The following is a 56,178-nucleotide window of genomic DNA, read 5'->3' on the forward strand; positions in this document are numbered from 1 at the left end:
GGCCCGCGCCGCGCAGGAGCGGGAACCGGAGCCGTTCCCGGGACTGCGCGCGGCCGACGCGCTCGCCGAGAGCCACCGCCCGCCGCTGCCCGCGCCCCTGCCCGCACCCCCGCACCCGGAGCAGCCCCCGGTGTACCCGGCGGCTCCGGGCGGCCCCGACCCGTTCGCCCTGGACCAGCTGGCCACCGACGCCGCCGCCCGCGCCCACGCCCTGCTCACCACCGGCCGCGATCCGGTCGGCGGGCTCACCCTGTGGCAGGACGCGGTACGCCTCGCCGCCGCACGCCCCGGCTCCGGACTGACCGCGGCCACCCGCTCCCTGTACGCCTCGCTCGCCTCGGCCACCGGCCGCACCACGGCCGAGCTGGCGCGCGCGGTGGCGGCCTGGCGCCAGGGCGGCGGGGAAGGACTCGCCGTCCTGGAGGAGCCCTGGGACCCGCCGGCCGGCCGCTTCGACCGGGCCCGGCCGCTGCTGCTCGCCGCCGACCTGCCCGCCTTCCGGCCCTGGCGCAACCGGCTCACCCACCCCCGCGGCCATCTCCAGCTCCGCCTGGGCCGGGACGGCCTGTGGTACGCGTACGAATCGGAGCAGAACCGCGACGACTGGTGGCCCCGCGGCACCCCCGACCTCGACCCGGTCGGCGCCCTGACCGGCCTGGGCGCACCGGGCGCTCTCTGACGACCCCCGGGCGCACGGCCTAAGGACCGGCGGTGCGTTGCAGAGCGACCACGGCGGCGTCATCGGACAGGCGGCCGCCGACGTGGTCCAGCAGGTCGGCCCGCAGATGGTGGACCAGAGCCACGGGGCTGTCCTGCACCCAGGAGACGGCCCGTGCGGCGAGCGGGTAGAAGAGGCCCCGGGGGTCGCGAGCTTCGACCACACCGTCGGTGTACAGCAGCAGCAGGTCCCCGGGCTCCAGCAGGAAGGTGTCCACCCGGTACTCCGGCGTGCTCAGCTCCCCCAGCCCCAGCGGCGGAGCGGGAGCGCTGGCGTGCAGCGTGACGACCTTCCGTTCGCGCAGCAGCAGGGGCGGAGGGTGCCCGCAGGACACCATCTGCGCCTGCGGCGCCGCGTCGGGGATGTCGATGATCGCGGCCGTGATGAAGCATTCCCCCTCGTCCGTCGACTCGGTGGGCTCGGCCAGGTTCCAGCACACACTGCGCTCGAGGTAGGTCATCAGCTCGGGGAGGGCCGCCTTCCGGCGCGCGGCCTCCCGGAACGCGCCCAGCAGCAGCGAGGCGTCGCCCATCGCGGTCAGGCCCTTGCCCATCACATCGCCGATGATGAGCCTCGTGCCGAAGGAGGTGCGCACGGCCGCGTACAGGTCGCCGCCGATCAGCGCCTCCTCCTGGGCCGCCATGTACACCGACGCCACCCGGAGCGGCCCGATGCGCCGGGGCAAGGGCCTGAGCACCACCCGCTGCGCGGCCTCCGAGACTCTTCGTACCTGCTCCAGTTCACGGGAGTGCCGCTCGCGCAGATACCGGAATACCGTCACGACCACCGAGACCACGACGAGGGAGATGATCTGCGCGCCGACGCTCTCCGTGGTCAGCAGGTGGAACCCCGCGCCGACGCCGAGCAGGGCTCCCACGGCGATGAGGCCGACCAGGGCGGTGAGGAGGGGACTGGCGAAGGACGCGGTGATGGCGGGAGCCACGATCAGCAGGGGCCCCAGCGGCACGTGGGGCGGGGTCAGGATGTCGGCGACGATGATGGCGGCGATCAGACTCAGCGGCACCGCGAGCAGAGCGTCGCTGGCCTGCCACGAGTGAATGCGGTGCGAGACCCGCCGCCATGGACGCATGCTTCCTGCTTACACCCGCCGCTGGGGCACGGCAGCCCGGAGGCGGCGGAGGCGAGCCGCCGCATGCCGCCGAAGAGGAACGGTCACTTCCCGTAAAAGTCGACAAGGAGGGAGATCCCGTGCGAGCTCCCGGCCCGTATGGGACTGGGCGAGCGGTTCCCGGGAGCGGTGGAGGAACGCCTGCCCGAGCAGCCGACCCGCCGCACGAAGGCACCCCCGGTGCGAAATACTCTCCCGATGAGTTCACGCACCTCCCCGATCAGCCAGCCGATCACGATACGGAGGGCCGTCGCGCGGGATGCCAGACGGCTCACACGTCTCGTGCGTGGCTCAGGCGCCTACCAGGGCAAGTACGCAGCCGCAGTCGCGGGCTACCGGGTCGGTCCTGATTACATCGAGGCCCACCGCGCCTTTGTGGCCGTCGGCGCCGACGAGCACGGAGGCCGGGTCCTCGGGTTCTACTCGCTCGTCCTCGCTCCACCGGAGCTCGACCTGCTGTTCGTCGCCGACGAAGCGCAAGAACGGGGTATTGGACGACTGCTCGTCGCGCACATGCAGTCCGAGGCCCGTGCCGCCGGGATCGACCGTGTCAAGGTCGTGTCGCATCCTCCGGCCGAGGACTTCTACCACCGCGTCGGTGCGGTGCGGAGCGGGACCGCGCTCGCGAACCCGCCCGCCGTGCTGTGGGACCGTCCCGAATTCGAGTTTCGCATTCCTTCGGAATGACGCGGTGTGCCGGTTGGCGGGGCACCGGCTTCGCCTGCATGGTGGCCGGCGAGCAGGAGCCGCTGGACGCCGCGCGCTCCGCGTGTGCCGTCGTCTGGCCGGCGTAGGCGAGAGGCTCCGGACCAGGAGTTTTCTTCGCATGTCACGCTCGTTTGTAAGACCGCTCTTCCTGAAACGTAGCGCTTCGAGTGGATCAATATCTGTGCTCGCGAAGTGAGGCTTTGGTGGACCACGTAGTGAGAGTTTTTGCTGCACTGAGTGGAGCGGAATTGCGTAATGTGCACGGGCCGTTCCAGTGTGCTACTGTCTATCTCAGTTGCAGTTGTGGTTCCCGAAACTTCAAGTGCTCCACCGGTTCTTTCGGTTGGGAGCGCTTCTGTATTTCCGGTCATTTCCGGGCGGGGTAATCATCGCGGCGACATGGCGTCCGCGCAGTGCGGATTCCGATGTACTGCCCCGAAGGAGATATGACATGGCTACTGGTACCGTGAAGTGGTTCAATGCGGAAAAGGGCTTCGGCTTCATCGAGCAGGACGGTGGCGGCGCTGACGTGTTCGCGCACTACTCGAACATCGCGGCGCAGGGCTTCCGTGAGCTGCTCGAAGGCCAGAAGGTAACCTTCGACATCGCGCAGGGCCAGAAGGGCCCGACGGCCGAGAACATCGTTCCGGCCTGACGCTGACGCACAATTTGTAGCTGGGGCCCGCATCCTTCGGGGTGCGGGCCCCAGCTGCACGCATCTCCCGCAGCGGTTTCACTTGCGGGACGGCTCGGAGGAATCCGCAGTCTCACCATGCGCGGCTCCTTCTTCAGTGATGCAGGAGCGTACTGAAGAGCTGCGCCGCAACCGACGCCCGGATCTTACGTCCCCATCGCGTCAACATTTCAGCACCTGTGTCCGGGATATTTTCGCCGACCCAAATCTGTGTTTTCTTTTGCCACCGGTCCATACTTGTAATTCTCCATGCCGCTCATTACTGCGGGAATTCCTTGATATGCGCCACATCGAGGAAGGTTCCGCATGAACCGCACACGTACGAACGACCGCTTCGACCGCTCCCGTCACGGCAGTGCCGACGCCGGAAAGGGCGGCAGTCGCATGGGCTCGCAGGCACCGCGCCGTTCCGGCGGCCCTGCCCGTTCCGGCGGTCACGGCCGCCGGCCAGCCGCAGCGCAAGGTGAGTTCGCGCTGCCCAGGACGATCACCCCCGCGCTGCCCCCCGTTGAGGGCTTCGCCGATCTCGACATGCCCGAGCACCTGCTCACCGAACTCGGCAAGCAGGGTGTGACCGCACCGTTCCCGATCCAGGGAGCGACGCTGCCGAACTCCTTGGCAGGCCGTGACGTGCTGGGCCGCGGGCGCACCGGTTCCGGCAAGACCCTCGCCTTCGGTCTGGCCCTGCTCGCCCGTACCGCTGGACAGCGTGCTGAACCCCGCCAGCCGCTGGGGCTGATCCTCGTACCGACGCGTGAATTGGCACAGCAGGTGACCCACGCGCTCACACCGTACGCCCGTTCCGTCAGGCTGCGGCTGGCCACGGTGGTCGGCGGGATGTCGATCGGCCGGCAGGCCGGCGCGCTGCGCGGCGGGGCCGAGGTCGTCGTCGCGACGCCCGGACGGCTCAAGGACCTCATCGACCGTGGCGACTGCAGGCTGAACCACGTGGGCATCACGGTGCTGGACGAGGCCGACCAGATGGCCGACATGGGTTTCATGCCACAGGTCACCGCGTTGCTCGACCAGGTGCGTCCGGAGGGGCAGCGGATGCTGTTCTCCGCCACCTTGGACCGTAACGTCGACCTGCTGGTTCGCCGCTATCTGACCGATCCCGTCGTGCATACGGTCGACCCGTCGGCCGGTGCGGTCACGACGATGGAGCACCACGTCCTGCTCGTCCATGGCGCCGACAAGCACGCCGCCACGACCGAGATCGCCGCCCGCGACGGCCGCGTGATCATGTTCCTGGACACCAAGCACGCCGTCGACCGGCTGACCCAGGACCTGCTCAACAGCGGGGTACGCGCCGCCGCGCTGCACGGCGGCAAGTCGCAGCCGCAACGCACCCGCACGCTGGCGCAGTTCAAGACAGGGCACGTCACCGTGCTGGTGGCAACCAATGTCGCGGCGCGCGGCATCCACGTCGACAATCTCGACCTGGTCGTCAACGTCGATCCGCCGACCGACCACAAGGACTACCTCCACCGCGGCGGCCGTACCGCCCGCGCCGGCGAGTCCGGCAGCGTCGTCACGCTCGTCACACCGAAGCAGCGCCGCGGCATGGTCCGCCTCATGTCGGACGCCGGAATCAGGCCGCAGACCACCCAGATCCGCTCGGGAGACGAGGCCCTGAGCCGGATCACCGGAGCCCAGGCCCCGTCCGGCATCCCGGTCGTCATCCCCGCACCGGTGGTCGAACGCCCCAAGCGCAGCGCCTCCTACCGAGGCCGACGCCGCCCCTCTTCGGCGACCCGGCGCGCCCCCGTACGCCAGCCCGTCCTCGACGCGGTGGCCTAGAACCTTCATGATCAGGAAGTTGACCCATCTCTGCAGGAGGTACCTTTTGACGCTGATTCAGATGCAGCCCCGCTCGGCGGACGCCAACCCCGTGCACAGGACGGCGGTGGAGGTCATGGACGCGGCCGGACCGCAGGTCTGTGACGACATGAGCGTCGAGGTGGCGCTGGCCGTCATGACCGCCGCGCGCACGGGCCGACTGGTCGTCTGCGATCAGGACGACCAGCGCATCGGCCTGGTGACCCGAACCGACCTCACCGCCGTCCGTGACGGCGGCGCTCACACGGACCGCGTCCGCCTGCGCGACATCCTCGGCGACCAAGGATCGGCCACCTCACCCGTGACCACGACGGCGAAGCCGAGCACACGATGCGCTCCCGTCGGCTCGGTGCTCTGCGAGTCGTAGACGAGCAAGGCAGCGCCCCGGGCATCCTCGCCCTCTCCCGCTGAAACGCCTCGCCCCTGGTCGGACCGTTCTTCCCTTCTCCCTGTGAGGCCACATGCGCTGCGTCATCGCCCGCTTCCCCTTCGAGCTCACCAAGGGCGGAGTGCTGGAATCGATGAAGGGCATCAAGCCCGAACCGGTCACCGGAGAATCGGTGATCATCGGCCGCCGGCACTACCCCGTCAAGCAAGTCGGCCAAGTCATCACCCGCCAGGACCGCCGTGACTTCAGCGCCGCCGAAGTCCTCCGGGCCATGACTCGACTCGGCTTCACCTGCCGCGCCCTCCCCGAGGCCGCGCCTTCGGACATCCCCGGCTCGCTGCAGCACGCCTCCGCGATGCTCGGCACCCCCGTGACGGTCTGACCGGGTAAACAGGCACGAGCCGACATCTGACCAGCAGTGTGGGCCCGACCGGTACGCCGGTCGGGCCCACACTGCGCGCAGCGGGTTCCCGTCGCCGTCGCTCAGTGGTCGGAATAGCTGAAGTCGACCCCGGTCCAGGCGCTGACGTCCTCGATCGCGACCCGGTACATCCAGCGCGGGATCCCCAGTGTGCCCTGCAGGATCCGGGCGACATGGAAGTGCGGATGCGTGGGCGGCCCGTCCTTCTTCGCGGGGGAGTCGAAGACGGCGGCGAACTCGCCCAAGCGGGCGGAATCCGTCAGCACATCCGACACCCACTGCCTCCGCGTGGCCGCGAGAGCCAGTCGACCGGTGATGACAGCGCCACCGGTGACCACGGTCAGCGACTCTGATTGCTCTGGTCGGACTCCACCAGGGCGGCGACGTCAACGAGCAGCTCGTCGGGCTGCGACATGAGGCGGACCGCATTCGCCGGCCATGCGCGGCGCATGTCGACTGCCGTCGTGGACCGGCCACCTCGATGGCGTCGGGGTGCGCAGTCAGTTGCAGTGCGCAGCGGCCCCCGCCGTGGTGCAGGGCATTGGTGACGAGCTCGGACACGATCAAGACAACTGTGGCCCCCGCGTCAGGGGCCACGGCCGGCTGCCGCAACCCTTCGAGGAAGGCTCGTGCCGTATGGCGTACGTCGGCAACGGCCGTTGCGGAACGGACGGCTGCGGCGCCGGCAATCACCGTGATCATCAGGGTGACCCTGGCCTCTGGATCGGCCATGCCCTGCCCGTGCCTGCCCAACCCTGTGCCCACCTGCTGCCGTGAGCCCGTGCTTCCACCGCGGCACCCGCGTGCACACTTCCGCGAGCTGCTCGATCATCCCGGGATCGTCGAGGGCGGCGCAGACCCTCGTGCCGCGCCCGTCAACGGCCGACCTGCTGGGCGTCACGGCTGGAAGCGTCCGACCCGGTCGGTGGTGTTCTTCGCGAGACGCAGTGTTGGCCGGATGCCCGCCGACGGTAGCCGCGGCGCAGTCGGCGACGTCACGCTCAGCCCGATGTGCTGCGCTTGAACCACCCATGGACCGGTCGAGGCGGATTACCTCATCTTCGAGCGCACGGAAATCTATGCCAGCCAGAGTAGACATTGGGTGGCGGTGTGGTTATGGTTTCTCTCGTAGCCGAGATCATGCGAGGTCCGGCAGAGATGAACTGCCGGGCAGCAATACCGCAGTTGCAGTTCGCAGAACGGTGCGGTGGTGGAGTTCCGAAGCCAGAGCGGTTGCAGGACGGTGACGGGACTGACGACCGGACCGGGTGGCCCGCAGTGATCAGGGGCCGCCATGAGCAGTACCGCAGTGGCAGTACCCGTAAGTGAAAGTTCGCAGTACCCAAGTGGCGCTGTTCGAGGCCACCAGCAGGTTGCGGTACCAGCAGTTCGCAGTTTCCGTTAGTGAGTAGTTGGTCAAGAGGGAAGAACGGAGGAGCCGAGCGCCATCAGGATCGCCCGGGTGGAAGTCCAGGACCCGGGTACCGCAGGACATCGACAGTGAGGTGGTCTCCGGTCAAGCAACCGCGATCCCCGCGCCCCCGACAGCGTCTCGTTCGGGTCTGCGGAAACAGAGGGCCGGTGCAGTATCAGGGCCGGCAGATGGTGTAGTAGTTCCTTCGGGGCCCTGGTGCCGGACGGCGCCAGGGCCCCTCCACGCGTTCCACAGAGAGGTGCAATGACAGCAGACGACACGTTCGGCCGTCTCGATGACGACGATTACCCCGCCTACACCATGGGCCGGGCCGCCGAGATGCTCGGCACCACGCAGGGCTTCCTTCGCGCCATCGGCGAAGCCCGCCTCATCACCCCACTCCGCTCCGCAGGCGGCCACCGCCGCTATTCCCGCTACCAACTGCGCATCGCCGCCCGCGCCCGGGAACTCGTCGACCGGGGTACCCCCATCGAGGCTGCCTGCCGGATCGTCATCCTCGAAGACCAGCTCGAGGAAGCCCAGCGCCTCAACGCCGAATATCGCCGCGCCGCCGAATCAGCGAACCCAACGGCAGAAGCATGAGATGAGCGTGCCCGTCAGCGTCGGCGGGCACCGCGCGCACGGTCTCGGTGTGAGGCGTGATGATTTCCTATGGTGACGCGGTGTGCGGACGTGTAGCGTCTGCGTCAGCTGTCGTGGTTCGGAATTCTCTCCTGCCCCGCGCCTTTGGTGTGGGCGTTTTGCTGTGCTGTGCCGCAGGGACCAGGGCGATCACCTCCGCCTCCCACAGGTAGTGGGAGGCTTCATCGACTGGAAGGCATAAGACATGGCAACGGGAACTGTGAAGTGGTTCAACGCGGAGAAGGGCTTCGGCTTCATCGCCCAGGACGGCGGCGGCCCGGATGTCTTCGCGCACTACTCCGCGATCAACTCGTCGGGCTTCCGTGAGCTCCAGGAGGGCCAGAGCGTGACGTTCGACGTCACCCAGGGCCAGAAGGGCCCGCAGGCCGAGAACATCAACCTGGCCTGATCTCGCAGCCCTGCGCGAGGGATCGCGCAGGGCCGCGTCCGGTGGCCGCCGCCCGTGCGAGTCGAGCCGCCCACCCGGACGAAGGCGCCTGCTCTCGTGCCGGGGGTGCACAGGATCAGGGGCCGCGCAGCAATGGCTGCGCGGCCCCTGATCCTGTGGAGGCCGGGGCCGGTGCGACTTCGGTTCGAAACGTCGGGGACCGGGCTGCCGGGCTGCGGCTCAGGCGTCGATGATGACGGGGATGATGAGGGGCCGACGGCGGTGGGTGCGGAACGCCCAGTTCGCCACGGCGCGGGCGACGAGTTGCTCGAGTTGGCGCGCGTCCCCGACACCTTCCTCGGCCGCGGTGGCCAGGGTCTTCTCGATGACGGGGATGACCGGCTCGAAGGTGGCGTCGTCGTGGACGAAGCCCCGGGCCAGGAAGTCGGGGGCCTCCGCGAGGGCGCCGGTGTCCGCGTCGACGATCGCCACCACCGTGACCACGCCTTCGGCGGCGAGGGTGAGGCGGTCCTTGAGGGACGCTTCGGTGGCGCCGCCGACTTCCATGCCGTCCACGTAGACGTTGCCGGCGGGGACCTTGCCGGTGATGGACGCGCGCCCGTCGACCAGGTCGACGACGACGCCGTCCTCGGCGATGATGACCCGTTCGGGGTCGACACCGGTACGGATGGCGAGGTCGCCGTTGGCCCGCAGGTGGCGCCATTCGCCGTGCACGGGCATGACGTTGCGGGGCTTGACGATGTTGTAGCAGTAGACGAGTTCGCCGGCGCTGGCATGCCCGGAGACGTGCACCTTGGCGTTGCCCTTGTGGACCACGTGGGCGCCCCACCGGGTGAGTCCGTTGATCACCCGGTAGATGGCGTTCTCGTTGCCGGGGATGAGGGAGCTGGCGAGCAGGACGGTGTCGCCCTTGCCGATGCGGATCACGTGGTCGCGGTTGGCCATCCGTGACAGCGCGGCCATCGGTTCGCCCTGGGAGCCGGTGCACACCAGAGTGATCTTGTGGTCCGGGAGCTTCTCCAGCTCCTTCGTGCTCACGACCAGACCGGAGGGGACCTTCAGATAGCCCAGGTCACGGGCGATGCCCATGTTGCGGACCATCGACCGGCCGACGAAGGCGACCTTGCGGCCGTGCTGGTGGGCGGCGTCCAGGACCTGCTGGATGCGGTGCACGTGGCTGGCGAAGCTGGAGACGATGACCCGGCGCGGCGCGGTGCGCATCACCTGCTCGATCGCCGGGTTCAGCTCTCGCTCGGAGGTGGTGAAGCCGGGTACTTCGGCGTTGGTGGAGTCCGTGAGGAACAGGTCCACGCCCTCCTCGCCGAGGCGGGCGAAGGCGCGCAGATCGGTGATGCGGTCGTCGAGAGGGAACTGGTCCATCTTGAAGTCGCCGGTGTGCAGCACCATCCCGGCCCGGGTGCGGATCGCGACCGCGAGGCTGTCGGGGATGGAGTGGTTGACCGCTACGAACTCGCAGTCAAAGGGCCCGAAGCCACGCCGGTCGCCCTCCCGCACCCGCACCGCGCGCGGCCGGATGCCGTGTTCCTTGAGCTTGGCCTCCAGGAACGCCAGCGTCAGCTTGGAGCCGACGACGGGAATGTCGGACCGCTCACGCAGCAGATACGGCATGCCGCCGATGTGGTCCTCGTGGCCGTGGGTGAGTACCACGGCCACGACATCGTCCAGCCGGTCCCGGATCGAGGTGAAGTCCGGCAGGATCACGTCCACGCCGGGCTGGGTCTCCTCGGGGAAGAGCACGCCGCAGTCGACGATGAGCAGTTTGCCTGCGTGCTCGAAGACGGTCATGTTGCGGCCGATCTCACCCAGGCCGCCCAGGGCGATGACCCGCAGCCCTCCTTCGGGAAGAGGCGGGGCGGCTTTCAGCTCGGGGTGTGGATGACTCATACCCTGACGGTACCTGGAGAGCGGGACGGCGTGATCCACCAGGACTTCGACGGCCGCCTCGCCCGGCTCGTGGAACGCCACGCTCCGCAGCTGCTCACGGTGGTGGGCATCGGTCCGGACACGGCGTCATTGCCTCGAACGCTACGCTGCCCGGGAGGTCGCCCACCTGGTCGGGCCCACACAGCCATAACCCCGGCATGGGGGAAGTCGTGAGAGATGAGAGGGTCTGACGGGTGAGCGAGACACCACCGAACACCCTGCAATACCGCTTTGACGGGCCAGAAGACGCACCTGTCCTGATCCTGGGGCCCTCGCTGGGTACCACATGGCACATGTGGGACCGGCAGGTCCCGGAGCTCACGAAGCAGTGGCGTGTGTTCCGGTTCGATCTGCCGGGACACGGGGGAGCACCCGCGTACCCCGCCGACTCGGTCTCCGACCTGGTCACCCGTCTGCTGGCCACCCTGGACGGGCTGGGGGTGCAGCGCTTCGGCTACGCCGGGTGCGCGCTTGGCGGCGCGATCGGCATCGAACTGGCGCTGCGCCACCCGGAGCGCCTCGCCTCCCTCGCCCTGATCGCCACCTCGCCGCGGTTCGGCACCGCCGACGAGTTCCGGCAGCGCGGGGTGATCGTCCGGACGAACGGGCTCGACCCCATCGCCCGCACCTCCCCGGAACGCTGGTTCACCACCGGTTTCGCCGCCGCACAGCCCGCGATCACCGAGTGGGCCGTGCAGATGGTGCGCACCACCGACCCCGGCTGTTACATCGCCGCCTGCGAGGCCCTGGCCGTGTTCGACGCCCGCGCCGACCTCGGCCGCATCGGCGTTCCCACGCTGGTCCTGGTCGGCTCCGACGACCAGGTCACCGGCCCCGCCCAGGCACGCACCCTGGTCGCCGGCATACGCGACGCCCGCCTGGCCGTCGTGCCCGGCGCCTCCCACCTGGTGCCGGTGGAGCAGCCCGTCGCCGTGACCGACCTGCTGGTGCGTCACTTCTCCAGCGCCTGGCACCCCGGTTTCGAATCGACCACCGGACACATGGCGATCGTCGGCCCCCCGGCCAAGCCGGTGCTCGCCCCGCCCCCGCAGAACGCGCCCATCGCCGAGATCGCCCCGGCGCCCGTACCGGCCGAGGCGACGGGCGGGCCGGACCGGTACGACTCCGGTCTGAAGATCCGCCGCGAGGTGCTGGGCGACGCGTACGTGGACGGGGCACTCACCGAGGCGGAGGACTTCTCCGGGGACTTCCAGGAGTTCCTGACCCGCTACGCCTGGGGCGAGATCTGGGACCGGCCCGGCCTCGACCGGCGCACCCGAAGCTGCGTCGCCCTCACCGCCCTGGTCGCGGGCGGCCAGCTCCAGGACGTCGCCGCCCACACCCGGGCCGCGCTGCGCACCGGCCTGACTCCGGACGAGATCAAGGAGGTGCTGCTGCAGACCGCGGTGTACTGCGGGATTCCCGCCGCGGGCGCCGCCTTCCGGGTCGCCCAGCAGGTCATACGCGAGGAGACCACGCTCGCGGAGTGATCGCTCACGGCGTGATCGGTCGGGGCGTGATCCCGCGGCCGGGCGCCGGGTGCGGTCGCGGGCCGCCGCCCAGCGCCCCGTCCGGGCCACCCGCGCGCCCGGCGCACGGGTGGCCCAGGCTGGGTGCATGAGACTCACGAAGATGGCGCACGCCTGCGTACGCCTGGAGAAGGACGGGCAGACGCTCGTCATCGACCCCGGCGGTTTCAGCGAGCAGGACGCCGCGTCCGGCGCGGACGCGATCCTGGTCACCCACGAGCACGCCGACCATTTCGACGAGGGCCGTCTGCGCGCCGCCCTGGAGTCCCGTCCCGGCGCCGAGATCTGGACCCTGAAGTCCGTCGCGGAGCAGATTGCCGCCGCCTTCCCGGGCCGCGTCCACACCGTCGGCCACGGCGACACCTTCACCGCCGCGGGCTTCGACGTGCAGGTCCACGGCGAGCTGCACGCGGTGATCCACCCGGACATCCCGCGCATCACCAACGTCGGCTACCTCGTCGACGGCGGCCGCGTCTTCCATCCGGGCGACGCGCTCACCGTGCCCGAGGTCCCGGTCGAGACGCTGATGCTGCCGGTGATGGCGCCCTGGAACAAGATCTCCGAGGTGATCGACTACGTCCGCGAGGTCGGGCCGCAGCGTACCTACGACATCCACGACGCCCTCCTCACCGACCTGGCCCGCCCGATCTACGACCACCAGATCGGCACCCTGGGCGGCGCGGAACACCTACGGCTGACCCCGGGAACAACAGCAGAGCTCTGAGCCACCTCCCGCCCCGGGTCCCTGCCCGCGGGCCCTCACCCCGGGCCCCGGCCTCCGGCCCCCGGGACTCCCGGCCCCGGCCCCCTGAGCCCTCGCCCCGGCCCCTGGCCCCCGGGCCCCGGCCCCTGGCCCCCGGGCCCCGGCCCCTGGCCCCCTGGCCCCGGCCCCCGGGCCCCGGCCCCTGGCCCCCGGGCCCCGGCCCCTGGCCCCTGGCCCCTGGCCCCCGGCTCCCGGGCCCCGGCCCCTGGCCCCCGGCCCCCGGGCCCCGGCCCCCGGGCCCTGGCGCTTGGCGCCGGCTCCTCGCCTCAGGTTCTGGCCCCGGCCCTGGCCCCGGATTTTCACCCCCGGTTCCTGGCTCGGGCTCCTGGCCCCCTGGCCTCTCGCCCCGGGTCCCTGGCCGCGGGCCCTCACCCCCCCGGGCCCCGGCCTCTGGTCCCCGAGGCTCCCGGCTCCGGACCCCTGGCCCTCGCCCCCGGCTCCTGGCCCCGGCCGCTGGCCCTGGACTCTCGCCCCCGGCTCCTGGCCCAGACTCCCGGCCCCCGTCCCCCGGGCCCTGGCCCTCGCCCCGGCTCCTCACACCGGGCCCTCGCCTCGGATTCTGGCCCCGGCCCTGGCCCCGGATTTTCACCCCCGGTTCCTGGCTCCGGCTCCTGGCCCCCTGGCCTCTCGCCCCGGCCCCTGGCCCCGGTCCCCAGCCCCAGCCCCCGGCCCCGGCCTCGGCCCCGGCCCCGGGCCGAGGGTGTTGTCAGTGGTGCCCGGTAGGTTGTGAGGCATGCGCATCGCGACCTGGAACGTGAACTCGATCACCGCCCGACTGCCCAGGCTGCTGGCCTGGCTGGAGAGCAGTGGTACGGACGTGCTGTGCCTCCAGGAGGCCAAGGTCGCCGAGGAGCAGTTCCCGTTCGACCAGCTCCGCGAACTGGGCTACGAGGCGGCGGTCCACGCCACCGGCCGGTGGAACGGCGTGGCGGTGCTCTCCCGCGTAGGCCTCGACGACGTGGTCCGCGGTCTGCCCGGCGACCCCGGCTACGAGGGCGTGGAGGAGCCCCGGGCCATCTCGGCGACCTGCGGACCGATCCGCGTCTGGTCGGTGTACGTGCCCAACGGCCGCGAGGTGGACCACCCGCACTACGCCTACAAGATCCAGTGGTTCGAGGCCCTCAGGGCGGCCGTCGCCGGCGACGCGGGCGGCAGCCGCCCCTTCGCCGTCCTCGGCGACTACAACGTCGCGCCGACGGACGACGACGTCTACGACCGCGCCGCCTTCGAGGGCTCCACCCACGTCACCCCGGCCGAGCGCGCCGCCCTGACCGCCCTGCGCGAGGTCGGCCTCTCGGACGTCGTCCCCCGGCCGCTGAAGTACGACCAGCCGTTCACGTACTGGGACTACCGCCAGCTCTGCTTCCCCAAGAACCGCGGCATGCGCATCGACCTGGTGTACGGCAACGAGCCCTTCGCGAAGGGGGTCACCGACGCCTACGTCGACCGCGAGGAGCGCAAGGGCAAGGGCGCGTCCGATCACGCCCCCGTGGTGGTGGACCTCGACGTCTAGTGCTGTGACCGGAAAGGTTTGCCGGGCGTCGCGAGCCGGTGAACCTTTCCGGTCACAGCACTAGGGCCTCTCGTGCCGCGACCGGCCCCGGCAGGTGCGCGCGCCTGTGGTGCGACCGGGGGTGCGGATGTCACCCTGGGGCCATGGACATCCCTTTCCTGGACAGGTGGCGCAAAAGGCGGGACTCGTCCTTCGGTGCCGTGGCGTTCTCCGAGGGATCCGCGGGATCCGAGAGCCGGGCGGCCCTCGCCCAACTCCTCTCCGAGTGCGAGCTGTTGCGTTCCCAGGTGTCCGGCACGGGCCTGCGGCTCGACGACTCGGCCGCCTCCCTTGAGGCGCTGGACCAGTTGCTGCCGCGCTGGCGCGACGACGAGGAGACCCTGACCCGGCTCGGCAACGACGTCGGTCTGTACCTGGGCACGGTCGTCGTACGGACCGTCCCCGGCGCCGGCTGGGAGATCGGCCCCGGCGGCCGTCCGGTCGTCCGGCTTGCCTCCGGACGCGAGATCGACGTGGTGACCGCCGGGCACGACTGGGCCGGCGCCGGTGCGCCCGAACTCTCCCAGCTCTACGCGGAGATCGCGGAGGTCTGAGCGCCCGGACGAGCGGGGCGCCGGGGCCGCCGAAGGGCGTTTCCGCACACCGCCGGGACCGGCGGGCCGGACCTCGACTACGATGTTCCGCTCGTCCTAGTGATGATGGCGCCTCGGCCCACCGTCACCGGGACGGGGACGCTGCTGCCGGGTGAGGCACCCCCACGGCGGCCCCTCGATCGTAGGGGGCAGCAGGTCACAGAGAGCCATACCCGGCCGGCGGCAGCCGGAGATCACTGCTCGCGCGGCAGGACGGACCGATATGACGGACCGTCCGCCCGCGAGGAGAAGGTCAGCTGCGCGCCGGACGGGTTGTGCTCGCCCTTCTCCCTCGCCCTCGCCCCGGATCCACGCCGAACGGCCTCCGTGCGCGCCGTCGTAAGTTACGTGCTGGTAACGCTTGTTGACGGCTCGGCTTCCGGCTCCGGCAGAGGGGCCCGCGCCGCCCGGGTCACGTCCGCGACGAGTTCGACCACGTCCGGGCCGTAGGCCTCGGAGTTGACCACCTTCAGCAGCAGCACGAAGGAGCCGCTGCCGTACTTGCGGGCCAGCCGCTCGTGGTTGCGGGCCAGATAGCGGGTCCCGGCCTGGTTGTCGATCGCGCGCTGGCCGCAGAACAGGAACACCGGCCGGGTGCCGCTGCGCTCACCGGCGGTGAGACGGGCCAGCAGTACGTACTCCGTGACGCCCGGGTCCATGCGGTAGTGCTCGGTGCCGATCTGGAAGGCGCATCGGTCGCGGCCGGGCTTCCGGTCGGTGTTCACCCGCACGCCCGGCAGCATGGCCGCCATGTGTGCGATCATCCGCCGATTCGACCCCGGGCCTCCCACGCAGAACTCCGTGCGCTCACCGAATCCCTGATGGACCGTGTCCTGGGTGACCATCTGGGCGTTCGCCCCGCAGCTCTTGATCAGGGCGGCGAGTTCGAGCAGGGCGAACACGTCGAACCGGTGCACCGCGAGTTCCGCCGTCGCCGGGTCGCGGTTGACCACCAGCAGCGACTCGGCGTGGTCGGGCAGCCCGAGGAAGGCCTGCTTGCGGCGCAGCTTGCGCCGCCACAGATAGGTGCGGGCCAGCCAGCCGAACGCGGCGCTGACCGCGGTCGCGGCCACGCCCAGGACGATGTTGCGCACGTCGTCGTTCATGGCCGCGCATGGTAGCCGGTCCGGCGCACCTTTGTTCGACACTCGACTGGCCCTGCCACCCTGACGAGAGCATGGCAATGAATTAGGCTGCGCGAACGTTCAGGCAACCGAACCACAACGAGCGTGGAGGTGCGGATGCGTCGCCCTGTCGCACGGAAACTGGCGGTCCTGGCGGTCTCGGCCGCCGTGGTGTCGGTGGGCGCCGCGGCCCCGCCCACCGCCCCGCAGAAGGCGAAGCCGAGACCGGTCCAGAAGGTCCCCGTGGCGGCCGGCTACGGCGGCGCCGTGGCCAGCGTCGACGTGGACGCCTCCGCCGCCGGTATCGAGGTGCTCAAGCAGGGCGGCAACGCCGTGGACGCGGCCGTCGCCACCGCCGCCGCCCTCGGCGTCACCGAGCCCTACTCCGCCGGCATCGGCGGAGGCGGCTACTTCGTCTACTACGACGCCCGCTCCCGCACGGTGCACACCATCGACGGCCGCGAGACCGCCCCGCTGACCGCCGACTCGAACCTCTTCGTGGAGAACGGCAAGCCGCTCGCCTTCGACGACGCCGTCAGCAGCGGTCTGAGCGTCGGCACCCCGGGCACGCCCGCCACCTGGCAGACGGCGCTGGACCAGTGGGGCACCAAACGCCTGGGCGCCGTCCTGAAGCCGGCCGAGAAGCTCGCCCGCGACGGATTCACCGTCGACGAGACCTTCCGCTCGCAGACCGCCGCCAACGAGACCCGCTTCCGCTACTTCCCCGACACCGCCAAGCTGTTCCTGCCCGGCGGGAAGCCGCCGGCGGTCGGCTCGACCCTGAAGAACCCCGACCTCGCCCGCACCTACCAGCAGTTGGGCGCCAAGGGCGTCGGCGCGATCTACCAGGGCGACCTCGGCAAGGACATCGTCAGGACCGTCAACCACCCGCCCGTGGACCCCAAGTCGGGCTGGAACGCCCGTCCGGGCAAGTTGTCCACCAAGGACCTCGCGGCCTACCGCGCCAAGCTCCAGGCGCCCACACGGACTTCGTACCGCGGTCTGCGGGTGTTCTCCATCGCGCCCTCCTCCTCCGGCGGCACGACCGTCGGCGAGGCGCTCAACATCCTTCAGCGTACGGACCTCGCCACGGCGAGCGAGTTCCAGTACCTGCACCACTACATCGAGGCGAGCCGCATCGCCTTCGCCGACCGCGGGCGCTGGGTCGGCGACCCCGCCTTCGAGAACGTGCCCACGAAGGAACTGCTGTCGCAGAAGTTCGCCGACTCCCGCGCCTGCCTGATCAAGGACGACGCGGTCCTCACCAGCCCGCTCGCACCCGGCGACCCGCGCAACCCCGCGGCCTGCTCCCGCGGCGGCACGGCCGCGCCGACGACGTACGAGGGCGAGAACACCACCCACCTGACGGTCGCCGACCGGTGGGGCAACGTCGTCGCCTACACCCTGACCATCGAGCAGACCGGCGGCAGCGGCATCACGGTGCCCGGCCGGGGCTTCCTGCTCAACAACGAGCTGACCGACTTCTCCTTCACCCCGGCCAACCCGGCCGTGCACGACCCGAACCTGCCCGGTCCGGGCAAGCGGCCGCGCTCGTCCATCTCACCGACGATCGTGCTGGACCGCCTCGACCGGCCGGTGGTGGCGCTCGGTTCACCGGGCGGGGCGACCATCATCACCACCGTGCTGCAGACCCTGACCGGGTTCCTCGACCGGCATCTGTCCCTGGTCGACGCGATCGCCGCACCGCGTGCCAGCCAGCGCAACGCCGCTCAGACCGAACTCGAACCCGCCCTCTACGACAGCGTGTCGAGGAAACAGTTGGAGGCGATCGGCCACTCCTTCAAACTCAACCCGGAGATCGGCGCCGCCACGGGCATCCAGAGCCTGCCCGACGGCAGGTGGCTGGCCGCCGCGGAGAAGGTGCGCCGGGGCGGCGGCTCGGCGATGGTGGTGAATCCGTCACCCTGAACGGTCACACGCCGGGGCCCGCCTCCCGAAAGGGACGGCGGGCCCCGGCGGTTCCCCCGCGCTCATTCCGCCGACGAGGGCGGCGAGGGCGGTGAAGACGGCGGCTCCTCCTTGTTCTGGGCGTCGAACGTGAGCCGGTCGTCCTTCGCGTCCACCACCACGCGCCCGCCCTCGCGGACCCGGCCGGCCAGCAGCAGCCGGGAGAGCTGGTTCTCCACCTCGCGCTGGATGGTGCGGCGCAGCGGACGGGCGCCGTACTCGGGCTGGTGACCGCGCCGGGCCAGCCAGTCCACGGCCGCCTCGGTGAACTCCACCGTCACGCCCTGCGCGTGCAGCAGCCGGCGCGTCTTCTCCAGCAGCAGGTCGGTGATCTGCCGCAACTGCTCGGCGGTCAGCTGGCGGAAGACGACGATCTCGTCGATCCGGTTGAGGAACTCCGGCCGGAAGTGCTCCCGCAGCGGCCTGAGGATCTGCTCGCGCCGCGCCTCCTCGTCCGCCTCCGCGCCGCCCGCGCCGAACCCGATGCCGGCCCCGCGCCGCGTGATCGCCTCCGAACCGAGGTTGCTGGTCATCACGATGACGGTGTGCGTGAAGTTCACCGTACGGCCCTGGGAGTCGGTGAGCCGCCCGTCGTCGAGCACCTGGAGCAGGATGTTGAAGACGTCCGGATGCGCCTTCTCCACCTCGTCGAGCAGCAACAGCGAGTACGGATGCCGGCGCACCACCTCGGTGAGCTGGCCGGCCTCCTCGTGACCGACGTAGCCGGGCGGGGCGCCCACCAGGCGGCTGACGGTGTGCCGCTCCTGGTACTCGCTCATGTCCAGGCGGACCATGCGGTCCTCGCTGGAGAACAGGACCTCGGCCAGCGCGCGGGCCAGCTCGGTCTTGCCGACACCGGTGGGGCCGAGGAAGAGGAAGCTGCCGATCGGCCGGTCCGGGCTGGCCAGCCCGGCGCGCGAGCGCAGCACCGCCTCCGAGACCGCGCTCACGGCCTCCTCCTGGCCGACGACCCGCCGGTGCAGGTGCAGTTCCAGGCCGAGCAGACGCTCCTTCTCCTCCTGGGTGAGGCTGCTGACGGGGATGCCCGTCTGCCGCGACACCACCTCGGCGATGGCCTCCGCGGTGACCTCCAGATGCTGGCCCTCGTCGGCCTCGCCGTCCCCGCCGGCCTCGCCGATCCGCTGCTTCAGCTCGGTGATCCGGTCACGCAACTCCGTCGCCCGCTCGTACTGTTCGTCCGCGACCGCCTGGTCCTTGTCCAGGGTGAGCTGCTCGACCTCGCGTTCCATGGCCCGTACGTCGGTGCCCTTGGTGCGTGCCCGGAGCTTCACCCGGGCACCGGCCTGGTCGATCAGGTCGATCGCCTTGTCCGGCAGACGGCGTTCCGTCAGATGGCGGTCGGACAGGTCCACGGCGGCCGTCAGCGCCTCGTCGGTGTAGCGCACCTGGTGGTGGGCCTCGTAGCGGTCGCGCAGCCCGCGCAGGATCTCCAGCGCGTCCGCGGCGGACGGCTCGGGCACCAGGATCGGCTGGAACCGGCGGGCCAGCGCAGCGTCCTTCTCGATCCGCCGGAACTCCTCCAGCGTCGTCGCGCCGACGATGTGCAGTTCGCCGCGGGAGAGGGCGGGCTTGAGGATGTTGCCCGCGTCCATCGCGCCGCCCTCGCCGCCCGCACCGGCGCCGACGACGGTGTGCAGCTCGTCGATGAAGACGATCAGCCGCTCGGAGTTGGTGCGGATCTCGGTGACGATGTTGTTCAGGCGTTCCTCGAAGTCGCCCCGGTACCGGGTGCCCGCGACGACGCCCGTCAGGTCCAGGGCCACCACCCGGCGGCCGATCAGGATGTCGGGCACGTCCCCGTCGGCGATCCGCTGCGCCAGACCCTCCACGATGGCGGTCTTGCCGACGCCCGCGTCGCCGATGAGCACCGGGTTGTTCTTGCCCCGCCGGGAGAGCACCTCGATGGTCTGCTCGATCTCCTGCTCCCGCCCGATCACCGGGTCGATGCGCCCCTGCCGGGCCAGCTCGGTCAGATCGCTCCCGTACTTGTCCAGGGTCGGCGTCGAGGTGGACCGCTGTCGCTCCGTCCCGGGCGGCGCGGCGGCCTCCGGGGTCTCGGGAGGCCGGCCGGAGGAGGCGAACCGGGCCGCGTTCAGGATGTGCCCGGCCGCCGAGTCGGGGTTCGCGGCGAGCGCGCTGAGCACGTGCTCCGGGCCGATGTAACCGGCGCCGCTGGCCCGCGCCATGTCGTGCGCGTCGAGGAAGGCCCGTTTGACGGCCGGGGTGAGCGAGAGGGAGGTCGGCGGCGGGGCCTCGCCCGGCGGGTGCTGTGCGGGGCCGGCCCGCTCGTCGATCTGGGTCGCGAGCGAGTCGGGGTCCGCACCGGACCGGCTGAGCAGACTGCGGGTGGGCTCGGTGGAGAGCGCGGCCCGCAGCAGGTGCTCGGTGTCCAGATCCCGGCTGCCGTGCTCCGCGGCGTACATCGCCGCGCCCCGCACCAGTTCCCGGGCGGGCTGGCTCAGCAGCCGGCCGATGTCTATGTGCCGGGGGCCGGGGTGCGGTCCGCCGAAGAAGCGGGCGAAGAGTTCACCGAAGGGGTCGCGGTCGCGGTCGCCCTCCGGGCCGTTGAAGCCGCTGGTCATCGCTGTCCGTTCCCTCGCTGACAGTGGCTCCCGCCGGGTAACCGGGTGGGGGGCGTTTCATGCCACGATGGCATGGTCCGGTTCCTGGGGCATGTTCAGAGCGCCTGTGAGCTCGGGATCGGCGGGTTGTTTTCGCGGGCCTTCACCGCCTCCGCTCACCGTTCCGTGAGGATGCGGGGGCCCGCGTTCGTGATCGCCACCGTGTGTTCCGCGTGGGCCGCGCGGGTGCCGTCGTTCGTGCGCAGGGTCCAGCCGTCCGGGGCCTCGTGGTAGCCGTCCGTGCCGCCGGCGATCAGCATGGGCTCGATGGCGAGGACCATGCCGTGGCGCAGGGGCAGGCCCCGGCCCGGCCGGCCCTCGTTCGGGACGCCGGGGTCCTCGTGCATCTGGCGGCCGATGCCGTGGCCACCGAACCCGTCCGGGATGCCGTAGCCCGCCCCGCGGCACACCGAGCCGATGGCGTGGGCGATGTCGCCGATGCGGTTGCCGACCACGGCCGCCTCGATGCCCGCGGCGAGCGCCCGCTCGGCGGTCTCGATCAGCCGCAGGTCCGCGGGGCGCGGCCGGCCGACGACGAGGCTGATCGCCGAGTCGCCGACCCAGCCGCCGAGCTTCGCGCCGAAGTCCAGGGAGAGGAGGTCGCCGTCGCGCAGCCGGTATTTCGTGGGGATCCCGTGCACGATCGCGTCGTTCACCGAGGCGCAGAGCACCGCGGGGAACGGGGTCGGGGCGAAGGACGGCCGGTAGCCGAGGAACGGCGAGGTCGCGCCCGCCTCCCGCAGGACGTCGCGGGCCACCTCGTCCAGTTCCAGCAGGGACACTCCCACGCCGGCGGCCTTGCCCGCGGCGGTCAGGGCCCGCGCCACGACCTGGCCGGCCTCGTACATCGCGTCGATCGACGTGTCGGTCTTCAGTTCCACCATGCCAATTACTATACCGGTATTTGAATCACGGTAGGATGCCCGTATGGTGCGCACACCCCTGACCCCTGAGGAGCGCGAGCGCGGCGAGCGGCTCGGCCGTCTGCTGCGCGCGGCGCGCGGCGACCGCAGCATGGCGCAGGTCGCGGCGAGCGCGGGCATCTCGGCCGAGACGCTGCGCAAGATCGAGACGGGCCGCGCCCCGACCCCGGCCTTCTTCACCGTCGCCGCACTGGCCCGTGTGCTGGGGCTCTCCATGGAGGCCCTGGTCGAACAAAGCACGCCGGCCGCAGTGTGAGGCGTGCACACCGCCCGCGCCGACCGGGAGTGTGAGACGTCCCGCGGCGTGAGCCGTCCGCATCGCCCGCGCCGGACGGGACCGTGCAGGCGTCTGCACCGCCCGCGGTGGCTGTCGGCGTGGGTGTGGAGCACCGCGGGCGGTACGGGTCTCAGGGGGCGGACGGCGTGTCGGTCCTGGAGGATCCGCCCGGGGGCGGAACCGACGGGCGGGCCGGTGCCGTGCCGGGGATGCCGGTCGTGCGCCGGACGGTCCTGGGACGGCTGGCCGCCCACCCCATCAGGCCCGCGTTGTCCAGAGTGCCCACCCACAGGTCGGCGAGGGCGGCGGCCTCGGGGCCCGGCCGCGGTCCCACCCCGACCACCTTCAGGCCGGCGCCCACCGCGGCCCTCAGCCCGCTGACCGAGTCCTCCACCGCCAGGGTGTTGCCCTCGTTCACACCCAGGCGGCGCACGGCCTCCGTGTAGGTGCCGGGGTGCGGCTTGGGGCGCACCTCCTCGTCGGGCACGACGATGTGCCGGAAGTGGTGCCGTAAGCCCACCGCCTCCAGGGAGAACTCCACCACGTCCGCGGGGCAGTTGCTGGCCACGGCCAGCGGTGCGACCCGGCTCAGGATCGTCACCAGCCCCTTGGCTCCGCGCGCGGCCACGGGCTCGCGCGCGACGAGGGTGCGGAAGGTCGTCAGCAGCCGCTCGGTCATCTCCCCGGCGGCCTCCGGTCTCCCGGCGACGCCTGCCATGAGGGCGCCGCACTCGGTGTAGTGCAGTCCCTTCGCGCGCTCCGTGAAGTCCGGGCCGGGTTCGCAGCCGAAGTCCCGCAGGACGCTGATCCGGGCCTGCTGCCAGTGCTGTTCGGAGTCCACCAGTGTGCCGTCGCAGTCGAAGACGACGGCTTCGGGGGTCCAGTCGAGGTCGAACATGTGATGTGTGGCCATGTGCTCTTGCCGTTCTGGCGCGGGACGGACCTGCCGGAGAGCGGCACGGTCCGCCGGTCGTGGATGTCGGCGCCTGCTGTGGGCCACGCGTTTCAGAACGGCGTGAAGTCGCAGGCGGACAGGGATGGTTGAGGAGTGAGGTGGGCACACGCACCGCACTGCGTGGTTTCCGGGAATTCATCCGGAACCGGAAACATAATGAACATTACGCTCCGCTTGGCCGGTCGCGGATATTCATCGCCGCAATACGCACGTGTGGGTGACACCTCACGGGTATCGGAATACGCCTTCGGCCGTGGTGGTGCCGCCCTGCCGGAAAAGGAAAGTGCCGGTGCGGCCCCGGGGGGAACAGTGAATGACGGCGGGCGGAGCGTGTTCGGTGAACCGCAGCGCCGACATCCGGCAGGCGACGGGCCGCACCAGCCGCCCTCCGCTGCGCAGGGCGATCGCCTGCCGCGCCGCCTCCAGCAGGGCCGCCCCGGGCACATGGTCCGTTCCATGGTCGAACAGGAACGGGTGACGCGGATCGGCGGGGCACACCAGCAGCTCCTCGCCGGCCAGGGCGACGACGGCGTCCGCCTCCGACGCCAGCCCCAGCAGGGCGGGTTCGGGCCGCGGCCCGGACCCGGACGGCACGGCCGCGCCGGCGCCGGTCCGGAGCCGCGCGTAGCGCTCGGCGTCGAGGAACCGGGCTCCGCCCGCCGCGCGGGCGAACGGCCGCCGTCCGGCCAGGAAGTCGACCCGCATGCGCAGCCCGGTCAGCGCGCCGCCGTCGCGGTCGGTGCGCAGGCCGTCCACCTGCGCCAGGCAGGTGACCTCGCTGGCCCCGTGGGGGGCCGTGGGTTCCGCGTCCACGTCCAGGGCGTAGGAGAGGTCGTCGATCAGGAAGCGGGCGGTGGAGGGCACGCCGAGGTGGCGCAGCGGGATGTAGATGCCGAGCTGGCGCAGGGTTTCGACAATCATCCAGGGGCTGTGCCGGTCGTCGCGTCCGCGGGGGAACGTGGGGTGCGAGCGCGGCCACGCGGCGGCGGCGGAGTAGGAGAGCGCGCCGTGAGGGAGGACGTCGGTCAGCAACACCTCGGCCACGGAGGTCCGGTGGACCAGTTCGCGCTCGACCGTCCGGGACCGGCCGAGGGAGCGGAGGGGGGAAAGGCCGGTGGGGCCGACGGATCCGGTCGACGGTGTGCGGGAATACCGTGTGCGCGATCCGGAGTCCATGGAAAAATGCTAATAAGACTATTAAGAGTTTCGCATGTTGGGCTCTCCCGGCCGTACGGCAAAGGCCGATAGATTCCTCCCCGCGACGCACCGACGGACGAGGGAGACGCGTGCAGGAACGGGCGGAGGAAACCCGCAGAGCCGTATTGCAGGCAGCAGCTCACCTGTTCTTCGAACGGGGTTACGCGGGGACCAGTATCGCCGACATCAGCGCACGGTCCGGCCGTACCAGCGGGGCCATCTACTTCCACTACGCCGGCAAGGAACAGCTCGCCCTCGCCGTCGTCGAGGCGCATTTCGCCGCCTGGCCGGCCCTGGTCGCCCGGCACGAGTCGGTGGCCGGGCCCGCCCTGGAGAGGCTGGTGCGGCTGAGCTTCTCGGTGGCGCGGGCGTTCCGTGACGACGTCGTCGTACGCGCCGGAGCGCGGCTGTGGGCGGAGCGGCGGTCCATCGACGTGGAGATGCCCCCGCCGTTCGTGGACTGGATCTCCGCCGTCGAACGCATGCTCGTCGCCGCCCGTGACGAGGGCGGTCTCGCCCCCGGGGCGGAACCCGGGCGGGACGCTCCCACCCTGGTCGCCGCCTTCTTCGGCCTCCACACGCTCTCCGACGTCCTCGACGGCCGTCTGCTGATCGAGGACCGCCTGACCGCCCTGTGGCTGCTGCTGCTTCCCGGGCTCCAGGCCGCCCCCGCGCCCCGCGAGCTGCTGGCCAGGGTGAGCGCCCCGGTCCCCGCCTCGCCGTGACGTCCCTCGCACCGGCTCCCACGCGCTCACCCACCGGAGTGCGAAACACGATCGACTTCGCGGGTTGACGACAATGGTCTTGGCAAGCCAGGAGAAGAGGCTTACGTTCGTGCCTCTAGGCCTGTTCTACGGGCGTAGAGGCTCTGACGTACGTCGAAGGAGCAGCTCATGGCCAACGTCGTCCGTGCGGCCCTGGTCCAGGCCACCTGGACCGGCGACACCGAGTCCATGGTCGCGAAACACGAGGAGCACGCCCGCGAGGCGGCCCGTCAGGGGGCCCGGATCATCGGGTTCCAGGAAGTCTTCAACGCGCCGTACTTCTGCCAGGTCCAGGAGCCGGAGCACTACCGCTGGGCCGAGCCGGTGCCCGACGGGCCCACGGTCCGGCGCATGCGGGAACTCGCCCGCGAGACCGGCATGGTGATCGTCGTCCCGGTGTTCGAGGTCGAGCAGTCCGGCTTCTACTACAACACCGCCGCCGTGATCGACGCCGACGGCAGCTACCTCGGCAAGTACCGCAAGCACCACATCCCGCAGGTCAAGGGCTTCTGGGAGAAGTACTACTTCAAACCCGGCAACCTCGGCTGGCCCGTCTTCGACACCGCCGTCGGCCGGGTCGGCGTCTACATCTGCTACGACCGCCACTTCCCGGAGGGCTGGCGGCAGCTCGGCCTGAACGGCGCCCAGCTCGTCTACAACCCCTCCGCCACCCACCGCGGCCTGTCCGCCTACCTGTGGCAGCTGGAACAGCCGGCCGCCGCCGTCGCCAACGAGTACTTCGTCGCCGCGATCAACCGCGTCGGCCGGGAGGAGTACGGCGACAACGACTTCTACGGAACGAGCTACTTCGTCGACCCCCGCGGACGGTTCGTCGGAGACGTCGCCGACGGCTCCAAGGAGGAACTCCTCGTCCGCGACCTCGACTTCGACCTCATCGAAGAGGTGCGGCAGCAGTGGGCCTTCTACCGCGACCGCCGCCCCGACGCCTACGAAGGGCTGGTGCAGCCGTGAGCGACCTGTACGACCGTCACCGGGCCGTCGCGCCCGACTGGCTGGCGCTCTACTACGAGGACCCGATCGAGATCACCCACGGCGAGGGCCGTCACGTCTGGGACGCCGACGGCCGGCGCTACCTCGACTTCTTCGGCGGAATCCTCACCACCATGACCGCCCACGCGCTGCCCGAGGTCACCAAGGCGGTGACCGAGCAGGCCGGCCGGATCATCCACTCCTCCACGCTCTACCTCAACCGTCCGATGGTCGAACTCGCCGAGCGCGTAGCCCAGTTGAGCGGCATCCCGGACGCTCGGGTGTTCTTCACCACCTCCGGCACCGAGGCCAACGACACCGCCCTGCTGCTTGCCACCACCCATCGGCGCAGCAACACCATCCTGGCCATGCGCAACAGCTACCACGGCCGCTCCTTCAGCGCCGTGGGCATCACCGGCAACCGAGGCTGGTCCCCGACCTCCCTGTCCCCGCTCCAGACGCTCTACGTCCACGGCGGCGTACGCACCCGCGGCCCCTTCGCCCACCTGAGCGACGCCGAGTTCACCGCCGCCTGTGTCGAGGACCTCAGGGACCTCCTCGGCCACACGCGCCCGCCCGCCGCGCTGATCGCCGAACCCGTCCAGGGCGTCGGCGGCTTCACCTCCCCGCCCGACGGCCTGTACGCCGCCTTCCGTGACGTGCTCCAGGAGCACGGCATCCTGTGGATCTCCGACGAGGTGCAGACCGGCTGGGGCCGCACCGGCGACCACTTCTGGGGCTGGCAGGCGCACGCACGCAGCGGACCGCCCGACATCGTCACCTTCGCCAAGGGCATCGGAAACGGCGCCTCCATCGGCGGGGTCGTCGCCCGCGCCGAGATCATGAACTGCCTCGACGCCAACAGCATCTCCACCTTCGGCGGCACCCAGCTCACCATGGCCGCCGGCCTCGCCAACCTCAACTACCTCCTGGAACACGACCTCCAGGGCAACGCCCGACGCGTCGGCGGACTCCTCATCGAGCGGCTGCGGGCCGTCGCCGCCCAACTGCCCGGCGTACGGGAGGTCCGCGGACGCGGCCTGATGATCGGCGTCGAGCTGACCCGGCCGGGCACCGACGAGGCCGACCCGCAGGCGGCCACCGCCGTGCTGGAGGCGGCCCGGCAGGGCGGCCTGCTCATCGGCAAGGGCGGCGGACACAGCACCAGCGCCCTGCGCATCGCCCCGCCGCTCTCCCTGACCGTCGCGGAGGCCGAGGAGGGCGCCGCGATCCTGGAGGGCGCACTGCGCGCCGCGTACTAGCGCCACGGCACTGGCACCAAGCGCCGCGTACCAGTGCCACGGCACCGGCGCCCCGGAGGCGAACCGAACCGCACGCAGAGGGGAACGTCGCCATGACCACCGCCTCGGACACACCCCCGACCACCTGGAACCCGCAGGAACCCGCCCTGTCGGTGCGCCAGGTCCTCACCATGGAGCGGGTGCTCGCGGGGGAGCCCGAGGTGGTGGCCGGCGCCGGCCACCTCGACCGGCCCGTGCGCTGGGTGCACGTCGCCGAGGCCGCCGACGTCGGCGTGATGCTCAGCGGCGGCGAGATGGTCCTCACCACCGGCGTGCTGCTCGCCGGCGACGAGGAGAAGCAGGCCGAGTACATCCGCTCCCTGCATCGTGCCGAGGCCGCGGCCGTCGTACTGGGCCTGGGCCGGGCCTTCCCCACCCCGCCGGACGTGATGTGCCGGGCCGCCGAGCGGTGCCGGCTCCCCCTGGTCGTCCTGCACCGCCCCTTCCCCTTCGCCGAACTGACCGAGGAGGTCCAGTCCCGGCTGGTACGGCGCAAGTTCGCCTCCGTCAGCCTGTCGGAGGCCGTACGCACCGCCCTCACCGCGCTGATCACGACGGGCGCCCCCCTCCAGGCACTGCTCGACGAGATCGCCCAGCACAGCGCCTGCCCCGTCGTCGTCACCAACCTCGCCCACCGCGTCCTGGCCACGGCGGGGGAGCGGTCGGCGGTCGACGACGTACTGCGGGACTGGGAGCGCATCTCCCGGCAGGCCGGCGCCGGACAGAGCGACGGCTGGATCCGCGCCGAACTGGGCGGGCGCGGCGAGCGGTGGGGACGGATCGTGCTGTGCGGCCACCGCGGCGACAGCGCCACCGGACGGCTGCTGGCCGACCGCGCCGCCGAGGCCCTCGTCCTGCACCGCATGCTCGGCGGCAACGCCGGCTGCTCCTGGGAGGAGCAGTCCGCGCAGGGCCTGCTCACCGACCTCGTCGGCGGAGCCGTACCGGCCCGGCAACTGCTGCCCCGGGCGCGCGCCGCCGGACTGCCGGTCAACCGGCGCACCTTCGTCCCGCTGGTCGTACCGGACGGCGAGGTGGCCGCGCTCGACCGGCTGCTGCGCCTGCTCGGCCTTCCCGGGCTGGTCGCCGAGCTCGCCGAGGGCGTCACCGCCGTGCTGCTCAGCCTCGCCCGCGACCAGGACGCCGACGCCCTCACCCGGCACTTCGCGGCCCGGCTGCGCGACGCGTCCGGCGCGGACCGCGCGGTCGTCGCCGCCGCGGACGCCCGCACCGTCTGGGACGACGTGCCCGCCGGGCTGCGCGAGGCCCGGCACGTCGCCCAGGCCGTCGCCGACTCCGCCGACGCCCTGGACCTGCCCGCCGTCGTCCGCCTGAAGGACGTGCACCTGCGGGGACTCGTCCGGCTGCTGCGCGACGACCCGCATGTGCAGTCCTTCGCCGAGCGTGAGCTGGACGGACTGCTGTGCCGGGCCGCCGACGACCTGCTGCCCGTGCTGCGCACCTACCTCGCCACCGGCCGCAACAAGTCCCGCACCGCCCAGCTCCACCACGTCTCCCGGCCCGCGCTCTACCGCCGCCTGGAGTCCATACAGGCGTGCCTCGGGGTGGACCTCGACGACTTCGAACAGGCCGCCTCGGTGCACATCGCGCTCCTCGCGCACGACGCGCAGCAGGAGTGAGCCGGAAGGACGGCCGGGAGAACGGCGGTGAGACATGGGACGGACCCGGAGTGACACGGTGGCACGCCCCGCCCCCGCAGACGTGACACGGTGCACCTCAAAGCCGAGCCGCAGGCTTTCTACGCTCCCGGCACATCCAGCGAGTGGAGGTCCCGATGAGCAAGGTGATCCGCGCCGCCATCTTCCAGACCGCGTGGACCGGCGACAAGGAATCCATGATCCAGGTCCACGAGCAGGCGGCCCGCGACGCGGCCGCGCAGGGCGCCCAGGTGCTCTGCTTCCAGGAACTGTTCTACGGACCGTACTTCTGCCAGGTCCAGGACCCCGCCTTCTACGAGTACGCCGAGCAGATCCCCGAGGGCCCGATCGTCCGGCGCTTCCAGGCGCTCGCGAAGGAACTCGGCCTCGTCCTGGTCCTGCCGATGTACGAGGAGGAGCAGCCCGGCGTCCTCTACAACACCGCCGCCGTGATCGACGCGGACGGCTCCTACCTCGGCAAGTACCGCAAGACCCACATTCCGCAGGTCAAGGGCTTCTGGGAGAAGTTCTACTTCCGGCCCGGCAACAGCGGCTGGCCGATCTTCGACACCAAGGCGGGCCGGATCGGCGTCTACATCTGCTACGACCGGCACTTCCCGGAGGGCTGGCGGGCCCTCGGACTGGCCGGCGCCGAGATCGTCTTCAATCCGTCGGCCACCTCGCGCGGACTGTCCGGCTACCTGTGGCAGCTGGAGCAGCCGGCGGCGGCCGTCGCCAACGAGTACTTCGTCGGCGCGATCAACCGGGTCGGCGTCGAGGAGTACGGCGACAACGACTTCTACGGCACCTCCTACTTCGTGGACCCGGAGGCGCAGTTCGTCGGCGAACCGGCGAGCGACAAGGACACCGAACTCGTCGTGCGGGACCTGGACCTGGCCAAGCTGCGCGAGGTCCGCGACCGCTGGCAGTTCTACCGCGACCGCGCCCCGGGCACGTACGAGCCGCTGACCGCGCCCTGACCGGGGACCCGCGCCCCACCGTGCACACCCGACCGGAAGGAGAGGGAGCATGAGCCGCACCGTCATCCGCGGCGGCCTCGTCATTACCGCCGCCGACGAGATCCACGCCGACGTCCTGATCGAGGACGGCCGCATCGCCGCCCTCGCCGCCTCCGGCACCCCGGCCGCCGAGGCCTTCACCGCCGAGCGGACCGTCGACGCCACCGGCAAGTACGTGATCCCGGGCGGGGTCGACGGCCACACCCACATGGAGATGCCGTTCGGCGGCACCTACGCCGCGGACACCTTCGAGACCGGCACCCGGGCCGCCGCCTGGGGCGGCACGACCACGATCGTGGACTTCGCCATCCAGACCGTCGGCGGATCCCTGCGCGAGGGCCTGGACGCCTGGCACGCCAAGGCCGAGGGCAACTGCGCGATCGACTACGGCTTCCACATGATCGTCTCCGATGTGAACCAGGAGACGCTGAAGGAGATGGACCTGCTGGTGGAGGAGGGCGTGACCTCCTTCAAGCAGTTCATGGCCTACCCGGGCGTCTTCTACAGCGACGACGGGCAGATCCTGCGCGCCATGCAGCGCGCCGCCGACAACGGCGGGCTGATCATGATGCACGCCGAGAACGGCATCGCCATCGACGTGCTGGTCGAACAGGCACTGGCCCGCGGGGAGACCGACCCGCGATACCACGGAGAGGTGCGCAGGGCCCTGCTGGAGGCCGAGGCCACCCACCGCGCCATCCGGCTCGCCCAGGTCGCGGGCGCGCCGCTGTACGTCGTGCACGTCTCGGCGCAGGAGGCGGTCGCCGAACTGGCCAGGGCACGCGACGACGGGCTCAGCGTGTTCGGCGAGACCTGCCCGCAGTACCTGTTCCTGTCCACCGACAACCTCGCCGAGCCCGGCTTCGAGGGCGCCAAGTACGTGTGCTCGACACCCCTTCGCCCCAAGGAGCACCAGGCGGCCCTGTGGAAGGGCCTGCGCACCAACGACCTCCAGGTGGTCTCCACCGACCACTGCCCCTTCTGCTTCACCGGTCAGAAGGAACTCGGCCGCGGCGACTTCTCCAAGATCCCCAACGGCATGCCGGGCGTGGAGAACCGGATGGACCTGCTCCACCAGGCCGTCGTCGACGGGCACATCTCGCGCCGCCGCTGGATCGAGATCGCCTGCGCCACCCCGGCCCGCATGTTCGGCATGTACCCGAAGAAGGGCACCATCGCGCCGGGCGCCGACGCGGACGTGGTCATCTACGACCCGCACGCCGAGCAGGTCATCTCCGCCGAGACCCACCACATGAACGTCGACTACTCGGCGTACGAGGGCAGGCGGATCACCGGCCGGGTGGAGACCGTGCTCTCCCGCGGCGAACTTGTCATCACCGAGCGGGAGTACACCGGGCGCGCCGGGCACGGCGTCTACACCCCGCGCTCCACCTGCCAGTACCTCGACTAGGAGTGCCGCCCATGGACTTCGGACTCGTCCTCCAGACCGACCCGCCGGCCTCGCGTGTGGTCGACCTGATGCAGCGCGCCGAGCGCAACGGCTTCCGCTACGGCTGGACCTTCGACTCCGCCGTGCTCTGGCAGGAGCCGTTCGTGATCTACAGCCAGATCCTTGCGAACACCGAGAAGCTGACCGTCGGTCCCATGGTCACCAACCCCGGCACCCGCACCTGGGAGGTCACCGCCTCCACCTTCGCCACCCTCAACGACATGTTCGGCAACCGCACGGTCTGCGGCATCGGCCGCGGCGACTCCGCGATGCGGGTGGCCGGCCGCAAGCCCAACACCCTGGCCCGGATCAGCGAGGCGATGAAGGTCATCCGGGCGCTGGGCAGGGGAGAGGAGGCCGACCTCGGCGGCACGGTGATCAAGTTCCCGTGGGTCAGGCCCGGTGCCCGACTGCCCGTCTGGATGGCCGCGTACGGGCCCAAGGCACTGAAGATGACCGGAGAGGAGGCCGACGGCTTCATCCTCCAGCTCGCCGACCTGTATCTGACCGAGTACATGGTGAAGGCCGTGAAGGACGCGGCGGCCGCGGCCGGGCGCGACCCGTCCGCGGTGAGGATCTGCGTCGCCGCCCCCGCGTACGTCACCGCCGACGACTCGCCCGAGGCGCTCGCCCACGCCCGCGACCAGTGCCGCTGGTTCGGCGGCATGGTCGGCAACCACGTGGCCGACCTGGTCGCCCGTTACGGCGAGCACTCCGCCGCCGTCCCCGACGAGCTCACCGAGTACATCAAGGCCCGCCAGGGCTACGACTACGCCCACCACGGGCGCAGCGGCAACCCGGACACGCAGTTCGTGCCCGACGAGATCGTCGACCGGTTCTGCGTGGTCGGACCGGTCGAGAAGCACATCGAGAAGCTGAACGCGCTGCGCGAGCTGGGCGTGGACCAGTTCGCCGTGTACGACATGCACGACGCGCAGGAAGCCGTGATCGACGCGTACGGACAGCAGATCATCCCGGCCGTCAACTCCTGAGTCCCCGAGCGCTGTTCCCATCCCCCCTCTGTCCCCCCTCCCCACCTCCCCGGGGAGGGGCCGGGCGCCCGCACCGCCCCGTTTCGACCCGTCTCCTCGATTGGGCTGCCCATGACCGACACCGCTCCCCCGGCCATACCGCCGTCCGCGCAGGTCACCCTCCCCGACGGGCGCGTGGAGATCGCCCCCGGCACCCCGCCGCCCAGCGGTCCCTACGCCAACGCCGACCTGCTGCCCGTCCCGGTCGCCCAGCGCACCTGGACCACGTACAACTTCTCCGCGCTGTGGGTCGGCATGGCCCACAACACGGCCTCCTGGACCCTGGCCTCCGGCCTGATCGCCGTCGGCATGGACTGGAAGCAGGCGGTGTTCACCATCGCCCTGGCCAACCTGATCGTGCTGGTCCCCATGCTGCTCACCGGGCACGCGGGACCCAAGTACGGCATCCCCTTCCCGGTCTTCGCCCGCGCCTCCTTCGGCGTGCGCGGCGCCAACCTGCCCGCCGTCGTACGGGCGTTGGTGGCGTGCGGCTGGTTCGGCATCCAGACCTGGATCGGCGGCGAGGCGATCTACTTCCTCGCCGGGAAGCTGATCGGGAGCGGCTGGACGGACGCCGCGAAGGTGGGCGGCCACGCCTGGACGATGTGGCTGTCGTTCGCCATCTTCTGGGCGATCCAGGTAGCCGTCATCTACCGAGGCATGGAGACGATCCGCCGGTTCGAGAACTGGGCGGCGCCCTTCGTGCTCGTCGGCGCCTTCGTGATGCTGTGGTGGATGAGCAGCAAGGCCGGCGGACTCGGCCCGCTCTTCGACCAGCCGTCGAAACTGGGCTGGGGAGCGGACTTCTGGAAGCTGTTCGCGCCGTCCCTGATGGGCATGATCGGCTTCTGGTCCACCCTGTCGCTGAACATCCCGGACTTCACCCGGTACGGCAGGAGCCAGAGGGCGCAGACCCGGGGCCAGGCGCTCGGACTGCCCACGACCATGACCCTGTTCGCGTTCCTGTCCGTGCTGGTCACCTCCGGCTCCCAGGCCGTGTACGGCGAGCCGGTGTGGGACCCGGTGCAGTTGGCGGCGAAGACCGACAACGTGGTGGGCCTGGTGTACGCGCTGGTGACCGTGCTGGTGGCGACCCTGTCGGTCAACATCGCGGCCAACATGGTCTCCCCGGCCTTCGACTTCTCCAACATCGCGCCGCGCAAGGTCAGTTTCCGCACCGGCGCGCTGGTCACCGCGGTGCTCGCCGTGGTGATGTGCCCGTGGAAGCTGTACGCCGACCCGCAGGGCTACATCTTCACCTGGCTCGGACTGGTCGGCGGTCTGCTCGGCACGGTGGCCGGCATCCTCATCGCCGACTACTGGGTCCTCAGGCGCTCCCGACTGGACCTGGCCGACCTGTACCGCCCGGGCGGCGGACGCTACTGGTACGAGGGCGGCTGGAACTGGCGGGCGGTCGTGGCCTTCGTGACGGGCGGCGTGCTGGCCGTCGGCGGCGCGGACTTCCACCCGCTGATCGACGGCCGCCCCATCCCGGCCCTGAGGTCCCTCGCCGACTACGGCTGGGCGGTGGGCCTGGGCACCTCACTGGTGCTGTACCTGCTGCTGATGGCGGCGCGCACTCGGCAGCGGGCCTCCGCCTGACGCGCGTCACGGCCTGACGCGGGTCACGGCCTGACGCGCGGCGCCGCTCTGGAGGACGGTCAGCCGGTACGACCCTTCTCCAGGGCGGCCATCGCCTCCTTGGCGGCCTTGATGGCGCCCTTGTTGATCTCGTCCGTGCTCGGCGCCTTCTTCGACTCGAAGTCGCTGCCGTTGTAGGTGACGACCACGATCGCGTTGGCGGAGCGGGCCAGCACCACGCCCTCCCGGGTCTCCTGCTTGTCCTCGGTGGTCAGGTTGACCACCGAGTAGCCACTGTCCCCGAGGCCGGGCACGGCCCCGCCGCCGCTCTTGTCGGTGGTCCGCTGCTGGTACGACTTCAGCGCCGCCTCGTCCGTCGCCATGATCTCGAAGGAAACGTCGAGCCAGCGGTAGTCGTAACCCTTGAGCGCGTTCCACGAGCAGGTCCGGCGCACGTTGGTGTCCGTCGACGGAATCTCCTTGCCCGTCGTCTTGGCACCCGGCACCAGGGACGTGATCGTCTTCTCGGCGATGCTGGTGCACGGCACCGGGGCGGACGCGTACGTCTTGGTCACCGCGGTCGACGACGGCGCGGACGGCTCGGAGGACGACCGGTCGTCGGTGCCGCGCTCCTCCTGCTGCGCGGCCTTGGGGTCGGCGGCGGCCGGCGACGCGGCGAACGGGCCGGACGTCAACGCCCAGCCCGCGCAGGCGAGCACGACGACCGGACTCAGACGCGCGGTGAGCGCGAGAGGGAGGGGAAGTTCACGCACGGCGCACTTCTCGTGTGGGGGACGGACGCGGAGCGATTCCACACCGCGGACGGGACCTCAGTGTCACACGAGTCCCCGCGCGGCGAAAGCGATACCGCGCTCCGTAGCCGGACGGTCACGGTCGCTTGCCCCTGGCGTACCGTTTGCTGCTTATGTCGCAGTGTCGCTGCCGCCGTGCACCGGTCAACTCCCCACCCTCGCCGCGGAGTCGGGACCGGTGAAGGCGTGCGCGTAGGAGGCTACGGCACCCGCGCCGTCCACTGCTCCGAACCGAACTTCGTCCGCGCCAGCTCCCGCGCGAGGGCCAGTTCCTCGTCGGTCGCCTTGCCGGCGGTCAGCCCGTACCGGGCGCGGAAGGACTCCACCATCCGCGCGATGACCGCCTCGCGGGGAAGCCCGGTCTGCCGGCGCAGCGGGTCCACCCGCTTCTTCGCGCTCCTGATGCCCTTGTCGGACAGTTTCTCCCGCCCGATCCGCAGCACCTCGACCATCTTGTCGGCGTCGATGTCGTACGACATGGTCACGTGGTGCAGCACCGCTCCGGGCCCTCCGCCCGGCCCCACCACCCTCTTCTGCGCGGCGCCCGCGATCTTGCCCTGGTCGGTGGCGATGTCGTTCAGCGGCTGGTACCAGGCCCGGATGCCCATGTCGCCGAGAGCGCCGAGCACCCAGTCGTCCAGGTAGGCGTAGCTGTCCTGGAAGGACAGCCCCTGCACCAGCGCCTCCGGCACCGACAGGGAGTACGTGATCGTGTTGCCCGGCTCGACGAACATCGCGCCGCCGCCGGAAATCCGGCGCACCACCGCGACGCCGTGCCGCGCCGCCCCCTCGGGGTCCACCTCGTTGCGCAGCGACTGGAAACTGCCGATGATCACCGCGGGCGCGGCCCACTCCCACACGCGCAGGGTCGGCGGACGCCGGCCCGCCGCGACCTCCGCGGTCAGTACCTCGTCCAGGGCCATGTGCAGGGCGGGGGACTGCGGGCCGTCGTGGACGAGCTGCCAGTCGTAGTCCGTCCAGTCCGTGGCGTGCGCCAGCGCGCGACGCACCGCGACACCGACGCCCTCGGACGTCAGCCCGTACATCACGGTGCCCTCGGGCAGCCCCGCGTCGATCCGGGCGGCCAAGCCAGCCGCGTCGGTGTCCGCGGGGGCGCCCTCCAGCGCGCGGTTCACCGCGTCCAGCGCCTCGTCCGGCTCCAGGAAGAAGTCACCCGCCACGCGCACGTGCCGCAGCGCGCCGTCCTCCACCTCGACGTCCACGACGACGAGCTTCCCGCCGGGCACCTTGTACTCACCGTGCACCGTCCGACCTCCGATCTGCCGCAGCAGACCAACACCACGGGCCCCCGTGGTGTTCCCGGGGGCCGGGCGGGAGCGGGAAAGGTCACACGGGTCCCGGAGCGGACGTTTCGTGGCGTGTCTGCGTCGGCGTCGTGCTGGGCAGCGGGAGATCGAGCAGTTCGCGTATCCGGCGGACGTGGGTGTGCCCGTTGTGCTCGTCCACCGACCGCAGATGCCCGAGGAAGGTGTCAGCGTCGGACGCCTTGGCGGCCTGCCGCCAGAACGGCAGCCCCGCTTCGAATTCCGCCACGAGTTGTTCGGTCGGCCGCTGAGCCCCGGGCAGGTCGGCGTCCTTGAGCAGCCGGATGCTCTCGGCCTGCGCTTCGGCCATCTGCCCGGCCCAGGCCTTGGCTTCGTCGAGATCGCCCTGGGGGCCCTGCGCCGGACGGAGCATGCCCGTGGCGTTCAGCGGCTTCACGGCGGAGAGGAAGGCCAGCTGACCGGAGTCCAGGTTGGACTCGTCGCGCCTGACCGTGGTGTCGATTTCCGCGTCGCCCTTCGGGCCCACCCAGCACCGCACGGTGCGGTCTCCGGTGGCCCAGTTCCGTTCGCTCGGATAGTAGAAGTAGGTCTGCAGCGGTCCGAAGGTCCCCGGATCGAGTGAGTAGTCGAGAAAGAGCTTCCCGCACCGGGGCGTCGCGATCGCCGTGATCGTGTCGGGGCCCGGGAAGTCCCGCTGCTCGGAGAGCTTGAAGGAGGCGTACGCCTCCCCTCGGTGCGACGCGTCGCACGGCACCAGCTCCACACTCGCGTCGTTCAGTGTTGATTGGTCCCGCTTGATCTCGGATCCCGGGTTGAAGCAGTCACCGGTCCGGAGCGAGTAGATCGTGGTCCACCCGCTGCTCGTGACGTCGCCGTTGCCGTCCCTGCCGGGAAGCGTCCACACCTTGAAGTCGGCCGTCCCCGCGACGAGGGCGGCCAGCAGCAGAACCGCGCCGGAGACGGAGATACCGGCGATCGCGAGCCCCTTGCCCCGCTGCCCGTTCCTGGATATCTGCACCAGCGCGACGATGCCGAATATCAGCCCCAGGGGAGCGAGGCACACCAGCGATGTCACCAGCGCCGTGACCGCGAAACCGTTCAGCGTCGGCTGGACCGGCTGTCCCGCCGGGTTCCACTGTGGCCCCCAGGGCTGTCCCGGGCCGGGCGCGGACGCGGGCGGCTGAGGAGGATGGGACGGCGGGGGGAACGACATGGATTCCGAGCCTTTCTCGATACAACGGAGACCCAGCACCAGTCCATGCGCGTAGAAGGACGACGTGGTGAAGGCAGACCACGCCCAAGTGGATGGCGACGGGCTGTTCGTGCTGAAGCGCCGGTCGGCGCCTACGAAGTCCGTGGGGCGGGGGCGTTCTTCAGAGCGATGACGAACGACGTCCAGGCGGGAGCCGTGACCGTGAGAACCGGGCCGTGGCAGAGCTTGGAGTCCCGGACGGGAACGATCCCCGTGAGCCCGTCGGCGACTTCGACGCAGTTCCCGCCGCTGCCGTTGCTGTAGCTGCTCTTGCGCCAGATGGTGGTGGTCAAGTCAATCTCGTTGCTTGCCATTTCGGTCATCCTCAGCCGCTTGCTCGATCAGGGCGAGGGACGCCTTGGGTGGTAGCGCGGCGGCCCTCAGCAGATCGTACGACCTGCGGTACTCCTTCACGAGGCCTGGATCGTCGATGGTGTTCCCACTGTGCAGGGCCTCCGTGTAGACCAGGGGTGGGGCGTCGGGAAAGGTCATGAGCATGGCCGTCCCGAGCATGAAGGGATGTGCCCCGCAGTTCCACGGAAGGATCTGGGGAACGATCCGGTGGCGCCGAGCCAGCGTCGCGATGTGCTCCAGCTGTTCGGCCGTTTCCTGAGGCGGCAGGATCGGCTGGCGTAGCAACGACTCGGACAGTACCGCCCAATACACGGGCGTCCTGTGGTCGTCCTCGAAGAGGCGGCCCCGTGCCATGCGGGCCGCGACCTTTTCCTCCACCTCGTCGTCCGGTGCCAGCGGGTGCGTCGCCCGCACCACCGCCCGCGCGTACGAGTCCGTCTGGAGCAGTCCCGGAATCAGGGTCGGGCACCACTCCTCGATGGTCTCCGCGTGCTTCTCCGCCTCCAGCACGCGCTCGAAGTAACGAGCGTGGCCCCGCCGCTTGGCGTTGCGCACGTCCTCGCAGCGCCGCTTGAAGAAGCCGTCCGTGCCGAGCACCCGGTCCACATGCTCGGCCAGTTCCGCCGGCATCCGCCGCTCGCCCCGCTCGATCTCGCTGAGATGGCTCGGACCGTAGAAGCTGCCGTCGACCAGTTGCTGGAGCGTCAGCCCGGCCTCCTCCCGTTTCCAGCGCAACTCCTTGCCATAGAAGGTGGGAACGCTTGCCGAGCCGTCGATGTCCTTGCGCTGTCCCATCGTTCACCGTCCTGGTGGCCGTTACCGTCCGTCTCCCGGCGTGTCCGCCCGAGTCCCGGCGGTTCCCCTGGCGATGCCAACCGTGTCTGCCATACGCGCAGTTCAGGGCCGGGAGCCCGAACCTCTGTCACGGTACGCGGCACGCCACCAGACTGTGAGCAGTTCGTCACAGAGCGCACTGGAAGGTGTGAACCACCGATGCACGACCACTCCGAGGTACAGGACCGCGCCGAGGGCCTTGTGGGCCACGTAGGGGGTGGCGTGCTGCGGCCGCCCCTGACGCTGGAACTGCTCGCCACGCCGGGGGAGGTGCGGGAGGTGCGCAGGGAGATCCGCGCGTACGCGGCCGAGCCGTGCGCCGACCTCGAGCTCTGTGTGAGCGAACTCCTCACCAACGTCATCCGCCACCTCGGCGAGGGCGTCCCCGTGACCGTCCGCGTGTCCCGCACCCGGGACCGCACGCGACTGGAGGTCACCGACCCGGACCCGCGCGCCCTGCCCGTCCTGTGCCGGACGTCCGACGAGAACGACGAGTCCGGCCGCGGCCTCGCCCTGCTCGACGCGCTGAGCCTGCGGTGGGGAGTGGACCAGTGGCCCGGCAGCAAGACCGTGTGGTGCGAACTGCATTGATCATGTACAGCTCTGCGGCGTGTGTAAGTTTTCCGCGTTCTCAGGGGCAGTTGGAACCATTTCAACTGGCTCTCGACGTCTCATCCAAGGGGAAACGTGCGCACATCCGCCAGACCGGTACTTCGCGCCGCAGTCGCGATCGGAGCCACGACCGTGCGGGGGTTAGCCGCGCCGCAGACCCAGGCCGGCAGCACGGCAACAGTTCCCGTCGCGAGCTCGCGGCGGGTGCCGCGAACAACGCCACCAGCCTCGGGCCGGCTTCTGCGCCGCCGGGCTACCCGCGCGGGACGCGCCCCGGCAGCGTTACCGTCGAGTCCCGCATGGACGCGGAGGCCGTCAGCGAGCTGCGGCGCCGCGGTCATGACGTGACCGTGGGCGGGCCGTGGTCCGAGGGGCGCCTGTGCGCCGTCGCGCGCTGCCCCGAGACGGGCATCCTGTCCGCGGCCGCCAACCCGCGGGGGATGCAGGGGTACGCGGTCGGCCGGTGAGGCGGCCGGGCGGCGTCCGGCGCGCGCCGGACGCGGGCGTCCACCGACCGTTCCCCGATGTCCGATGACGGGTGTTCACGCCGATTCCACCCGGAGTGCACCGGCTCGGCGGGGAATGTCAGTGGGGCATGTTCTCATGGAGGCATGATCGAAGAGACGGAAACCATCGAAGAGTTTCTCGCACGTCACTCGGCCGACGTGGAGGAGGCGGTCCGCAAGGCGGCCGCGGCCGAGATCATGCCCCGCTTCCGCCGGCTGGCGGAGCACGAGGTGGATCAGAAGGCGGGACCGCACGACCTGGTGACGGACGCCGACCGGCTGGCCGAGCGGTATCTCACGGACACGCTCGGCGCCCTGCTGCCGGGTTCGGTCGTGGTCGGCGAGGAGGCGGTGCACGCCGACCCGGCGGTGTACGAGGCGATACAGGGCGACGCCCCGGTCTGGATCGTCGACCCGGTCGACGGCACACGGCAGTTCGTGCACGGCGACCCCGGCTTCTGCACCCTGGTCGCGCTCGCCCGGCACGGGGTCCTGCTCGCCTCCTGGACGTACGCGCCCGCGCGCGACCAGCTCGCCACGGCCGTACGCGGTCGGGGCGCCTTCCTCGACGGCGTGCGCCTGCGCAGCGGTGCGCCCGAGCCGGGGCGGCCCCTCGAAGTCGCCACGTCCCACCCCGACTACACGACGGACGAAGAGAAGCAGGCCCTGCGCGGCCTGTGGGCGGACGGGGTCGCACCGCGTCCCTGCGGCTCGGCCGGGCTGGAGTATCTCGCCATCGCCCGGGGTGAGTTGGACGCCACCGTCTTCTGCTGGGAGGCGGCATGGGACCACGCGGCGGGCCTGCTCCTGGTCGAGGAGGCCGGCGGCACCCACCAGACCCTGACCGGCGCCCCCTTCCGCATCACGGGCGGCAACACCCTGCCCTTCACAACGGCCCGGGACGCGGCGACGGCCCGCCGGATCACGGACCTGCTCCCGGCCCCGGAGACGGAAGGCGCGCCCCTGGCAGGCTGACCCCGGCAGAGGGCGGCGCCCTCGACTCCGGCCAAGGCCGCTCAGGCATCCGGGCCGCATCCTCCCGCACCGTCCTGCCCCCGCCGGCGCCGCCCGAGGTGCCCGGCGGATCCCGAGCCCGCCGACCCGCCCCCGTCGTGTCGGTGGTGCGGCATATCCTGGGGCCGAGTGGCCATCGGCTGACTAGGGGGTCCGAAGGTGCCGTCGATGCTCGATGCCGTCGTGGTGGGTGCGGGGCCGAACGGACTGACCGCTGCCGTGGAGCTCGCCCGCCGCGGCTTCGACGTGGCGGTGTTCGAGGCGCGGGACACCGTGGGCGGAGGTGCCCGCACCGAGGAACTCACCCTGCCCGGCTTCCGGCACGACCCGTGCTCCGCCGCGCACCCCCTCGGCATCAACTCGCCCGCGTTCCGCGCCCTGCCCCTGGAGCGCTACGGTCTCGAATGGCTGCACGCCGAGCTGCCCATGGCGCACCCCTTCCCGGACGGCACCGCGGCCGTGCTGTCCCGGTCCGTCGCGGAGACGGCCGCCTCCTTCGGACCGCGCGACGCGGGCACGTACCGCAGGCTGGTCCAGCCGTTCCTGCCCAGGTGGGACACCCTCGCCCGCGACTTCATGTCACTGCCCCTGACCGCGCTTCCGCGCGACCCGGTCACCCTGGCCCGCTTCGGCCTGGTCGGCCTGCCCCCGTCCACCTGGCTGATGCGCCGATTCCGGGACGAGCGGGCCAGGACCCTCTTCGCCGGACTCGTCGCCCACGTCATGGCACCCCTCGGCGGCTTCGCCACCGGCGCCGTCGGCCTGGTCTTCGCGCTCGCCGCGCACGCCCGCGGCTGGCCGGTGGCCCGCGGCGGCTCCCAGGCGATCTCCGACGCCCTCGCCGCGTACCTCAAGGACCTCGGCGGCGCCGTACACACCGACTACGAGGTCAAGCGCCTCGACGACCTGCCGCCCGCGCGGGCGTACATCTTCGACACCTCGCCCACCGCGCTGGCCCGCATCGCCGGACTCGGCCGCTACTACGACGGCTACCGCTACGGCCCCGGCGTCTTCAAGATCGACTACGCCCTGGACGGCCCCGTGCCGTGGACCGCGCGGGAGCCCCGCGGCGCCGGCACCGTACAGATCGGCGCCGACAGCGCCGAGATCGGCAGCGCACTGCGCGCCGCGTCCCGCGAGGGCCACGCACCCGACCGGCCCTTCCTCATCACCGTCCAGCCCAGCGTCGCCGACCCCACCCGTGCCCCCGAGGGCAAGCAGGTCTTCTGGGCGTACGGCCATGTCCCCAACGGCTGGACCGGCGACCTCACCGACGTCGTGGAACGCCAGCTCGAACGCTTCGCCCCCGGCTTCCGCGACCGCGTACTCGCCCGCGCCACCGCAGGACCACCCGAGATCGCCGCCCGCAACGCCAACTACGTCGGCGGCGACATCGGCTCCGGCGCGGCCTCCGGGCTCCAGCTCCTGCTGCGTCCGAAGCCGTCGCTGTTCCCGTACAGCACCCCGCACCCGGCCGTCTTCATCTGCTCGTCGGCCACCCCGCCTGGCCCCGGCGTGCACGGCATGTCGGGACACAACGCCGCGAAGGCCGTCTGGAGGAGGCTGCGTCAGACATGACCACCGCCATCACGCTCGTCCAGGGCGACATCACCAGGCAGCGCGCCGACGCGATCGTCAACGCCGCCAACTCCTCCCTCCTCGGCGGCGGTGGCGTCGACGGCGCCATCCACCGCCGCGGCGGCCCCGCGATCCTCGAGGAGTGCCGCGCCCTGCGCGCCTCCCGGTACGGCAAGGGCCTGCCCACGGGCCAGGCGGTCGCCACCACGGCCGGCGAACTGGACGCGCTCTGGGTGATCCACACCGTCGGCCCCGTCCACAGCGGCGCCGAGGACCGTTCGCACCTGCTGGCCTCCTGCTACCGCACGTCCCTCCACGTCGCCGACGAACTGGGCGCGCGCACCGTGGCGTTCCCGGCGATCTCCACGGGCGTCTACCGCTGGCCGATGGACGACGCGGCCCGGATCGCGGTGGAGACAGTGCGGGAGACCGGCACCTCGGTAGAGGAGGTCCGCTTCGTCCTCTTCGACGACCGGGCCTACGCGGCGTTCGCGGCGCGGGTCGGCTGACCTGGCCGCCGCCGTGATCTGGGAGATGCTGGGCCTGGGTTTCGTGCTCAGCCTGGACAACTTCCGGGTGGCGATCGCGCTCGGTACCGTCCCCTTCGGCCTGAAACGAGCGGTGCAGGTCGCGCTGACCTTCGGGCTGTGGGACGCGGTCATGCCCCTGATCGGGCTGCTGATCGGCCGCGAGATCGGGGAGGCCGTCGGGGGCGTAGCGGACGTGGTGGGCGCGGTCGCGCTCGGCGGATACGGCCTCTACCTCGTCGTCTCGGCCCTCCGTAACCCCGAGCCGGACGAGCTGGACCACCCGTGGGCGCTGTTCGGCATCCCGCTGACGCTGAGCCTGGACAACCTGGTGGCCGGGGCGAGCCTCGGGATCCTCGGACTCTCGCCGTGGGTCGCGGCCCCCGTCTTCGGCCTCATCACGGCCGTGATGTCGCTGATCGGGCTCCAGCTCGGGCGGGCCGCCGCGCGACTCGTCCGGATCCGCGCGGACCTGGTGAGCGGCGTCAGCCTGATCATCGCCGCCGCGGTGCTGCCGCTGGTGTCCGGCGGCTAGCCCGGTGCGCCCGGGGGACCAGCGCGGGGGCGTCGGTCCGCGAGCCGGCGTTGGCGGCCTCGACCGCCCGGGCGACCAGATCGTGGTCGGGCGACAGATGGCAGACCGGGTCGGTGCGGGAGGCGTCGCCGGTGAGCAGGTACGCCTGGCAGCGGCACCCGCCGAAGTCGACCTCCCGCCGGGGGCAGCTCCGGCAGGGTTCCGGCATCCAGTCGGTCCCCCGGAACGCGTTCATCACCGGGGAGTCGGCCCAGATCCGCTCCAGCGAGTCCTCCCGCACACTGGCCCGCGGCAACGGCAGGGACTGGGCGGCCGGACAGGGCAGCACGTCACCGTTCGGCGTCACCGTCAGCATCCGGGAGGCCCAGCCGTCCATGCAGGGCTTCGGGTAGCGGCTGTAGTAGTCGGGGAGGACGTAGATGATGTCCATGCGGTCCCGCAGCCGCTCGCGGGCGGCCCGTGCGACGGCCTCGGCCGCCTCCAGCTGGGCCCGGCTCGGCAACAGCGCGGCACGGTTGCGCCAGGCCCAGCCGTAGTACTGGGTGTTGGCCAGCTCCACCCGGTCCGCGCCCGCCTCCTCGGCCAGCCCGAGCACCTCGGCGACGCGGTCGATGTTGTACCGGTGCAGCACCACGTTCACGGTGAGCGGCCAGCCCAGCTCCTTGACCACGCCCATCGCCTCGATCTTGCGCCGGAACGACGGGATCCCGGCGATCCGGTCGGACACGGACGGCTCGTCGGCCTGGATGCTGATCTGCACATGGTCAAGGCCCGCGGCCCGCAACCGCTCGGCCCTCGGACGCGAGAACCCGACGGCGCTGGTGATGAGGTTGGTGTAGAGATCTAGAGCGTTAGCGACCGCCACGATCTCCACCAGGTCGCGCCGCAGCAGCGGCTCCCCGCCGGACAGATGGCACTGGAGCACCCCCAGGTCGGCGGCCTCGGCCAGCACCCGCTGCCACTCCTCGGTGGCCAGCTCGTCCCGGTGGTCGCCCAGGTTCAGCGGGTTCGAGCAGTACGGGCAGGCCAGCGGGCACCGGTAGGTCAGCTCGGCGAGCAGTCCGTACGGGCTATCCATCGGCGAGCTCCACCCAGCGCCGGGCGACGAGCCGGGCCAGGAACCGCCGCACCTCGTCGCCGGGAACGGAGTCGTAGTGCGCGCCCAGCTCCGCCACGATCTCGGCCACGGTGTGCCGCCCGTCGCACAGCCTCAGGATGTCCGCGCCGCTGCCGTTCAGCACCACCACCGTCTCGGGGTGCAGCAGGACCGGACGCTGCCTGGTCCGGGAGAAGGCCAGCCGGACATGGCGCGCGAGGCGGGGCCGGTCCGAGCCGGACACCTCGACGCCGGGACGGGTTCCGGCGGTCGTCTGCTTCGTTCCGGTAGGGGTCGGATCCATGATGGTCACTCCGGATAGGCCTGGTCGACGGCGTCCATCAGGCTCCACAGGACGTCGCACTTGAACGACAGCGCGTCGAGGGCGCGCGCCTGGGACTCGGTGGAGAGGCAGTGCGCGGTGACCACCTCCAGGGCGTGCTCGCAGTCGCGGGGCGCCTGCTCCAGGCGGGCCCGGAAATACGCGAGACCCTCGGGGTCGATCCACGGGTACCACCGCTCGAACGCGGCCAGCCGCGCCGCCATCAGGTCCGGCGCGAACAGCTCGGTGAGCGAGGACGCCACCGCTTCCACCCACGGGCGGGTCCGTGTGAAGGTGACGTAGGCGTCGACGGCGAACCGCACCCCGGGCACCAGGTGCCGGTGGTCCCGGACCTCCTCGCGGGTCAGCCCGGCGGCCTCGCCGAGACGCAGCCATGCCTCGATGCCGCCCTCGCCGGCGGCGGTGCCGTCGTGGTCGAGGATCCGTCGGATCCAGCGGCGCCGTACCTCCACGTCCGGACAGTTGGAGAGGATCGCGGCGTCCTTGCGGGGGATGTTCTCCTGGTAGTAGAAGCGGTTGGCCACCCAGCCCCGGATCTGTCCGCGACTGAGCCGGCCGGCGTTCATCCGGACGTGGAACGGGTGCTGGTCGTGGTACCGCCGCGAGTGGTCCCGCAGCGCCTCGACGAAGCCTTCGGCGCCGGTCCTCGTGGTCGTCGTTGTCGTCACGGCTCTACACCCGGACTTCCAGACCGTCCATGGCCACTTCCATGCCGCTCTCCTCCACGGTACGCCGCTCGGGCGTGTCCTCCAGAAGGACCGGATTGGTGTTGTTCATGTGCACGAAGATCGTCCGGCCCACGCCGAGCGACGGGAGCTGGGCCAGGCTGCCGTCCGGGCCGTCGATGGGCAGATGGCCCATCTCCCGGGACGTCTTGGCGGCCAGGCCGAGCCGTACGAGCTCGTCGTCGCGCCAGCAGGTTCCGTCGATCAGCAGGCAGGCGCAGCCCTCGATCTCCGCGCGCAGCTCCGGCGTCAGCGACTGCACCCCCGGCAGGTACACCAGCGTTGCCCCGCTGCGCTCGTCGGTCAGCCGGTAGCCGACGACGCGGCCGTGGTCCGTCCCGGTTCCGAAGCGGTCTCGCTTGCTGGTGGGCACGTCGAACGCCCGGCAGGACAGCCCGTCCGCCAGGGCGAGACAGACGCCGGGGGCCACCGCCCGCCACTCGACCGGGCAGTAGCGTTCGAGCGTGCGCAGGATCCCCGAGCCGCTGAGCAGGGTCTCGTGCGTCGCGGGTGTGGCGTACAGCCGCAGGGCGCGGGCCTCGCGCAGCAGGAGCAGGCCGAGCGTGTGGTCCAGCTCGGCGTCGGTGAGCAGCACCGCCTCCAGCGGCGTGGTGCGGTCGTCGTGCGGGTGCAGGCCGGGGAAGGCCTCGATCTGGGTGCGGACGTCGGGTGAGGCGTTGACGAGGAACCACCTGCGGCCGTCGGCGCTGACCGCGACCGACGACTGCGTGCGCGCGAGCCCGGTCCGGGAGCGGACCTCGGTGCACACCGGGCAGCCGCAGTTCCACTGCGGGGAGCCGCCCCCCGCCGCCGAGCCCAGTACGCGCAGCAACACTCCGGCACTCCGTTCGTCGAGGGTCCGGACCCGTCACGGGCCCGGCCGTTCACGGCCGCCCGTGGCCGTTCGAGGCGCATGGCCGCCCGTGGCCGTACCGAGCCTCCGGAGGGCGCCGGACCAGGTCCGGCGCCCTCCCGCGTTCGCCGGTCCGCGGTCAGTCCTCCAGCCTGGCGACGTACATGGTCACCTCGGCCGCGACCGCGATCTCCTCGAACTCGGGCGTCTCCCACACTTCGAGCTGGGACTCCATGGATTCACCTCCTCTCCGCCCGGACCGGGCAGGTCCGGTCACGCGCTATGGCGATTCCGGGAGGGCGAAGACCATCAGGGCGCTTCCGTGCCCCGCGCCGAGCATGCCGGGCAGGAACCCCTCGGCCCAGCCGCCCCAGCCGACGGGCACGGCGATGTACTGCCTGCCCTCGACCATGTAGGTGGTCGGGTTGCTGTGGTGGCCGCTTCCGCACTGGAACTGCCACAGCGTCTCCCCGGTGCGGGCGTCGAGCGCGACGAACTCCCCGGAGGGTTTACCTGCGAACACGAGGTCGCCGCCGGTGGCCAGCACCGAGGCGCACATCGGCAGTTCGTTGCGCCGGCGCCACTTCTCCTCGCCGCTGGCGTCGAACGCGCTGATGGACCCGGCCATGTCCTCGATGTCCACCTGAACGCCCGCGCCCCAGTACGGAATGCTCTCCTTGAACTCCCGGCGCCGCCGGGTGGCCGTGGCCCCGGTGTCCTGGACCGGGACGTAGAAGAGCCCGGTCTTCGGACTGTAGGCCGCGTGGGTCCATTCCTTGGCACCGGCCGGACCCGGGTAGAAGTGGACCGGCACTCCCTCCTTGTCGGGGTACGACTTGGCCGTCACCTGGCCGTCCCTCGTGATCGCTCCCCATGTGATGCGGTCCACGAACGGGGTGATGCTGATCCGCTCGCCGTTGATGCGGTCGAGTACGAAGAAGTAGCCGTTCTTGTCGAAGTGCCCGAGCAGTTTGCGCCTGTCCTGCTCGAACAGGATGCACTCGCCGATGCTGTCGTAGTCCCAGACGTCGTGCGGGGTGCACTGGTAGTGCCAGCGGATCCGGCCGCTGTCCACGTCGACGGCGATGATGCTGTCGGTGAAGAGGTTGTCGCCCTCGCGGACGGCTCCGTCGAAGTCGGGCGCCGGGTTGCCGGTGCCGACGTACAGCAGGTTGGTCTCCGGGTCGAAGGTGCCGGTGACCCAGCAGTTCGCCCCGCCCCGGGCCCAGGCCTCGCCGTCCGCGGGCCAGGTTTCCGAGCCGGGCTCCCCGGGCTTGGGCACCGTGTAGCAGCGCCACTGGTGCTCGCCGGTCTCGACGTCGAACGCGTCGAGGTGTCCCCGTACGCCGAACTCGCCGCCCGAGCTCCCCACGATGACCATGTTCTTCACGACCAGAGGGGCGAGCGTGGCGCTCTCCCCGGCCCGGACGTCACCGTAGGTCCTGTCCCACACCCGCTTGCCGGTGGTGGCGTCGAGCGCGAGCACACGGGCGTTCGCCGTGACGAAGAAGACCTTCCCCTGAGCCACGGCCACCCCGCGGTTGACGTTCCCGCAGCACAGGGACACGTCGAAGGGGACCGCGTGCTTGTACCGCCAGATCTCCACCCCCGTCTTCGCGTTGAGGGCCCAGACCCAGCCGTCCCAGCCGGAGACGAACATGACCCCGTCCACGACGACCGGGGCGGCCTCGAACGAGTAGGTCGACGAGCCCGCGATCAGACCGGTCGTGCCGGCCTGGAACACCCACGCGGGGACCATGCGCTTGACTGTCTCCGTGTTGATCTGGTCCAGCGGGCTGTACCGCTGCCCGTCGTAGGCGCCGTAGTAGGTGAGCCAGTTCTGGGGCTCCTGGCGGGCGTTGAGCAGGCGCTCGTAGTCGACGCCGGCCACCACGGGCGGCGCGATCTCCCCGCCCGCGACCTTGCCGCTCAGGGTTCCCTGGTCGACGGCCCAGCCCGCGTCCACGTAGTCGACGGACATGTGCTCCACCTCCTTCTTCCTACGGGCTTCCTACGGGCGCGGCTGTTCGGGGCGGTCGAGGCGGGCCTCCGGCGGAGCGTCGCCCATGACGACGATGGCTCCGGTCAGCCCGCGGCCCTCGTCGTTGCCCGTGGGCGAGCCGTACCAGTAGTAGCCGGGCCCGTCGAGGTTGAGGGCAGCCCGTCCTCGTGACTGGTTCACCAGCCAGATGAACTTCCGGTCGCCGTTGCTGGGCAGGAGCGCGCAGTGCGTGTTCTGGTCGTCATTGATGAGTTCGAGCTCGATGTCGCCTCCATGTGGCATGACCAGGATGGAGGGGTCCCAGGCCAGCTCGTCCGGGTTGATGCGAAGGGTGGCCCGCATACGGCCGTCCGGCCCCACGGTGGCCTGCCCAATGGTGCCGGTCCCCAGCACCTGGCCCAGCGCTGCCTTGTTCTGTCCGGCCAACCCGATACTGTCCAGCAGATCGGCTCGGTCATGCGCGGTCGTCATCGGGGCCTCACGCTCCTCACCCGAATCCGAAAAAGGGTAAAAAATTGGTCATCAATACGCACGCTACGCCGCAGGGCTGACGCAGGGCGGCTCGTGCCGTTCGTCCGCGATCGGCCACCGTTCGTGCCCGATGTGCCGCCGCTGGGAGGCGCGGGGGGAGTCAGGTTCGGGTGAGGTCGTAGCGGTCGAGATTCATGACCTTGTCCCATGCCGCGACGAAGTCCCGTACGAACCTCTCCGGCGCGTCGTCGCTCGCGTAGACCTCCGCGAGGGCACGCAGCTCGGAGTGCGCGCCGAAGACGAGGTCGACGCGGCTGCCGGTCCACTTGACCTCTCCGGTGGCGCGGTCGCGGCCCTCGAAGGCCTCCGCGGTCGCGGACGTCGGCCGCCATTCCGTGCCCATGTCGAGCAGGTTCACGAAGAAGTCGTTGGTCAGCGCCCCGGGCGCCGTGGTGAGGACGCCCAGGGGCGACCGCTGGTGGTTGGCCCCGAGCACCCGCAGGCCGCCCACGAGGACGGTCATCTCCGGCGCGCTCAGGTCCAGCAGGCCGGCACGGTCGACCAGCGAGTGCTCGGGCGGCAGCCGGTCGCCCTTGCCGCGGTAGTTGCGGAACCCGTCCGCGGCCGGTTCGAGCGCGGCGAAGGACTCCACGTCGGTCCACTCCTGCGAGGCGTCCGTACGTCCCGGGGCGAACGGGACCCGGACGTCGTGGCCGGCGGTCCTGGCGGCCTCTTCGACGGCGGCGGCTCCGCCGAGCACGATGAGGTCGGCAAGCGAGACCCGCTTGTCCCCGGCCTGGGAGCCGTTGAAGGACTCCTGGATCCCCTCCAGGGTGCGCAGCACCCGTGCCAGTGTGTCGGGCTCGTTGACCTCCCAGCCCCGCTGCGGCTCCAGGCGGACGCGCGCACCGTTCGCCCCGCCGCGCTTGTCGCTGACACGGAAGGTCGAGGCCGATGCCCACGCCGTCGAGACGAGCTGGGGGACCGACAGTCCGGAGGCGAGGATCCGGCTCTTGAGCGCGGCGATGTCCGCCTCGCCGACGAGTTCGTGGTCCACGGCGGGGACCGGGTCCTGCCACAGCAGCGTCTCCCGCGGGACCAGCGGTCCCAGGTAGCGCTGGACCGGGCCCATGTCGAGGTGCGTCAGCTTGAACCAGGTCCTGGCGAACGCGTCCGCGAGCCGGTCCGGGTGTTCGAGGTAGCGCCGCGCGATGGGTTCGTAGACCGGGTCCGAGCGCAGCGCGAGGTCCGTCGTCAGAATCGTCGGGGCGTGGGTCGCCGACGGGTCGTGGGCGTCCGGCACGGTGCCGGCCCCGCCGCCGTCCTTCGGGATCCACTGCCACAGACCGCCGGGACTCAGCTCCAGCTGCCACTCGTAGCCGAAGAGGGTTTCCAGAAACCCGTTGTCCCAGGTCGTCGGGGTGGGCGTCCACGTACCCTCCAGGCCGCTGGAGATGGCGTCCGCGCCCTTGCCGGTGCCGTAACCGCTCTTCCAGCCCAGGCCCTGCTGTTCGAGCGGGGCGCCCTCGGGCTCGGGGCCGAGATGGGTGTCCGGGTCGGCCGCGCCGTGGGTCTTGCCGAACGTGTGGCCGCCCGCGATCAGCGCGACGGTCTCCTCGTCGTTCATGCCCATGCGCCGGAACGTGTCGCGGATGTCCCGGGCGGCGGTGAGCGGGTCCGGGACGGTGTTCGGCCCTTCCGGATTGACGTAGATGAGGCCCATCTGGTCGGCGGCCAGGGGGCTGTCCAACTCGTGGACGCCGTTGTGGCGTTCGTCGCCGAGCCAGGCGCGCTCGGGGCCCCAGTGGACGTCCTCGTCGGACTCCCACACGTCCGCCCGGCCACCGGCGAAGCCGAAGGTCGTGAAGCCCATCGTCTCCAGGGCCCGGTTGCCCGCGAAGACCATCAGGTCCGCCCAGGAGATCCTGCGGCCGTACTTCTTCTTCACCGGCCAGAGCAGTCGGCGCGCCTTGTCGAGGTTGCGGTTGTCCGGCCAGCTGTTCAGCGGCGCGAAACGCTGCATGCCGGCACCCGCGCCACCGCGGCCGTCGGCGGCGCGGTACGTCCCGGCGCAATGCCACACCATCCGGAGCACGAGCGGCCCGTAGTGGCCGAAGTCGGCCGGCCACCACTCCTGCGACGTCGTCAGCACCTCGTCGACGTCCCGTGCCAGGGCGTCGAGGTCGAGGGTCCGGAACTCCGCGGCGTAGTCGAAGTCCGCGCCCATGGGGTCGGCCTCGGCGGGGTGTTTCCGGAGGGCCCCGAGGTCCAGCCGGTTCGGCCACCAGTCGCGGTTGGCCGCGCCCCCGACACTCCTCCCGCCGCCGACGGGGCCCTGGCTGCCGGTCACGGGAACCTCCTTCCGGGACAGTGGTGGTGCGGGCGGACTCAGAGGTCCAGCGCCCGGCGCACGGCCGGCGCGTTCCGCCGGGAGACCGGCACCATTTCGTCGGCGTGGCCGTCCATGACCAGGGACAGCTCGCCCTTGAGTCCGCGCTCGATCTCCCGGATGCGGTCGAGGTTGACCACGTACCGGCGGTGCACCCGCAGGAAGCCGGCGTCCGCCAGCTCGCCGTCGAGCTTGTCCAGGCTCACGGAGGCGGCCCGCAGCCGGCCCTGATCGGTGGAGAGCCACACGCCGTTTCCCCGCGACTCGGCGAAGGAGACCTCCGGCAGCCGCAGCAGCACCAGCCGGTTGCCGCGTACCGCGACCAGCCGGCGCGGCCCCACTCGAGGACGCGTGGGCCGGGGGCGTGCGGGCCGGGCGTCGGCGGGCCCCTCCACCTGCGGCACCCGCGCGCCGTCGGAGGCACCGAACGAGACCAGGTGCCCGATCAGATGCCCGGACGAGAACACGGGCCGGAATCCGATCGACGTCGGCTCGTCGGCGAGACGGGCGAAGATCTGCGTCGAGCCCACCCAGTCGGAGTCGTGGGCAGCCTGCCCGGTGGCGTACCGGACGGCCGCGATCAGCTCCGGCAGCCCGGGATTCCAGCGCAGTGTCGGGTCGACCGCCGGAGTACAGGCGGGGACGCCGAGGAGCACGCTCGCCATGTCGTCGGCGATCACCACCTTGCCCGCGGTGTCCACCGCCGCGAGCGCCCCACCGGAGTGCGCCCTGGCCTGGGCGCAGGCCGCGACCAGCTCGGCGCCGCTGTCCCGGGCGCGCCTCTTCAGCGGGTACTGGGTCATGGTGAGCGCGTTCGCCAGCCAGCCGCCCGCGGACTCGGGAAGCGGGTTGCGCCAGCAGCAGATGCCCAGGACCGCGATCGGTTCCCTGGTCACCACGTCCCGTACCGCGACGCCCGCGCAGACCCAGTCGTGGAACGCCCGGCACCAGTGCTCCGCGCCCCTGATCGCCACCGGGCCGTGCGCCTCCATCGCGGTGCCCATGCCGTTCGTGCCGGCCGCGCACTCGGACCAGCAGAACCAGGGCGCCAGACGGGACTCGCCGGCCCGGGCGAGCGTGGCCTGATCACCCCACTCGGCCACGATCCGGCCGGTGGCATCGGTGACGGTGACGACGCCGCCGAGACTGCCCACCTCGTGCGCCACGGAGGCGGCACGGAAACCCAGCTCGGCGAACACGACTTCCTGCTCGGGCGTGTGGTCGGGCTCCGCCACGGCCACCGGGGCCCGGGTGAGGTGCGGATCGACCCGGTACTGCTCCCGGCAGCGATGCCAGGAGATCGCCACCAGGGGCCTTACGTCCGGGACATGGTCCTCGCCCTGCACGAACCGTTCCCACGCCGCGAGCACGCTGCCACTGCCCCGGCTCGTCGGGACGGACTGGAGTCGATGTACATCCCTCATGGTTCAGAACCGCCCTTGGCCCCTCCCCGTCACCACAGAACTGCATTCCCCACCCTAGTGCCGCGACCGGAAAGGTTCACCGGCTCGCGACGCCCGGCACCGCACTAGGTACCGCGGCCTGACCGCGCGCGGCCCTCTTCGGGGCGGTCCGAAGACCCCTGACCCCCCTTACCTCCCTGACCGTCGTAGACGAGCAGGCCGTCCTCGCGCAGACGCACACCCTCGCTCAGCCGGTGAGGAACGAGCCGGCCGGCGGGCATCAGGTGCAGGACGGGCCGTCCCCGGGCGAGCACCACGAAGTCGGCGACGATGCGGCGGTGGCAGCGCCACCAGACCGCCTCCGCGCACATGACGGCCGTCCGCCGCTCAGCGGCCTCGTCCAGGAGCTGCGCGATCGCGTCGAGGAACTCATCCGTGCGCGTATGCGCGGCGTAACCGCGGAAGGCGTCGTTGCGCCAGACCGTGTCGGGGGAGTCCGCAGGCAGTTTGCGGAAGCCGCCCAGTCGCGATTCCCAGCGGTAGGGGATTCCGGCTTCGGGCAGCCACTGCCGCAGCCGCTCACGGCCCGCATCCGGGTTGTGGCGGCTTCCGGGTGCGGTCCTGATGTCCACGACGGCGGCGATCCCCGCCCCGCGGATCAGCTCCGTGAGGCGTTCGCGGTCCGCCGTACCGTGTCCGAAGGTGATGAGCGGCTCCTGCTCCATGCTTCCAGGATCGCCGCTTCCAGGATCGCCTTCCGCCTCCGGAGCGTCGAAGGATCTCGCCCTGCGCGAGGCGATGAGTACGGCCCCAGGACACACAAGGGCGATGTCGGATTCCCGCTAGCTCCGGACCGTCCGGTGCCGGATGCTGGAGGCATGCAGAAAGGGATGCACACCCACCGGGAGCGCTGCGTGCGCGCGGTCCAGTCCAAGGACGCGCGCTTCGACGGCTGGTTCTTCACCGCCGTGCTGACCACCGGCATCTACTGCCGGCCGAGCTGCCCGGTGGTGCCGCCCAAGCCGGAGAACATGACCTTCTACCCGAGCGCGGCCGCCTGCCAGCAGGCCGGCTTCCGGGCCTGCAAGCGCTGCCGCCCCGACACCAGCCCCGGTTCACCGGAGTGGAACCAGCGCGCGGACGCCGTGGCGCGCGCCATGCGGCTGATCGCCGACGGAGTCGTGGACCGCGAGGGCGTGCCGGGACTCGCCGCCCGCCTCGGCTACAGCACCCGCCAGATCGAACGCCAGCTCCGCGCCGAACTCGGCGCCGGCCCGCTCGCGCTCGCCCGCGCCCAGCGCGCCCAGACCGCCCGGCTGCTGATCGAGACCACCGATCTGCCCATGGCGGAGATCGCCTTCGCCGCCGGCTTCTCCTCGATCCGCACCTTCAACGACACCGTGCGCGAGGTGTTCGCCCTGTCGCCGAGCGGGTTGCGCACGCGGGTTCCGGTGCGGGCGCGTACGACCGGCGGCGGCACGCTTACGGGCACCTCAGGCACCCCGGGCGCCTCTCCGGGCACCCTCTGTCTGCGCCTGCCGTTCCGTGCCCCGCTCAACCCCGACAACCTCTTCGGCCACCTCGCGGCCACCGCCGTACCCGGCGTCGAGGAGTGGCGCGACGGTGCCTACCGCAGGACCCTGCGCCTGCCCTACGGCCACGGGATCGCCGCGCTGACCCCGAAGCCGGACCACATCGCCTGCCGCCTCACCCTCGGTGACCTGCGGGACCTGCCGGTCGCCATCAGCCGCTGCCGGCGCATGCTCGACCTGGACGCCGACCCGGTCGCGATCGACGACCAACTGCGCACCGACCCGTTCCTCGCGCCCCTGGTCGACAAGGCCCCGGGCCGGCGCGTACCGCGCACGGTGGACGAGGGTGAGTTCGCGCTGCGGGCCGTGCTCGGCCAGCAGGTCTCCACGGCCGCCGCCCGCACTCACGCCGGCCGCCTGGCCGCCGCGCACGGCGAGCCCGTCGACGACCCCGAGGGCGGCCTCTCCCACCTCTTCCCCGCGCCCGAGGCCCTGGCCGCCCTCGACCCCGAGTCACTGGCGATGCCCCGCACCCGGCGTACGACCCTGCTCACCCTGGCCCGTCAACTAGGCGACGGAACACTCCACTTGGGCGTGGAGAGCGACTGGGAGGAGACCCGCGCCCGCCTTCTGGCACTTCCCGGCTTCGGCCCCTGGACCGCCGACGTCATCGCCATGCGCGCCCTCGGCGACCCCGACGCCTTCCTCCCCACCGACCTCGGCATCCGGCGCGCCGCACAGGAACTCGGCCTGCCGTCCACCCCGGCCGCGCTCACCGCCCGCGCGGCGGCCTGGCGGCCCTGGCGGGCGTACGCCGTGCAGTACCTGTGGGCGACCGACAGTCACCCGATCAACTTCCTTCCCGTCTGAGGACGTTCGCCATGAAGCAGTACACCGTGATCGACAGCCCCTACGACCTGCTCACCCTCGTCGCCGACGACGGCGTCCTGTGCGGCCTGTACATGACCGAGCAGCGCCACCGCCCGCCGGAGGAGTCCTTCGGCGAGCCGGACGACGCCCCCTTCGGCGAGGCCGTCGAGCAGCTGGAGGCCTACTTCGGGGGCGAGTTGAAGGAGTTCACCGTCCCACTGCGCCTGCGCGGAACCCCGTTCCAGCGCAGCGTCTGGGACCAACTCCGGAAGATCCCCTACGGCGAGACCCGCTCCTACGGCGACCTCGCCACCGCCCTCGGCAAGCCGGGCGCCTCCCGCGCGGTGGGCCTCGCCAACGGCAAGAACCCCGTCGGCATCATCGTCCCCTGCCACCGCGTGATCGGCACGGGCGGCAGCCTCACCGGCTACGGCGGCGGCCTGCCCAGAAAGCAACGCCTGCTGGACTTCGAACGCGGAGCTGCCCTCTTCTGAACACCGAGTTCGTGATCTGCTCAAGTATGGCCAACAGGCCTGGTCTCCATCACCCGTTGTCCCGGGTAGCGCCTACGGTGCACCCATGAGTGTCCCAGATGTCATCCCGACGAGCCGGCCAGGAAGGGGACATGGCTACGACCAGGCCTTCTATTAGGTGCTCCGACTCCCGCAGCTGACGGCCTGGAAAAGAGGGTGCGGTCGGCTGAGGTGGGTTGATACATAAGCGATGTGACAGAGAGTCTTGAGTATTCCGCCCTGCTGCAACTGATCGACGAGCGGTCGGCCGCGTTCCGGAGTGCGGTTGCCGCCGCGCCCAGCCTTGACGCGCCGGTGCCGTCCTGCCCCGAGTGGACGTTGTTCGATCTGGTGCAGCACCTGGGTACGGGCCAGCGCTGGTGGGCCGCGATCGTCACCGCGGGCCCGGCCGAGGCTCCGCCGGCCAAGGATGCCGCGGAGGTGCCGCGCGAGCTCGAGGCGCTGCTGGCCTGGTACGCCGATTCGAACGAGCTGCTGCTGAGTGCGCTGCGCGAGGCCGGCCCGGAGCGCGAGTGCTGGGCGTGGTGGGGCGCCGGCGTGTCCCCGGCGAATGCCTGGGGCGTTGCCCGGCGCCGGGTGCACGAGGTGCTGGTGCACGCCTACGACGCCCAGCTCGCCGCAGGCGCCGTGCAGCCGATGCCGGCGGACGTCGCGATCGACGGCGTGGCCGAGTTTCTCGACACCTGCAACTCCACCCCGTCGGCCTGGCCGCACGAGGCCGCCACCATCCACTACCACGCCACCGAGGGCCGCTCCTGGCTCCTCACGCTGGACGGCACCGGCGCCTGGCCCGCACCCCTCACGGAAGACGCAGCGCCCGCCTCCGCTTCGGCCACGGGCACGGCCGAGCAGCTGCTCCTCTTCGTCTGGGGCCGCCTCACGCTGAGCGACCTGAAGATCGAGGGCGACCAGCAGGTGTTCGAGCAGCTGATCGCCTGGGAGCCCGAGGAGTAGCCAGTCAATACCGCCGGCGGACGGCCTCGTTGACGTCCGCGTCGGTGAACATCGCGAACAGCTCCGCCTCCGCG

52 protein-coding genes and 3 pseudogenes (2 of these 55 only partly in view) are annotated in these 56,178 nt (G+C 71.3%); 31 read left to right on the forward strand and 24 right to left on the reverse strand.

The features are described from left to right. Nucleotides 1–679, forward strand: partial view of an SWIM zinc finger family protein gene (locus CG719_RS01060; protein ID WP_100566526.1) — the final stretch only. Its footprint begins 1,358 nt before the window's first position; the window shows 679 of its 2,037 coding nt (coding positions 1,359–2,037); the start codon falls outside the window, past its left edge; its stop codon occupies nt 677–679. Between the two features lie 19 nt (nt 680–698). On the opposite strand, the gene CG719_RS01065 is transcribed toward CG719_RS01060, so the two are convergent. Continuing rightward, nucleotides 699–1,808: a PP2C family protein-serine/threonine phosphatase gene (locus tag CG719_RS01065; RefSeq protein ID WP_100566527.1), complete on the reverse strand. Its 1,110-nt coding sequence runs from the start codon at nt 1,806–1,808 to the stop codon at nt 699–701. Nucleotides 1,809–2,045: 237 nt separating this feature from the next. Here CG719_RS01065 and CG719_RS01070 point away from each other — a divergent pair, with 237 nt between their 5' ends. From CG719_RS01070 to CG719_RS01090, 5 genes and pseudogenes are all read left to right on the forward strand, one after another. Then, nucleotides 2,046–2,534 (forward strand): GNAT family N-acetyltransferase, encoded by a 489-nt coding sequence (locus CG719_RS01070; RefSeq protein WP_199836455.1) that lies wholly within the window; start codon nt 2,046–2,048, stop codon nt 2,532–2,534. A 472-nt stretch (nt 2,535–3,006) separates the two neighbouring features. Beyond that, nucleotides 3,007–3,210, forward strand: a complete 204-nt coding sequence (locus tag CG719_RS01075) for a cold-shock protein (protein ID WP_006136369.1) — start codon at nt 3,007–3,009, stop codon at nt 3,208–3,210. 345 nt (nt 3,211–3,555) lie between these two features. Further along, nucleotides 3,556–5,049, forward strand: a complete 1,494-nt coding sequence (locus CG719_RS01080; protein WP_100566528.1) for a DEAD/DEAH box helicase — start codon at nt 3,556–3,558, stop codon at nt 5,047–5,049. Nucleotides 5,050–5,095: 46 nt separating this feature from the next. After that, a pseudogene (locus tag CG719_RS01085) lies at nt 5,096–5,499 on the forward strand (CBS domain-containing protein). Nucleotides 5,500–5,549: 50 nt separating this feature from the next. Then, nucleotides 5,550–5,858: an SCO5918 family protein gene (locus CG719_RS01090; RefSeq protein WP_100566529.1), complete on the forward strand. Its 309-nt coding sequence runs from the start codon at nt 5,550–5,552 to the stop codon at nt 5,856–5,858. 101 nt (nt 5,859–5,959) lie between these two features. Here CG719_RS01090 and CG719_RS01095 read toward each other — a convergent pair. After that, nucleotides 5,960–6,312: pseudogene (locus tag CG719_RS01095) on the reverse strand (hypothetical protein). A 1,263-nt stretch (nt 6,313–7,575) separates the two neighbouring features. Between CG719_RS01095 and CG719_RS01110 the strand changes: the two are divergent. Then, nucleotides 7,576–7,914 (forward strand): MerR family transcriptional regulator, encoded by a 339-nt coding sequence (locus CG719_RS01110; protein WP_100566531.1) that lies wholly within the window; start codon nt 7,576–7,578, stop codon nt 7,912–7,914. Between the two features lie 244 nt (nt 7,915–8,158). Beyond that, a complete protein-coding gene (locus tag CG719_RS01115; protein ID WP_093471494.1) occupies nt 8,159–8,362 on the forward strand; it encodes a cold-shock protein in 204 nt (67 codons plus the stop codon). Nucleotides 8,363–8,581: 219 nt separating this feature from the next. Here the strand turns inward: CG719_RS01115 and CG719_RS01120 are convergent, their stop codons facing one another. Further along, nucleotides 8,582–10,267: a ribonuclease J gene (locus CG719_RS01120; protein WP_100566532.1), complete on the reverse strand. Its 1,686-nt coding sequence runs from the start codon at nt 10,265–10,267 to the stop codon at nt 8,582–8,584. A 233-nt stretch (nt 10,268–10,500) separates the two neighbouring features. On the opposite strand from CG719_RS01120, the gene pcaDC reads away from it, so the two are divergent. The 4 genes from pcaDC to CG719_RS01145 all read left to right on the forward strand — a co-directional run bounded on the left by pcaDC (nt 10,501) and on the right by CG719_RS01145 (nt 14,704). Continuing rightward, nucleotides 10,501–11,796, forward strand: coding sequence for a bifunctional 3-oxoadipate enol-lactonase/4-carboxymuconolactone decarboxylase PcaDC (pcaDC, locus tag CG719_RS01130; protein ID WP_100566533.1), 1,296 nt, complete (start codon nt 10,501–10,503; stop codon nt 11,794–11,796). 127 nt (nt 11,797–11,923) lie between these two features. Continuing rightward, on the forward strand, nt 11,924–12,559 hold the full coding sequence (locus tag CG719_RS01135) for an MBL fold metallo-hydrolase (RefSeq protein WP_100566534.1): 636 nt from the start codon (nt 11,924–11,926) through the stop codon (nt 12,557–12,559). A gap of 772 nt (nt 12,560–13,331) precedes the next feature. Then, entirely contained in the window at nt 13,332–14,111 is a 780-nt protein-coding gene (locus tag CG719_RS01140) for an exodeoxyribonuclease III (protein ID WP_100566535.1), read from the forward strand. A gap of 143 nt (nt 14,112–14,254) precedes the next feature. Then, nucleotides 14,255–14,704, forward strand: a complete 450-nt coding sequence (locus CG719_RS01145; protein ID WP_100566536.1) for a DUF6278 family protein — start codon at nt 14,255–14,257, stop codon at nt 14,702–14,704. A gap of 383 nt (nt 14,705–15,087) precedes the next feature. Here CG719_RS01145 and CG719_RS01150 read toward each other — a convergent pair whose 3' ends face one another. Further along, the gene (locus tag CG719_RS01150; RefSeq protein WP_100566537.1) at nt 15,088–15,849 is read right to left on the reverse strand and encodes a hypothetical protein; all 762 of its coding nucleotides are present in this window, start codon (nt 15,847–15,849) and stop codon (nt 15,088–15,090) included. A 135-nt stretch (nt 15,850–15,984) separates the two neighbouring features. On the opposite strand from CG719_RS01150, the gene ggt reads away from it, so the two are divergent. Continuing rightward, nucleotides 15,985–17,796, forward strand: coding sequence for a gamma-glutamyltransferase (ggt, locus tag CG719_RS01155; protein WP_100566538.1), 1,812 nt, complete (start codon nt 15,985–15,987; stop codon nt 17,794–17,796). 62 nt (nt 17,797–17,858) lie between these two features. Here the strand turns inward: ggt and CG719_RS01160 are convergent, their stop codons facing one another. Further along, the gene (locus CG719_RS01160; protein WP_100566539.1) at nt 17,859–20,438 is read right to left on the reverse strand and encodes an ATP-dependent Clp protease ATP-binding subunit; all 2,580 of its coding nucleotides are present in this window, start codon (nt 20,436–20,438) and stop codon (nt 17,859–17,861) included. Between the two features lie 155 nt (nt 20,439–20,593). Next, nucleotides 20,594–21,361 (reverse strand): type I methionyl aminopeptidase, encoded by a 768-nt coding sequence (map, locus tag CG719_RS01165; protein ID WP_100566540.1) that lies wholly within the window; start codon nt 21,359–21,361, stop codon nt 20,594–20,596. 43 nt (nt 21,362–21,404) lie between these two features. On the opposite strand from map, the gene CG719_RS01170 reads away from it, so the two are divergent. Then, complete coding sequence (locus CG719_RS01170; protein ID WP_100566541.1) at nt 21,405–21,656, forward strand: helix-turn-helix domain-containing protein; 252 nt, start codon at nt 21,405–21,407, stop codon at nt 21,654–21,656. A 151-nt stretch (nt 21,657–21,807) separates the two neighbouring features. Here CG719_RS01170 and CG719_RS01175 read toward each other — a convergent pair whose 3' ends face one another. Together CG719_RS01175 and CG719_RS01180 are read right to left on the reverse strand one after the other, a co-directional pair. Then, complete coding sequence (locus tag CG719_RS01175; RefSeq protein ID WP_100566542.1) at nt 21,808–22,590, reverse strand: HAD family hydrolase; 783 nt, start codon at nt 22,588–22,590, stop codon at nt 21,808–21,810. 267 nt (nt 22,591–22,857) lie between these two features. Next, nucleotides 22,858–23,808, reverse strand: coding sequence for a ScbA/BarX family gamma-butyrolactone biosynthesis protein (locus tag CG719_RS01180; RefSeq protein ID WP_100566543.1), 951 nt, complete (start codon nt 23,806–23,808; stop codon nt 22,858–22,860). 110 nt (nt 23,809–23,918) lie between these two features. Here CG719_RS01180 and CG719_RS01185 point away from each other — a divergent pair, with 110 nt between their 5' ends. From CG719_RS01185 to CG719_RS01220, 8 genes are all read left to right on the forward strand, one after another. Beyond that, the gene (locus CG719_RS01185; RefSeq protein WP_100566544.1) at nt 23,919–24,554 is read left to right on the forward strand and encodes a ScbR family autoregulator-binding transcription factor; all 636 of its coding nucleotides are present in this window, start codon (nt 23,919–23,921) and stop codon (nt 24,552–24,554) included. Nucleotides 24,555–24,722: 168 nt separating this feature from the next. Further along, nucleotides 24,723–25,565, forward strand: coding sequence for a nitrilase-related carbon-nitrogen hydrolase (locus tag CG719_RS01190; RefSeq protein WP_100566545.1), 843 nt, complete (start codon nt 24,723–24,725; stop codon nt 25,563–25,565). Continuing rightward, nucleotides 25,562–26,845, forward strand: a complete 1,284-nt coding sequence (locus CG719_RS01195) for an aspartate aminotransferase family protein (protein WP_100566546.1) — start codon at nt 25,562–25,564, stop codon at nt 26,843–26,845. The genes CG719_RS01190 and CG719_RS01195 overlap by 4 nt, the downstream gene beginning before the upstream one ends. Nucleotides 26,846–26,937: 92 nt before the next feature. Beyond that, entirely contained in the window at nt 26,938–28,524 is a 1,587-nt protein-coding gene (locus tag CG719_RS01200) for a PucR family transcriptional regulator (protein WP_100566547.1), read from the forward strand. A 155-nt stretch (nt 28,525–28,679) separates the two neighbouring features. After that, a complete protein-coding gene (locus CG719_RS01205; protein ID WP_100566548.1) occupies nt 28,680–29,522 on the forward strand; it encodes a nitrilase-related carbon-nitrogen hydrolase in 843 nt (280 codons plus the stop codon). Between the two features lie 49 nt (nt 29,523–29,571). Next, entirely contained in the window at nt 29,572–30,972 is a 1,401-nt protein-coding gene (hydA, locus tag CG719_RS01210) for a dihydropyrimidinase (RefSeq protein WP_100566549.1), read from the forward strand. Between the two features lie 11 nt (nt 30,973–30,983). After that, the gene (locus tag CG719_RS01215) at nt 30,984–32,003 is read left to right on the forward strand and encodes a TIGR03842 family LLM class F420-dependent oxidoreductase (RefSeq protein WP_100566550.1); all 1,020 of its coding nucleotides are present in this window, start codon (nt 30,984–30,986) and stop codon (nt 32,001–32,003) included. 111 nt (nt 32,004–32,114) lie between these two features. Next, nucleotides 32,115–33,644, forward strand: coding sequence for an NCS1 family nucleobase:cation symporter-1 (locus tag CG719_RS01220; RefSeq protein ID WP_100566551.1), 1,530 nt, complete (start codon nt 32,115–32,117; stop codon nt 33,642–33,644). A 59-nt stretch (nt 33,645–33,703) separates the two neighbouring features. Here the strand turns inward: CG719_RS01220 and CG719_RS01225 are convergent, their stop codons facing one another. The 5 genes from CG719_RS01225 to CG719_RS01245 all read right to left on the reverse strand — a co-directional run bounded on the left by CG719_RS01225 (nt 33,704) and on the right by CG719_RS01245 (nt 38,122). Beyond that, complete coding sequence (locus tag CG719_RS01225) at nt 33,704–34,396, reverse strand: hypothetical protein (RefSeq protein ID WP_100566552.1); 693 nt, start codon at nt 34,394–34,396, stop codon at nt 33,704–33,706. Nucleotides 34,397–34,635: 239 nt separating this feature from the next. Further along, nucleotides 34,636–35,700 (reverse strand): lipoate--protein ligase family protein, encoded by a 1,065-nt coding sequence (locus tag CG719_RS01230; protein ID WP_100566553.1) that lies wholly within the window; start codon nt 35,698–35,700, stop codon nt 34,636–34,638. A gap of 82 nt (nt 35,701–35,782) precedes the next feature. After that, a complete protein-coding gene (locus CG719_RS01235; RefSeq protein ID WP_100566554.1) occupies nt 35,783–36,934 on the reverse strand; it encodes a DUF4190 domain-containing protein in 1,152 nt (383 codons plus the stop codon). 131 nt (nt 36,935–37,065) lie between these two features. Then, nucleotides 37,066–37,287, reverse strand: a complete 222-nt coding sequence (locus tag CG719_RS01240; protein WP_100566555.1) for a DUF397 domain-containing protein — start codon at nt 37,285–37,287, stop codon at nt 37,066–37,068. Beyond that, nucleotides 37,268–38,122, reverse strand: coding sequence for a helix-turn-helix domain-containing protein (locus CG719_RS01245; protein ID WP_100566556.1), 855 nt, complete (start codon nt 38,120–38,122; stop codon nt 37,268–37,270). Before CG719_RS01245 ends, CG719_RS01240 begins: the two co-directional genes overlap by 20 nt. 198 nt (nt 38,123–38,320) lie before the next feature. Here CG719_RS01245 and CG719_RS01250 point away from each other — a divergent pair, with 198 nt between their 5' ends. The 6 genes and pseudogenes from CG719_RS01250 to CG719_RS01275 all read left to right on the forward strand — a co-directional run bounded on the left by CG719_RS01250 (nt 38,321) and on the right by CG719_RS01275 (nt 42,933). Next, entirely contained in the window at nt 38,321–38,752 is a 432-nt protein-coding gene (locus tag CG719_RS01250) for an ATP-binding protein (RefSeq protein ID WP_234375363.1), read from the forward strand. 275 nt (nt 38,753–39,027) lie between these two features. Next, nucleotides 39,028–39,240: pseudogene (locus CG719_RS01255) on the forward strand (gamma-glutamyltransferase family protein); the annotation flags it as partial. A 144-nt stretch (nt 39,241–39,384) separates the two neighbouring features. Further along, nucleotides 39,385–40,254 carry an inositol monophosphatase family protein gene (locus tag CG719_RS01260; RefSeq protein ID WP_100566557.1) on the forward strand — a complete coding sequence of 290 codons (870 nt, stop codon included), beginning with the start codon at nt 39,385–39,387 and terminating at the stop codon, nt 40,252–40,254. A 207-nt stretch (nt 40,255–40,461) separates the two neighbouring features. Further along, nucleotides 40,462–41,871 carry a phytoene desaturase family protein gene (locus CG719_RS01265; RefSeq protein ID WP_100566558.1) on the forward strand — a complete coding sequence of 470 codons (1,410 nt, stop codon included), beginning with the start codon at nt 40,462–40,464 and terminating at the stop codon, nt 41,869–41,871. Further along, nucleotides 41,868–42,380, forward strand: a complete 513-nt coding sequence (locus tag CG719_RS01270; protein WP_100566559.1) for an O-acetyl-ADP-ribose deacetylase — start codon at nt 41,868–41,870, stop codon at nt 42,378–42,380. Before CG719_RS01265 ends, CG719_RS01270 begins: the two co-directional genes overlap by 4 nt. A gap of 13 nt (nt 42,381–42,393) precedes the next feature. Next, entirely contained in the window at nt 42,394–42,933 is a 540-nt protein-coding gene (locus tag CG719_RS01275) for a manganese efflux pump MntP (RefSeq protein WP_100566560.1), read from the forward strand. Here the strand turns inward: CG719_RS01275 and pqqE are convergent. From pqqE to CG719_RS01325, 10 genes are all read right to left on the reverse strand, one after another. Next, nucleotides 42,893–44,011 (reverse strand): pyrroloquinoline quinone biosynthesis protein PqqE, encoded by a 1,119-nt coding sequence (pqqE, locus tag CG719_RS01280; RefSeq protein WP_100566561.1) that lies wholly within the window; start codon nt 44,009–44,011, stop codon nt 42,893–42,895. The genes CG719_RS01275 and pqqE overlap by 41 nt on opposite strands. Continuing rightward, a complete protein-coding gene (pqqD, locus tag CG719_RS01285) occupies nt 44,004–44,333 on the reverse strand; it encodes a pyrroloquinoline quinone biosynthesis peptide chaperone PqqD (protein WP_100566762.1) in 330 nt (109 codons plus the stop codon). The genes pqqE and pqqD overlap by 8 nt, the downstream gene beginning before the upstream one ends. Nucleotides 44,334–44,338: 5 nt before the next feature. Further along, nucleotides 44,339–45,040, reverse strand: coding sequence for a pyrroloquinoline-quinone synthase PqqC (pqqC, locus tag CG719_RS01290; RefSeq protein ID WP_100566562.1), 702 nt, complete (start codon nt 45,038–45,040; stop codon nt 44,339–44,341). A 4-nt stretch (nt 45,041–45,044) separates the two neighbouring features. Beyond that, a complete protein-coding gene (pqqB, locus tag CG719_RS01295) occupies nt 45,045–45,932 on the reverse strand; it encodes a pyrroloquinoline quinone biosynthesis protein PqqB (protein ID WP_100566563.1) in 888 nt (295 codons plus the stop codon). A 157-nt stretch (nt 45,933–46,089) separates the two neighbouring features. Beyond that, a complete protein-coding gene (gene pqqA / locus CG719_RS01300) occupies nt 46,090–46,185 on the reverse strand; it encodes a pyrroloquinoline quinone precursor peptide PqqA (protein ID WP_100566564.1) in 96 nt (31 codons plus the stop codon). A gap of 45 nt (nt 46,186–46,230) precedes the next feature. Next, a complete protein-coding gene (locus tag CG719_RS01305) occupies nt 46,231–47,931 on the reverse strand; it encodes a PQQ-dependent dehydrogenase, methanol/ethanol family (RefSeq protein ID WP_100566565.1) in 1,701 nt (566 codons plus the stop codon). A gap of 30 nt (nt 47,932–47,961) precedes the next feature. Continuing rightward, a complete protein-coding gene (locus CG719_RS01310; protein ID WP_100566566.1) occupies nt 47,962–48,423 on the reverse strand; it encodes an MSMEG_3727 family PQQ-associated protein in 462 nt (153 codons plus the stop codon). Nucleotides 48,424–48,583: 160 nt separating this feature from the next. Further along, entirely contained in the window at nt 48,584–50,773 is a 2,190-nt protein-coding gene (gene katG, locus CG719_RS01315; RefSeq protein WP_234375364.1) for a catalase/peroxidase HPI, read from the reverse strand. A gap of 38 nt (nt 50,774–50,811) precedes the next feature. After that, nucleotides 50,812–52,236: a DNA-binding protein gene (locus CG719_RS01320; protein ID WP_100566567.1), complete on the reverse strand. Its 1,425-nt coding sequence runs from the start codon at nt 52,234–52,236 to the stop codon at nt 50,812–50,814. A gap of 104 nt (nt 52,237–52,340) precedes the next feature. Further along, entirely contained in the window at nt 52,341–52,940 is a 600-nt protein-coding gene (locus CG719_RS01325) for a DUF488 domain-containing protein (RefSeq protein WP_100566568.1), read from the reverse strand. Nucleotides 52,941–53,093: 153 nt separating this feature from the next. Here CG719_RS01325 and CG719_RS01330 point away from each other — a divergent pair, with 153 nt between their 5' ends. The 3 genes from CG719_RS01330 (at nt 53,094) to CG719_RS01340 (ending at nt 56,104) form a co-directional block, all read left to right on the forward strand. Beyond that, complete coding sequence (locus CG719_RS01330; RefSeq protein WP_324838178.1) at nt 53,094–54,617, forward strand: AlkA N-terminal domain-containing protein; 1,524 nt, start codon at nt 53,094–53,096, stop codon at nt 54,615–54,617. A gap of 11 nt (nt 54,618–54,628) precedes the next feature. After that, the gene (locus tag CG719_RS01335; protein ID WP_100566570.1) at nt 54,629–55,111 is read left to right on the forward strand and encodes a methylated-DNA--[protein]-cysteine S-methyltransferase; all 483 of its coding nucleotides are present in this window, start codon (nt 54,629–54,631) and stop codon (nt 55,109–55,111) included. A gap of 231 nt (nt 55,112–55,342) precedes the next feature. Beyond that, a complete protein-coding gene (locus CG719_RS01340) occupies nt 55,343–56,104 on the forward strand; it encodes a maleylpyruvate isomerase family mycothiol-dependent enzyme (RefSeq protein ID WP_100566571.1) in 762 nt (253 codons plus the stop codon). A gap of 4 nt (nt 56,105–56,108) precedes the next feature. On the opposite strand, the gene CG719_RS37045 is transcribed toward CG719_RS01340, so the two are convergent. Continuing rightward, nucleotides 56,109–56,178: the 3' portion of a hypothetical protein gene (locus CG719_RS37045; RefSeq protein WP_267895313.1), read on the reverse strand. Its footprint extends 56 nt past the window's final position; only the last 70 of its 126 coding nucleotides appear in the window; the start codon falls outside the window, past its right edge — the gene reads right to left on this strand; it ends in the stop codon at nt 56,109–56,111.

Source organism: Streptomyces sp. CB01373 (assembly GCF_002803075.1).
Taxonomy (GTDB): Bacteria; Actinomycetota; Actinomycetes; order Streptomycetales; family Streptomycetaceae; genus Streptomyces.

Bases quoted from the DNA above. Each gene is read 5' to 3' on its own strand.
- map (WP_100566540.1), bottom strand. From the start codon at position 21,361: ATGGTGGAACTGAAGACCGACACGTCGATCGACGCGATGTACGAGGCC.
- CG719_RS01135 (WP_100566534.1), top strand. From the start codon at position 11,924: ATGAGACTCACGAAGATGGCGCACGCCTGCGTACGCCTGGAGAAGGAC.
- CG719_RS01205 (WP_100566548.1), top strand. From the start codon at position 28,680: ATGAGCAAGGTGATCCGCGCCGCCATCTTCCAGACCGCGTGGACCGGC.
- CG719_RS01110 (WP_100566531.1), top strand. From the start codon at position 7,576: ATGACAGCAGACGACACGTTCGGCCGTCTCGATGACGACGATTACCCC.
- CG719_RS01150 (WP_100566537.1), bottom strand. From the start codon at position 15,849: ATGAACGACGACGTGCGCAACATCGTCCTGGGCGTGGCCGCGACCGCG.
- pqqA (WP_100566564.1), bottom strand. From the start codon at position 46,185: ATGGAGTCCCAGCTCGAAGTGTGGGAGACGCCCGAGTTCGAGGAGATC.
- CG719_RS01075 (WP_006136369.1), top strand. From the start codon at position 3,007: ATGGCTACTGGTACCGTGAAGTGGTTCAATGCGGAAAAGGGCTTCGGC.
- CG719_RS01160 (WP_100566539.1), bottom strand. From the start codon at position 20,438: ATGACCAGCGGCTTCAACGGCCCGGAGGGCGACCGCGACCGCGACCCC.
- CG719_RS01320 (WP_100566567.1), bottom strand. From the start codon at position 52,236: ATGAGGGATGTACATCGACTCCAGTCCGTCCCGACGAGCCGGGGCAGT.
- CG719_RS01090 (WP_100566529.1), top strand. From the start codon at position 5,550: ATGCGCTGCGTCATCGCCCGCTTCCCCTTCGAGCTCACCAAGGGCGGA.
- CG719_RS01265 (WP_100566558.1), top strand. From the start codon at position 40,462: ATGCTCGATGCCGTCGTGGTGGGTGCGGGGCCGAACGGACTGACCGCT.
- pqqE (WP_100566561.1), bottom strand. From the start codon at position 44,011: ATGGATAGCCCGTACGGACTGCTCGCCGAGCTGACCTACCGGTGCCCG.
- CG719_RS01235 (WP_100566554.1), bottom strand. From the start codon at position 36,934: ATGTCGTTCCCCCCGCCGTCCCATCCTCCTCAGCCGCCCGCGTCCGCG.
- CG719_RS01325 (WP_100566568.1), bottom strand. From the start codon at position 52,940: ATGGAGCAGGAGCCGCTCATCACCTTCGGACACGGTACGGCGGACCGC.
- ggt (WP_100566538.1), top strand. From the start codon at position 15,985: ATGCGTCGCCCTGTCGCACGGAAACTGGCGGTCCTGGCGGTCTCGGCC.
- CG719_RS01120 (WP_100566532.1), bottom strand. From the start codon at position 10,267: ATGAGTCATCCACACCCCGAGCTGAAAGCCGCCCCGCCTCTTCCCGAA.
- CG719_RS01190 (WP_100566545.1), top strand. From the start codon at position 24,723: ATGGCCAACGTCGTCCGTGCGGCCCTGGTCCAGGCCACCTGGACCGGC.
- CG719_RS01260 (WP_100566557.1), top strand. From the start codon at position 39,385: ATGATCGAAGAGACGGAAACCATCGAAGAGTTTCTCGCACGTCACTCG.
- CG719_RS01305 (WP_100566565.1), bottom strand. From the start codon at position 47,931: ATGTCCGTCGACTACGTGGACGCGGGCTGGGCCGTCGACCAGGGAACC.
- CG719_RS01200 (WP_100566547.1), top strand. From the start codon at position 26,938: ATGACCACCGCCTCGGACACACCCCCGACCACCTGGAACCCGCAGGAA.
- CG719_RS01170 (WP_100566541.1), top strand. From the start codon at position 21,405: ATGGTGCGCACACCCCTGACCCCTGAGGAGCGCGAGCGCGGCGAGCGG.
- CG719_RS01215 (WP_100566550.1), top strand. From the start codon at position 30,984: ATGGACTTCGGACTCGTCCTCCAGACCGACCCGCCGGCCTCGCGTGTG.
- CG719_RS01310 (WP_100566566.1), bottom strand. From the start codon at position 48,423: ATGACGACCGCGCATGACCGAGCCGATCTGCTGGACAGTATCGGGTTG.
- CG719_RS01245 (WP_100566556.1), bottom strand. From the start codon at position 38,122: ATGGGACAGCGCAAGGACATCGACGGCTCGGCAAGCGTTCCCACCTTC.
- CG719_RS01250 (WP_234375363.1), top strand. From the start codon at position 38,321: ATGCACGACCACTCCGAGGTACAGGACCGCGCCGAGGGCCTTGTGGGC.
- CG719_RS01140 (WP_100566535.1), top strand. From the start codon at position 13,332: ATGCGCATCGCGACCTGGAACGTGAACTCGATCACCGCCCGACTGCCC.
- CG719_RS01330 (WP_324838178.1), top strand. From the start codon at position 53,094: ATGCAGAAAGGGATGCACACCCACCGGGAGCGCTGCGTGCGCGCGGTC.
- CG719_RS01180 (WP_100566543.1), bottom strand. From the start codon at position 23,808: ATGGACTCCGGATCGCGCACACGGTATTCCCGCACACCGTCGACCGGA.
- CG719_RS01175 (WP_100566542.1), bottom strand. From the start codon at position 22,590: ATGGCCACACATCACATGTTCGACCTCGACTGGACCCCCGAAGCCGTC.
- hydA (WP_100566549.1), top strand. From the start codon at position 29,572: ATGAGCCGCACCGTCATCCGCGGCGGCCTCGTCATTACCGCCGCCGAC.
- CG719_RS01270 (WP_100566559.1), top strand. From the start codon at position 41,868: ATGACCACCGCCATCACGCTCGTCCAGGGCGACATCACCAGGCAGCGC.
- CG719_RS01335 (WP_100566570.1), top strand. From the start codon at position 54,629: ATGAAGCAGTACACCGTGATCGACAGCCCCTACGACCTGCTCACCCTC.
- CG719_RS01220 (WP_100566551.1), top strand. From the start codon at position 32,115: ATGACCGACACCGCTCCCCCGGCCATACCGCCGTCCGCGCAGGTCACC.
- CG719_RS01145 (WP_100566536.1), top strand. From the start codon at position 14,255: ATGGACATCCCTTTCCTGGACAGGTGGCGCAAAAGGCGGGACTCGTCC.
- CG719_RS01070 (WP_199836455.1), top strand. From the start codon at position 2,046: ATGAGTTCACGCACCTCCCCGATCAGCCAGCCGATCACGATACGGAGG.
- pqqD (WP_100566762.1), bottom strand. From the start codon at position 44,333: ATGGATCCGACCCCTACCGGAACGAAGCAGACGACCGCCGGAACCCGT.
- CG719_RS01065 (WP_100566527.1), bottom strand. From the start codon at position 1,808: ATGCGTCCATGGCGGCGGGTCTCGCACCGCATTCACTCGTGGCAGGCC.
- CG719_RS01080 (WP_100566528.1), top strand. From the start codon at position 3,556: ATGAACCGCACACGTACGAACGACCGCTTCGACCGCTCCCGTCACGGC.
- CG719_RS01115 (WP_093471494.1), top strand. From the start codon at position 8,159: ATGGCAACGGGAACTGTGAAGTGGTTCAACGCGGAGAAGGGCTTCGGC.
- CG719_RS01240 (WP_100566555.1), bottom strand. From the start codon at position 37,287: ATGGCAAGCAACGAGATTGACTTGACCACCACCATCTGGCGCAAGAGC.